Below are 57,671 nucleotides of genomic sequence, written 5' to 3'. Positions count from 1 at the left end.
ATCAGTAAAAGCTGGTTTAGTCCATTGCATAAATTATCTCCGGTTCATATTAATCTTATGAAATGAATCACTTGATTAAGATTTATAAGGCAATTAAAAATTTATTCTAAATAAAAAAATTGGGTTTGTAGACCACCCCTAGCTAAGATATTGTTCGATAATTGTGTTTTTTGTCCAAATTTTAATATTTCGAACATATTTACTTACTTGGGTGTTTCATCAAACATTCATACTAAAAGCGTATTTTTTTATCCGTCTTAATTGATCAAATGATAAAAAAATGAAAAATTTAACAATACTTTTTAAAGTAACAACACTTTCTCTGGCTGTAGCATTATTGGCGGGATGTAATGACGATGATGATAATGACACAGCACCACCTGCCCAAAAAAGCAATCAAACCGTAAATATTTTAGCTTTTAATGACTTTCACGGAAATCTTGAGCCACCTAAGCGTTATGTCGAGGCACCAAATCCAAATGATGCTGCTCAATCTGTTCGTATTCCTGTAGGAGGAGTGAGTTACTTCGCCGATGCGATTAAAAAACTTAAAACAGAAAATCCAAATAATGCTGTGGTTTCGGCAGGCGATTTAATTAGCGCTTCTCCTCTCACCTCTTCTTTATTTTTAGATGAACCAACCATTGAAGTCATGAATGATATTCAAATTGACTTTAATGCTGTGGGTAACCATGAATTTGATCGGGGTACAGACGAATTACGCCGTTTAAAAAATGGTGGATGTCAGCAATATACCAGCACTGCACCTTGTCAAATTAATAAAAATTTTAGTGGTGCAAAATTTGATTTCCTTGCTGCTAACGTAGCAATGAAAAATGACACCAGTAAAACGATCTTCCCAGCCTATAAAGTCAAAACTTATGGCGGAATTCCAGTCGCATTTATTGGTTTAACTCTTAAAGCGACGCCAAGTATTGTTTCTGCGGCAGGCATTAAAGATGTTGAGTTCCGTGATGAAGCAGATACGGTAAATGCCCTGATTCCTGAATTAAAAAAACAAGGAATTGAAGCGATTGTAGTCGTTGTCCATGAAGGTGCAGCGCCAAGTACGAAGCTCAATCAAAAAACATGTGATGGTTTAAGTGGTCCGATTTTAGGAATTTTGGATAAGCTTAATCCAGCAGTTGATATTGTTGTTTCAGGTCACACACATCAATCTTATATTTGTGACTATGCAACAAAAAATCCGGCTAAACCATTCTTACTTACTTCAGCTGGACAATATGGCACGCTTATTACTGACATCAAGATTGAATTAGATGGTAAAACTGGTGATGTAATTAAAAAAGATGCGAAACAGGTTCCTGTACAAAGTGAAGCATATACGTCTGGTACAACCACAGTAAGTCTTACAGATCTCTATCAAAAATTTAGTAAAACCCCAAGCATTGAAGCAATTTTAGATAAATACCGCCAAGCTGTGACCACCATTTCAAGTCGTGTGGTTGGTACATCTACTGCAGTTGTGAGCCGTACTCAAGTCGAAAGTGGTGAAAGTCCGCTAGGTATTATGATTGCAGATGCTCAGCAAGCGGCTGCCTTAAAAGCAAGTAATCAAGGCTCAGACTTTACGCTAATGAATCCAGGTGGTGTGCGTGCGGATCTACTCATTAATAGTAGTAACCAGATTACCTTTGGCGATGTTTTTGCAGTTCAACCTTTCGGTAACTCTATTGTGACTTTGAGCTTAACCGGTAAACAGATTAGAGATGTGCTTGAACAGCAATGGTCTGGTGCAAATGCAAATTCACCTAGAATTTTACAGCCATCTAAAGAGTTGAGTTACCAATATGCAGCAAATACATCTGTTTCACCACGAGCAAGTAACATCATAGTTGCTGGTTCTCCGTTAGTTGACACTAAAGTGTATCGCGTGACGGTAAATAGCTTCTTGGCAGATGGTGGTGACAACTTTACGGTATTAAAAGAAGGCCAAAACCGTGTCGGTGGTGGTCAAGATATTGATGCGCTTGAAAACTATGTTGCTGAAAACTCTAAAGATTCACCTTTAACTATTCCAGCTACAACTCGAATTAAAGTTATCAAGTAACTGATTTAATAACAATAAAGGACAGTATGATGCTGTCCTTTATTTTTTATGGCAGTTTAAAAGATTTTTATTCGGTATATAGATTGAGCTCAACACTACTGATATCGACTCCGGTATTTGCAAAAATAATATCAGTAACCTCATGAAGTAATTCTTTAACTTTGTCATGTTCAAAGTTCAAGGCTTCAGAGGTTTTGAGCGAAATGAGGTTACAACTCATCTTGTCTTTTCTAAGCTTATAAATACTTTTGCTTTTTCCTAGAAATACTCTTTTGATGAGTTTACGGTTTTCAAATTCTGACAAGATTCGATAAATCGTTCCTAGCGTTATTTTATGTTCATTTTTAATTTGCGTATAAATACTCACAGCACTTAAGCCTTGTGGATTTTGATTTAAAATTTCAAAAACCTGTATTCTCGATTTTTTTATTGGTAGTCCATTTAATAATGATTTTGAAGTTGCTGTCATGATTAATTAACCTTAATGTTGAAAAAATATAGAAATTTTTTAAAATTATTTTGTCTATACTTACTTGAAAATTATGGAAATGATTTGATGTATAAATCAGAGCTTATTACCCTATAAATAAGCTTTGATCTGTTTATAAGATTCTGAATAATTTAATATTATTCCTAACTCACTATCTACATGTACGCCCTTGGCGAATAAAAGAATTCTTGAGCTGAACCATATTGCGACCCTCTTCATTAAGTCATTTTTCGACCTTATTCTATATAATGATTAACACATGATAAATATTATCATTTGTGTTTAGCGGTGTATCATATACATATAAGTTTTAATATTCAATATTAAGTAATTATCAAATACATAATGATAACTATTATATATTACTAAATAAGTATTCATTTCCACCCATATAAAAAGCAGATCGATGATCTGCTTTTTATATTTTAAGTAGAATAAGTTAAATGACTATTATGCTAGGGATAGTGCATCTTGTTCTTGCATCCATGCATGAATCACTTGTTGTGTTGTCATGACTTGAGCACATCGTGTACTAGCATATTTTAACGCCATATCGTGCTCTTCTCGGCTAAAGTCAGCTAGTGCATCACCACATAAGAATGGTTGGATGTTTAGCATAAAAGCTTCAGCAGCACTCATAAGACAACCAATATGTGCATATACCCCGCAGATAATCAGTTGATCGCGACCAGACTCCCGCATGAGTTGTTCGAGAGGTGAAAATTTAAAAACACTATATCTCCACTTGGTAAGCACCGTATCATTTTTTTGAGGTGAAATTTTTGGCAAAATCTGCGTAAAGCTCGGCTCGTTCTTTAAACCAGGTCCCCAAAAATCAGTTAATAACTGTCGATGTTCAGGTGATTGATTACCCGGTTGTGCTGTATAAACAACGGGAATATTAGATTGATGAGCAGCATCAATTAATGCTTTGGTGTTTTTAAGGAGTTCTGGAATAGGTTCTTGAGTTAAGTCATAGAAATCTAAAAAGTATTGCTGCATATCATGAACTAATAAAACAGCTCGATTGGTATTCAATAACCAATTTGTTTTGTTGGGAGTAAATTCATGGGCTTGGGGCATACTATAACTTGCAATCTTTGGAATACTCATTAGTATTTTCCTTTTCTATCTTTCAAAATATTTTTAATTTCAGATGGTTGTTGTGCTGAAGTAATCTTTAGACCCCAAGTGTAGCTCCCCCATCTACCACTATTTCTTGCATCGTAATTTGGGCCGCTCGGTCCGAAAGTAAAAAGCTCACGGTATTGGCAATATCATCTGGTTGCGCGAGTTTTCTTAAGGGAATACCTGTTCGGTACTGACTCAAATCACCATCAATTACTGCAGGTGGAGGTGTATTATCAGTCCATAGTTGTTGCTGCATTTGAGTGAGAGTAGATCCAGGTGAAACAATATTTAGCCTGACTTGATAAGGTGCAATTTCAAGTGCCAGATTGCGACAAAAATGACTCAGTGCAGCCTTAGTGGTGGCGTACATACCAAGTTGCATACGCGGCATACGCGCACTATTTGAACTAATAGTGACAATGCTACCCCGCCTTTTTGCACAAAAATGTTTAGCAACTTGTTGGCTAATCGCAATAGGTGCCATGACATTGACCGCAAAAAGTGTTTCCCAATCTTCCGTTTTGGCTTCAAGCATGGAGCGCATAATTAATACTCCTGCTGCATTTACTAACCCCGTAATTTCGTATCTTTCTAAAAGCTCTGAAATTAAAGTTTGTGTTTCTTGTCGATGGGTAATGTCTTGTGAGATGCCTTGCCATTGTGAAGTTTGATCTGGCGTTATTGTTTTGTTGATATCCCATTGTTTAGGATTTTCTTGTCGGTCAATACCAATAACATGATAGCCCTGATCTAGTAGTTGCTTGGCAATAGCTGCTCCTATCCCTCTTGCAGCACCTGTGACCACGATGGTAGAGCGCATGTGGATACTCCAATTTATATTATAAAGAAATCTATAAATATAATTGCAAATAATTATCATTCTTATCAAGAGCAAATTAAGATAAAAGATTAATTTATGATCTCAGACAAATGAGCTTTAGCTTAAAATTTTAAATTAAATTGTTGTTTTATATTCGTTTTATTAAATTAGAAGGTCAGAAATATTTTATTGTTAATAATCATTTTCAATAAGGCAGGTTTTGATTTATTCGGCTAAAATCAGATTTATGGTTTATCAAACCTAGTAACTTTTTAGGGTTCAATCTCCAGCAGGCTCAGAATGAGTTCTAGATAACTCGGACTCTCATAAGTTTGGAAATGTGTATAAAAAATGAAAAATTATAGAATCCACATTGTTTCAGTCAGTTGTTTAATCTCTTGAATATCATGACTCACATAAATCATTGGAATTTTTATTTCCTCTTTTACTTTCTGAAAAAAAGGAATAATTTCAGCTTTATGATTCGCATCTAATGCTGATAAAGGCTCATCTAGAAGTAACAGTTTAGGTGAATATAACAATGCTCGACCTAGTGCCACGCGCTGTTTTTCCCCTCCTGAGAGTTTAATGGGCATACGTTGTAATAAGTGCCCTAACTTTAATAACTCAATAATATAATCTGCTTCAAAGTGACGTTCTTGTTGGGAAAGATGCTTAAGACCAAATAATAAGTTTTGCTTTACCGTTTTATGCGGAAAAAGCTGAGCATCTTGAAAAACCAATCCAACATGTCGCTTTTGGGTGCTCAAATTAATGTTTTGATCTGAATCAAACCATGTTTGATCCTGTATTTTAATGAGTCCATTACGCGGAGTATTCAGGCCTGCAATGGCATGTAAAATCGATGTTTTACCTGAACCCGATGCACCGAATAAGCCAATAACAGCAGCATCTGACTGGAAACTAGGTTCAATATGAAATTGGCCCATTTGTAGCTCAAAACGGCAATCAATCAACATAATTTTACCGCCCTAAGCGCTTCTTTTGATAACGATGAAACCACTGTGCAAACCATAGCGCTAAAAAAGCCACACTCAACGATAAAACAATAAGCCGTTGAATAGCGGCCTCGGTATCGGGTTGTTGCATTAAGCTATACATGGCTAGAGGCAAAGTCCGTGTTTCATTTGCAATATTACCTACAAAGGTAATGGTGGCCCCAAACTCACCTAAACTACGGCAAAAACATAAAATAGCACCAACTAAAATGCCACTGCTGGCAAGAGGTAAAGTGACATGAAAAAATGCCCCTAAAGATGAAGCTCCTAATGTCTTTGCTGCCATTTCTAAACGCTGATCGACCAATTCAATTGCTAGTCGAATAGATTGCACCAGTAGCGGGAAACCCATCACTGCCGAAGCAAGAACAGCGCCTTTCCAGTTAAATGCAAAATCAATTCCGAGCGGTGCCAAATATTGTCCAATAATGCCGCGACTGCCAAATACCTGTAATAGCAAATAACCAGGCACCACTGGCGGTAACACCAAAGGTAAAAACACCAATGTTTCAATAAACGACTTACCCCAAAACTCTTTACGTGCCAGAAACCATCCCACACAAATTGCAGGAATAATACTGACCACAAGACAACTTGCTGCAACCTTACAAGAAAGTTGTAGTACGCTGAGCTCTTCTGCGGTTAAAGAAAACATCATGGTTTTGCTGGAGCCAACACGCTAAAGCCATATTTTTTAAAAACAGCTTTGGCTTGATTGCTTTGTAAAAACTGATAGAACTTTGCTGAGTTTGAGTTCTTTTTAATCAACCCTACAGGATAAATAATTGGCGAATGTGTAATTTCTGGAAATATGCCAGCTACTTTCACGTCTTTGCTAATTGCTGCATCGGTTGCATAAACAATCCCAACCTGACATTCACCATGTGCAACAAAGTTTAAAGCAGCACGAACATCTTCTGTTTCGACTAGTTTTGGCTCAATACGGTTCCACCAACCTAAATTGGTAAAAGCTTGTTTAGCATATTTGCCTACAGGCACACTTTTGGTATCCCCTGTACAAATCTTGCCTTTAAACACTTTGTTTGGATCATTGGTTTTATCTAATTTTATGTTGAATGACTGCCCTTTAGGGGTAATTAGAACCAGACGGTTGCCTAATAGATTTATACGGTCATTTGTTGCAACTAATTTTTTATTTTGCAGATAATCCATCCACTGGGTATCTGCTGAAATAAAAATATCTGCTGGCGCACCTGCTTCAATTTGTTTCGCTAAAGTCGATGATCCTGCATACGAAGTTTTAATTTCTACTTTATTCTGTTTTTCGTAAATTTTTTCTAAATCATTAATTGCATTGGTTAAACTTGCTGCTGCATAAACAGTAACTGATTCAGCCTTGGCTGGAACATTAAAGACCAATCCTATGCTGAGCATTGAACAAGCTAAAGCCAATTTTTTTATCTTCGTATCACTTACCATTATTTTTACCTTTTTGTCGTTTTTGCAGCGATATATACCCAAGAATATAGCGCTACATAAAGATTATGAAAAGTATAATTCGTCAAATATAGATGATCGGAATGAAGGTAAATAGCGCAATTTGTATTTAGAACTTCATTTTGGTGCACTCGGTAGTGCGAACTAACCATTTAAGAACACTATATAAAACTTATTTTCTTTTAAATTTTAGTGAATAATTTAATTGGTTTTATGGTTATCCCTATGCCAAAAAACACATAGAGATAACCATAAAGATCAGTCGTTTATGCCAGCTACTTTTTTAGATACGCAATAAAAAACGCCTATCCCAAACCATCTTTTACGATAGTGCAGAATAGACGCCATTGTCTGTGTAACTAAAATTGCAGCAGTGCTTTTTCAGCACGTAATTTGAATTAAGCAAAAGCTATACCAAATTAAAAGATTTCATGCCTAAACAATCTTTTATCTTAACCTTTTAAATGGCTACTCATAATTTGATAATCATGTTCTAAGGCTTGTCGAGCATTGATTTCCATTTGGCGGTAATGCTCTAAGACTTTCTGGCCCAAAGCTGTAACGGCTGCCCCACCACCATGTGTTCCGCCCGTTTGAGTTTCCACCAAAGCTGTTTCAAAGCATTGATTCATGGTGTCGACTAACTGCCATGCACGGCGGTAGCTCATATTCATAGATTTTGCAGCTTGTGAGATCGAACCAGTTCTTTCAATTGCTTCAAGTAAATCTGCTTTACCCGGACCAAATGCGATGTTTTGCTCTAAAAGAATTCTAATTTGTAATTTTAAGTTTTGTTCTTTCATAGACTTAGTTCACAAAATTTCATTTTATGCTCCTTAACATTATAAGGAACTTTGATAGGTTAAAACACATACAAATTTAAATCTATACTCTTTCCTAAAAAGAGTTCGATCAAAAAATCAAAACTGCACAAAGTGGATAAAGATCTGGAAAAAACGGATAGAGGCAAAGGCTTAATCGCGGTTCAATCAGTTAAAAGCTGATTGATTGGAGGATTGAGCAATGACCTCATCTAATTTAAAACAATGGAATGATTTTATAGATGGATGTATCGACTTCCGTCCTAACGATGGCGTGTTTCGTATTGCACGTAATATGTTTACCGAGCCTGAACTATTTGACTTGGAAATGGAACTTATTTTTGAAAAGGTTTGGATTTATGCATGCCACGAAAGTGAGATTCCAAATAATCATGATTTCCTAACCGTTCAAATTGGTCGTCAACCGATTATTGTAAGCCGTGATGGAAAAGGTGAACTACATGCCATGGTCAATGCTTGTGAACACCGCGGTGCGACCCTAACACGCGTTGCTAAAGGCAATCAATCTACATTTACTTGTCCATTCCACGCATGGTGCTATAAGTCAGATGGCCGTTTAGTTAAAGTAAAAGCACCTGGTGAATACTGTGAAGATTTTGATAAATCAAGCCGAGGCTTAAAACAAGGCCGTATTGCCAGCTATCGTGGATTTGTATTTGTAAGTCTTGATACTCAAGCAACAGATTCTCTTGAAGACTTTTTAGGTGATGCAAAACTGTTTCTTGATTTAATGGTTAACCAGTCACCAACAGGTGAACTCGAAGTACTACAAGGCAAATCATCTTATACCTTTGCAGGTAATTGGAAACTACAAAATGAAAATGGTCTAGATGGTTACCATGTCAGCACTGTTCACTATAACTATGTCTCTACAGTTCAACATCGTCAACAAGTCAATGCATCAAAAGGTGAAGAACTCGATACGCTTGACTATAGCAAGTTGGGTGCGGGTGACTCAGAAACTGACGATGGCTGGTTTAGTTTTAAGAATGGCCATAGCGTATTATTTAGTGACATGCCGAACCCAACTGTTCGTCCGGGTTACAGCACGGTTATGCCATATATGGTCGAGAAATATGGCGACAAATATGCTGAATGGGCAATGCATCGTTTAAGAAACTTAAACTTGTACCCTAGTCTATTCTTTATGGACCAAATTAGTTCACAGCTTCGTATCGTTCGCCCTGTGGCATGGAATAAAACTGAAGTCATTAGCCAGTGTATTGGTGTTAAAGGTGAATCTGCAGAAGCACGCCGTAACCGTATTCGCCAGTTCGAGGATTTCTTTAACGTGTCCGGCCTTGGTACGCCAGACGATTTAGTCGAATTCCGTGAGCAACAAAAAGGTTTCCAAGCACGTCTTGAACGTTGGAGTGATATTTCTCGCGGTTGTCAGTCTTGGGAATACGGTGCAACCAAAAACTCACAAGATTTAGGCATTCAACCCGTCATTACTGGCCGTGAGTTTACTCATGAAGGACTCTATGTAAACCAGCATGGACATTGGCAACGTCTCATGCTCGACGGCTTAAACAAGAAATCCTTGAAAATGCAGGATATTACTTTTGAAAACAATACCGTAATGGATGAGGTGTAACCATGTCACAAGAACTAAATTTTGCTGTATCTCAGTTTTTGTACAAAAAAGCAGAACTTTGTGATGCTTATGACTGGGATGCCTATCTAGATCTTTACGATGAAGATAGTGAATATCATATTCCACAGTGGATTGATGATCATAACTATGTTCAAGATCCAAATCAGGGCTTGTCTTATATCTATTATGCGGACCGTACAGGCCTTGAAGACCGTGTATTCCGTATTCGTACAGGTAAAGCAGCTTCTGCAACTCCGTTACCACGTACTTTGCACAGCATAAACAACATCCGAGTTAAAACATTGGATGATGGATTAATTGAAGCAAAAGTTGCATGGCAAACGCTTTATAACCGTCAAAGTTTAGAAGGCTGTTTTTACGGACACGCAACCTATCTTTTACGCCAAACAGCAGATGGTTTCCGCATTCGTCGTCAGCACAGCATTTTGCTGAATGACAAAATTGATTCCGTTTTAGACTTCTATCACGTTTAAGGGGAATGAAAATGGGACATTCAGTTGCACTTAATTTTGCCGATGGCAAAACCTTTTTCATTTCGGTAAATAACAACGAATTGTTGCTTGATGCAGCAGTTCGCCAAGGAATTAACCTACCGTTAGACTGCCGCGAAGGTGTTTGTGGTACCTGTCAGGGACAGTGTGAAACTGGTATTTATGAACAAGAATATGTCGATGAAGATGCATTAAGTGAACGTGATTTGGCTGAGCGAAAAATGTTAGCTTGCCAGACGCGTGTAAAATCCGATGCAGCTTTTTATTTCGATCATGATTCTGCTATTTGTAACGCTGGTGATACTTTAAAAATTGAAACCCAAGTGACTGCGGTTGAGCTGGTTTCTGAAACGACAGCAATCTTACACCTTGATGCAAGCAGTCATACTGAACAACTTCAGTTTTTACCGGGTCAATATGCTCGTTTGCAAATACCGAATACTGAAGATTGGCGTTCTTATTCTTTTGCAAATAGACCAAATACAACCAATCAATTGCAATTTTTAATTCGTCTATTGCCAGACGGTGTGATGAGCAATTACCTGCGTGACCGTTGTCAGGTTGGACAAAGCCTACTTATTGAAGCGCCGCTTGGTAGTTTCTACTTACGTGAAGTAGAACGACCACTGGTTTTTGTGGCGGGTGGAACAGGTTTATCAGCTTTCTTGGGAATGCTAGATAACTTGGTGGATCAACCGAACTCACCTGCCGTTCAGTTGTATTACGGCGTAAATAATGAAACCGATTTATGTGAACAACAACGTTTACATGCCTATGCAGAACAGCTTCCAAACTTTAGTTATCATCCGATTGTGACTAAAGCAACCGAAGCTTGGCAAGGTAAAGCAGGCTATATCCATGAGCACTTAAATAAAGATCAACTGGCCGAGCAGGATTTTGATATGTATTTATGTGGTCCACCGCCAATGATTGAAGCCGTGAAAAATTGGTTAGATGAACAATCTTTGCAAAACTATCGTATTTATAGCGAGAAGTTTTTACAGAGCAATACATCACGTTGAAGTATAAATAATTTAAAAACCACTAAACCTGAAATCATTCAATATACTCTTATAAAGGGTATATTGAATTTTTGCATTTAAATCAAAAGTTTTTATATATCAATAGTATAAAATAATTAATTCCGACAAAATAAATTGACCAGCTCACTCGGATTTGCTATAAATTTTGATAGATCTTAAGGAATAAGATCATGATGAGATTAACTTATAGCACCTTTTATATCCCCCTATTCTATTTCTCGAATGTATTAAATTGATGGACAAAATCCAAAGTAAAAATTTGAGAAAATCATATTAATTAGCGGATAAATTGGTCTGTATTTTGCTTATATCTCATAGTAATTTGCGAGTAACTTAATTTTTTTAAGTGCCGTATTTACGTGTTGCAAAGCTAAGGTTTCACATATTTTGCACAGTAAATACAGGAGTGAGCCAAAAGGGATAAATATGAACCAAGCCAACTCCCACGAACTCAATGGACGTCATTTTCAAAATGAGTCGATCTTTACTGTTCATAATTTGGTGTTTGATCACCACGATTTAAGCGAAACTTGCCGAAATGTGGGGCAAATTTTTAAACCGCATGATCTTAAAATCTCTCATCAGAAGCGAGATTTCAGTGCAACCATGCACCATGTTAAAACAGGCGCACTGTCTATTAGCCGCTTGGAATATGGCGCGGATGTCATTATTGAACCAGATCACCTTGATAACTTTTACCTAATTCAAATTCCAACTCAGGGCTATGCAGAAATCGAGTTTGGTTCACAAAAGTTTATTTCTTATTCTCAAGTTGCATCTCTTATTTCTCCTCAGCAATCTTTACGTATGCGCTGGCATGCGAACTCACCACAGCTCATTCTAAAAGTTTCAAAGGATGATTTTACTTACCATTGCCGTCAGCACATTGCCGATTCAGAAAATAACTTACTCGTTTTCGACCCAAAATTAGACTTTGCTACACAAAGTGGAGCCTACTTTTTACAGCTCGTTAGAACATTAATGGATGCTTTAGCATGTGAGCAACATCCACTCCATCATCCTTTAGCTTTTAAACAATTTGAGTCAAATTTGTTTAATGCGCTCATTTATGGTCAACCCAATAACGCATTACATAAGCTTGATCATTATAAAGAAAAAACAGTCTCTCCTTATTTCGTGAAGCGTACAGAAGCTTATATAAAAGAACATTTACATGAGCCGCTTAATGTCGAAATTTTGGCTGAACATGCAGGCGTGAGCGTGAGAACGCTATTTACCGGTTTTAAAAATTATTTGGGGACAACCCCAATGTCTTATTTAAAAGAGTTACGCTTTGAGCAAGCCCATTTAGAGCTGATGCACAATGAAAATCTATCTGTCACTGACGTTGCATTTAAATGGGGATTTACTCACTTAGGCCGTTTTTCTCAAGAATATAAACGCCGTTATGGTGAATTACCTTCTTCTACCCGCCGTTCTGGTCAAAATGAAGGCTCAGGCTTAATTACTTCAATTTTTTCTTAAAACAAATATAGAAAAGCCTTTTATATTGATTGATATAAAAGGCTTTTTTTATAGTTTAAAAATGATGAACATAACGAACTTGCAGTCGTGTTCCCTCTGCGCGGTTTTCAGCATCTTGCTCAAAATAAGCATTTGCAACTAAATGGTCATTTTTAGAAAAACTATACATCGCACCGGGGCCAATAGCCCACACTTGTTCACGTCGACCTTTGACTTTTTCACCATCAACTTCGGTGTCCGTGAATTGTTTTAGCCAATAACCATTTAGTCCTAAGCGGAACTGTTCAGTAATGGCATAGTCTGTTGCGAAGTTTGCATGAATTGCTTGACCAGCTTGCATATCATTTGCTCCAGCAAAAGCATAGCTTGGGTCATCATTTTTAAAGTTATAGAGGTAATGGATACGCGTTGAAGCTGTCCATTTTGGATTAAACCAATATGTGGCAGCCCAATAAGGATCAAATGAAACAGCGTTATTACTTGGATTAATATCTTTTTGCTGGTCGTATTCCCCAGTAGGTAAATTGACCTGAAACTCAAAACGATGTACAAACTTCGGCCCTTGCGCGCCCATGACTGGATCGAACTGAATAAAAGGTCCGATCATAATGTCCCCAAAGCCACTTTGGGCCTTAATAGCAGCATTATTTAAGCCATCATCCATGTCCATTTTGCTGACAGAAGGAATTAAAAAATTTATGCCTAGACTGGCTTTATCTTTTACTCGGACATTCGATAAATAACTAATCTGCTCAACCAGTACTTGATAATTTAAATCTGTTTTAGGTAAACCGAGTTTTTGTCCATTGGAATCGACCAGTTTATTGCTATCGTAATTTTGAAAATAGGTTTGAGCATACCAGCCAGGCCCTGCGGGTAATCCGCCATCGAGAAAGCTGGTCATGCCTAAATTTACGGTCGGTAAATCATAGGCATGTGTAACCAATGGCAAACCCAACAATGTCCCTGCTAAAAAGCCATGTTTAATTAAAGTGCTTTTCATCTTCTTATTTCCTATAAAAAAATCACGACCGGATTGATCGTGATTATGGTGAATTAATGTGCTAATTCTGGATGTTCTGCGGCAATCCGATACTTTCCTGCGTGGAATACCAATGGTTCACCTTGGCGTTGTTGGTATTGTTCAATTTGACCAATAAAAATCAGGTGATCACCGCCTTCATACTGATTTACATTACGGCAAACCAAGGTTGCGAGTGCATCAGTCAAAATTGGAACACCAGCATTGCATTGTTGATGGGCAATGCCTGCAAATTTGTCTTCAGCACCTCGAGCAAAATGCCCCGAAAGCTGATGATGCTCTTGTGCCAACATGTGAATGGCAAAATATTCAGCTTCTACAAAATCAGGCAAACTTGGCGCGGTTTTTGAAAGACTCCACAAAACTAATGGCGGATCTAAAGACAGAGATGAAAATGAGTTGGCTGTCATGCCTATTTTCCGACCATCTTTACCACGAGTTGTAATTACGGTAACGCCAGTTGCAAACTGTCCAAGCAAGTTACGGATTTCTCTCGGGTTTTCAGCATTAATGGCTTGTAAAGCTAAAGTTTCAATTGTGTCCATTTTAAAATCTCCCTTTGATATTTTGACCTTAAGCGACTTTTGCTGCGGTTTTTGAGACCAAGAATGCTTGAGCTTGATCTGCATCAAACCACCAAGGGGCAAAAGCGCGAGGGTCATCAAAGTTATTGGCCATAATTAAAGCAATGCTTTGGTTTTGGCTTGCAGCTGCTAATAGTTCAACAACATGCGGTTGTGGCGGTACGAGCAAGCTATTGGTCCAAGCCACGACTTTTTCTGCATAAGCCCAATAGCGTTCAAAAGTTTGAACCATCCATTGTTCGCTAAAGCTTTGATTATCATTGGCTAAAATGGCATCGAAATAGATCTTGCTACACTTAGCCGCATTGTTTGAGCCTTGGCCGGTAATTGGATCATTGACCACTAAGGCATCTGCCATGCCAAAAATTTTCTTGCCAGACGGTAAGGTTAAGACGGGTTTGCGTACTGTCGGTGGGAAACGTCCTGCTAAATATGCACCAGCATCGGTTAACTCAACATTTGTGCAACGTTCATATTCCCAAGGCACAAATTTCTTGAGTAAATCCAAACTGCATTGCAGGTGCTGTTCGGGTGTTTTGACATCTTGCCAGCAGTCCATTGGACCGTTTGGAATACCTTCAAACACCATGATGTCGCAAGGACCATTAACGGTAAGTGCTGGAAATGAAAAGTATTCGCCGACTTCAGGAATAATGTTAAAAGTCACACGTGAATAAGGTGAAATTGGCTTCATGTTTTTGACGTAGGTCAAAGCCAAAGCGCGTTGAGGCTTATCAAAAACACTGCGCACATCATCACGTTCAAACTGTTTAACGACTTCACCTTTACCAGCCGCAAGTAATACAAGCTCATAGTCGTTTGCGAGTTGTTCTAACTCTTCTATACCCACATCTTGAATCACTAATCGACCGCCGCGGCGTTCAAATTCTTCCATCCAATATGGCATTTTGACGCGTTGATCGACCGATTGAGCGTAACGCTCAAGACGAGCACTCCATTCAAATGCTTTACCACCATTTTCAGGATTGACTAAAGCTAGCCCAATACCTTCTACCGCTGGACATTGTTCTTCCCAAAAATTTAGTCCCAAGTCACGTTCAGTTTGTAAAGCGGTATGAAACATACACTGGCTTGACATGACTTTACCTTGGCGGATTTCATCGGCAGTTCGGTTGGTGATCATGGTTACGTCGTAACCTGTATCTAATAAGCCTAAACCAAGCTGTAAACCAGACTGTCCTGCTCCAACAATTGCAATACGGCGCATAATCTTCTCCATAATTTTCTAAATGTGCTTTAAAACGCTGTGCTATTCGGCTAAACGTGGAATAGCGGGCTGTGATCCTTCAGGGCCCATCACTGAATATCCGCCATCGACCGCATAATCTGCTCCGGTGACAAAACTCGCAGCAGGTGACAATAAAAACAAAACAACATTGGCGACTTCTTCGGGATGACCCAATCGGCCTAGTAAGTGATAATCGGCTGCCACGCTATCGGCCTTTTCGCGGTTATTACCGCTGACTTCTGCAATGACACGAGACCATGTCCAACCCGGTGAAACTGAGTTGACGCGAATACCATCGGCAGCAAAATCCATTGCCATGCTTTGTGTGAGTTGACGTATCGCGGCTTTAGAAACCGGATATAACCAGCGTCCTGTTTGCGCCACTTTGGCCGAGATTGAAGTAAAATTAACGATTGAACCTTGTTGCTTTTTTAAGTCATTGTATAAAGCACGGCTCAACTCAACGGTAGAGACCAAATTAATATCAAGTGCTTGTAACCAATCCTGACGTGAAGATTTAAAACCGTCATCTAAGTAGGTACATGCCAAATTCACCAAGTAACTCACTTCACCTAAATGTTGGTGAATATCTATCACAGCTTGTTGAATAGCCGCATCGCTGGTTAAATCGGTTTGAATAAACATCACATCATGGTTAAAGCTTTCTGCAATCGCCTTACCTTTGGCATCAATATCTAAGATAGCGACATGAGCACCTGCACTCACCAAGGCTTGTACAACAGCTTTACCAATCAGGGTTGCACCGCCGCTCAACACAGCAACTTTTCCTTTTAAATCTATATTCATTGCAGATCCTCCTTAACTAACTGGCTTGCCTTCACTACTTGACCAAGATGGCATCAACGTATTGGAAGGAAGATCTTCATCAAGAAGTTTTCGCGCTGTCTCGACACCTGCAACTGGTAAGCCTGTTGGGTCTAATAAACCAATTTGAACGAGCACCGATGCTTGGTCCCAGTAAATATGTTCATGACACAGCTTTGAACCTCTGAACTGAATTACACCTAACATTGGGATTTCGACGTATTTACCAGTTGGTTTTACACCCGGTAATAACCAGTCAATTTCAGCGTCGTGTGTAAAGCTCATAATGAACTCGTCTACCACTTGCGTTGAGCCAACCGTACGAGAGATCGAAGTGATCTTCATATCTTTCGGGTTTTGATGCACAAAGTGATATTGATAAAAACGGGCAAGCTGGCTTTGGCCTACACCGCCAGTTAAGGTTGGAATATGGTTGACATAAGGTTCAGCAACCATCGTTGCCATGGTAGCTGGTACGTCACGCGTATCGAACTCATGCCGAATATGCTCTTCCCATAGTGCAACTAGGTCATATTTCGGCCCAATCGTTTCATGTAGAGCTGTTACTGTACGTTCATGGGCAAAGCGCGCTGAAGGTTTGTGGTAATGGTTGCTTTTTGGTCGTGCAAAAGCATGATCAACACCTTCATAAACATAAGCTTGTACATTTGAATATTGGTTAACTGCATCGACAATCGCTTGCCTCGCATCTGGCGGTGTAAATTGGTCCAGTTCTGCAATATGTAAAACCAAACGCCCCTTTACGTTGGCTAACTCATCTAAGGCTTTTTCAATGCCTACACCGTAATAACCTATGGCACATGCCACTTCCGAAAGTCGACAGCCTGAAAGATACGCAAGCTTTCCACCTAAACAATAGCCCACTACGCCGAGACCTGTAGAGGTATCACATTCTGGTTGTGTCTTTAAAAAAGCTAAGCTGTCCTGAATATCTTCAACACCGAGGTTTTCATCATATTGCTGATAAAGTTCAAAAGCTTTTTGAAAATCTTCTGGTGTATAACCGAGTTCAATATTAGGTGCTACACGCCAAAATAGATCAGGAACCAAAACGGTATAGCCTTCTTCTGCAAGAAATTCTGCTTTTTCTCGCATGGCTGCATTAACCCCAAAGATTTCCTGACAAAGCACAACTCCAGGTCCTTTTCCTGTTTCTGGTGTTGCTAGATATGCACTGAACTGCTTTCCAGATGCTGTTTTAATTTGAACGGTTTGACCAGCCATAGTGTCAACTCCTGACATTGTTATGGCTTTATCTTCTATCCGAATTTTTTTTTAGACTGTCCAAAAGCTGCAAGCACTATCCAATCTCTGCGCAATTATCAAAATCAATCAAACTGGATAAAAAATTAAAAACAAAGAAACACCTATATTTCAAAACTTTAAATTAAAAATGGAAATGAATGCTTTTTATCTAATTTGGAAAAAATGGATGAAGATTAGGACTTATTGGATAGTGACGATTGGCTAAAAATAGTTCAATCAAGTCATGTAATTCGTTTGATTACATAAAAAAAGCCCAGTCATTTTCTAAATTAAGGCGTTTATTTATGCATCGACCATGGCCAATTTATGGACAACAAAAAACGTTAATGCTCATCAATATTTTATGTTGCAGTGCATTTTCTACTCAGGCTTATTCAGCGGATGAAGAATGGAAATTTACATTAAAAAATGCATATATAGACAGAAACTATGACAATCCAGATGTAAAAGACACAGGTAGTTGGTCACAATCAGTTTCTCTATTTTACAACTCAAATATGCATGATACGCCGTTAGAAATTGGAGGAACCCCGATTCAAATTGGCGCAAATGCTTCAGCACAATATGCGGTTCGTTTAAGCCAAGATAAACATGTTGCAGATACGGTATTACCTTTTGATAAAGCGACGCAGTCCCAAGCACCCGATTATCTAAAATATGGTGCGACCTTAAAGTTAGGATATAACAAGACGCTACTCAGCATTGGTGAATTATGGCTGGATTTACCCGTAACCACTGTAGATGCAAGCCGACAACTACTGACGTCTTATTGGGGAACTAATCTTAAGAGCCAGCTAAACGACAAACTTTTTGCTGAAATTGGCCGTATTGAAAAAGTATCACCGCGAAATGAAGAAGATTTCCATCGATTTTCTTTTACTTCAAAAGGTGTGACTGGCTACTCCGACGGACTTAACTACATAGATCTGCGCTATCAATTTACGCCTACATTGAAGGGTGAATATTACTTTGGGAATATGGAGGATTTATATAACAAACACTATGTCGGCATTGACCATCTATGGAAAAATTCTAATTTTTCAGTTAATTCAAAATTCAAATATTTCAATGCTAAAGATAATGGAAATCTTTTTGACATCGACGCACAAAACGTAGGGTTATTAGAAACGCTTAAAGTAAAAAATCACAGCTTTAGTGTGGGTTATCAGCAAATTATTGGTGAGTCTGCTTACCCGTTACCAGATGGCTTCTTGCCTGAAACTTATTTCATTAACTGGAACACGACTGGTTTCTTCAAACAAGATGAAAAGTCTTATCACTTCATCTATGGCTATGACTTTAAAGATCATGTGCCTGGTTTAAATACCACTTTCAAATATGTATATGGCGATCACTTTAAGACAGCAGATGGCTTAAAAAATAAAGAAAGTGAATCCAACGTTATCATCAATTATGCCCTTCAACAGCCTTTTCTCAAAGGTTTAGCCCTTCAGTACATCTTCATCAATTACGACGTTAAGCATGGAAACGATTTCTCTGAAAACCGTTTCTTCGTCAATTACAGCAAAAAATTTTAATGAATAAGGAATACGTATGAAAACGATAGATGCAAACACGATTATCAATCGCGAAAAACTGTCTCCATTACAATGGATGGTTTTTATACTAGGCTTTTTTGTCTTCTTCTGTGATGGTCTAGATACAGGAATTATTGGTTTTGTTGCTCCAGCATTACTCGATGATTGGGGAATTACTAAGCCTCAGCTTGCTCCAGTTTTAAGTGCTGCTTTAGTCGGTATGTCGATTGGTGCAATTATTTCTGGGCCTCTGTCTGATAAGTTTGGCCGCAAAGGCGTTATTGTTTTTACAAGCCTTTTATTTTCCATATTTACGATTTTGTGTGGCTTTGCCAACTCAACTCAAGACTTAATGATTTATCGCTTTATAACAGGTGTTGGTTTAGGCGCAGCCATGCCAAACATCAGTACGATTGTTTCTGAGTATATGCCTGTAAAACGTAAAGCATTTCTTACAGGTCTTGCTGGCTGTGGATTTATGCTGGGTATTTCTTGCGGCGGTGTGCTATCCGCTTATCTGTTAGAAAGCTATGGTTGGGCTAAGGTTATTATTATTGGCGGAAGCATTCCCCTCATTTTAGTGGTTGCTTTATTGCTTAAATTACCTGAATCAACTCAATACTTAATTACACGTCATCAACAAGACAAAGCTCAGCGTATTTTAGAAGATATTCAAGGTCATTCCTTCCAAGAGCCAGTAAAACTTGTTTTAACTCAAGCAGAAACTGTATCAGATGAAAATCCAGTTAAAGTGGTTTTAGGAAAATATCTGTGGGGTTCAAGTATGCTTTGGCTCTGCTGCTTTACGAGTCTTTTAGTGTTTTATCTTTTAACAAGCTGGATGCCAACGATTTTAAAAACAGCTGGTTTTAGTACCCAACAGTTTAGTTTAATTGCCGCGATTTTCCCTTTTGGTGGTGTGATTGGTGCAACGATTATGGGATGGTACATGGATAAACTGAACCCAACCACAGTCATTAAATATTCATATCTAATTGCCTTCGCCCTATTCATTGTCGCAGGTCTAGTAAGCTCAAATATTTTCTTGTTAGGTCTTACTATCTTCTTAATTGGTGCTTTACTCGCTGGTGCACAGTCTTCATTACTGCCACTTGCAGCTATATTCTATCCAGCGGTCTGTCGTGCGGTTGGTGTTTCATGGATGCATGGTATTGGCCGTATCGGTGCAATTTTAGGCGCTTTCTTTGGCTCGCTCATTTTCACTTTTAACTTAAGCTTAAGCGGTATTTTCTTTATTCTTGCGCTACCAACCTTCATCTCATTTATTGCACTTAGTCTCAAAGTGATTTATGAGAAATCTAAAAACAAACAAGTGTTAAAGCTCGAAGAAAGTCTATAAATATTAATCAATAAATAAAAAACTGATTTAGTTGCCTAAATCAGTTTTTTATTGCGAAAATTAAATATCAGAAAATTTTGCCTTTGGTCTCACTTGGATTTTCTCCAAACTCTTCACGATATTCTTGAGAAAAACGACTTAAATGGTTAAAGCCCCAGTCATAGGCAAGCTTTGAAATAGAAACCTTTCTATCTGCACCTGTGGTGCTCAGGATTTTGTAAATTTGTTGGAGGCGATATTTTTTTAAATACGACATTGGGCTGGTGCCGTAGTATTGTTGAAATTCATCATACAATTTTGATTTTGAAACCCCAGCCAAACGCTGTAAGTCTTCTGCACAGATTTCTTCATGTGCATGTTCAATAATAAAATTACGAACCTTACGGATATAAGCAGGCTCATCCTGATGTGAAAGTGACTTTAAAGCTTCAGAATAGTTGTTTTCTTGAGACAACAATAACGCTTTAATTACAAAATTTTCATAGTCTTCAGATAACATCTGCAAACCATAAAAATTACTATATTGCGATTTTAGCTGTAAAAAATTCTGAATATTTTTCCACCACGCACCAATAAGTTGCTCAGAGTCTAAGTGCATTTCAGGATTAAAAATAATGGGAGCCTCTATAGGTTTATTCAGTAGATCTGCAAGAACAATCTGCATACTTCGCTCAGGAATAACCACTTGAAATTTTCTGCAATCTTTATCAATAATCAAATCTTGCTGATCGTTGTTTGAAACAATAAGGCCTCTGTTTTCATCAGACTGATAATGAGCGCCACGAATATTGAGAGCTTGTCGCCCTTGTATAGGTAAGCTAATGCTATACGCTTTTAAATTTGAGATGTTAATGGCAACGTTTGCACCATAACTGATTGTACCGATCGCCATTTTTTTATTAGGCAAACGCATTCCGTCATAGTGAAAATCGAGAGTGTCTTTGTAAATTGTATCTAGACGGTGTTCACCACAAATTGTGGACATCAAATTCTGCGCAAATTCAGCTTTGCGTGAATAATGATTGAGTTCCATCTGTTGGCTGAGTGATATCATATCCTTTTCACCTAGCTAAATAACTTATTGCTTAAAAAGCAACTTGTATGCCAATTAATATCCTTTAATTGACGAGTTTTCCTGAAAAATATCGAATCAAGAAAGAGAGTAAAGATTACTTTCTCATACTCTATTAAATTTTAAAAATAGAAATAAGTTAAATACCTTTAAAGTATAATTTCATACCTTAACAAACTTATTTTATTAGATTTTTTATAAGCAACTAGAGTAGAGATAAATCATTCTTTTAAACAGCAGACTATCGTAAATTTCAACAAATAAAAAACCGCCTATTTTAAATAAGCGGTTTTTATAAAATACTTAAATTATTGGGCGGTGTAACCACCATCCATAACAACAGCTTGGCCAGTTACCCCACCTGCTTTGCTACTCGCAAGGAAAATCGCATAGTCAGCAATTTCTTCAACAGAGAGCAACCGCTTTTGAGGAACCATTTCCAAAATTACATCTTCAAGTGCGCTGTCTAAACTTACATTACGGGTTTTAGCCAAATCTGCAATTTGCCCACGAACCAACGGTGTATCTACATAACCCGGACATAAAGCATTTACCGTAATGCCATCACGCGCACATTCTAATGCCGCAACTTTTGTTAGACCAATTACGCCATGTTTAGCACTGTTATAACCTGCCTTTCCAGCGAAACCAATCAAGCCATTAATAGAGGCCATATTAATGATACGGCCATATTTTTGAGCTTTCATAATTGGAAGAACATGTTTAATACCAATAAATGCCCCAGTTAACATGACTTGAACTAACTTTTGAAACACAGCCGTTGGAAACTCTTCAATAGGTGCAACATGTTGAAAACCAGCATTATTAATTAAGATATCAACCGTACCAAAGGTCTTTTGAGTGAGCTCAATGGCTTGTTTATAAGCATCTTCATCAGTTACATCGCATGGTGCAGATAATGCATCAAAACCTTGTTCTTTAAGTGAGTTCGCCGTTTCTTGACACTTTTCAGCATTCATATCAGAAATAACAACTTTGGCACCTTCTTGAGCAAATTTCTTAGCAATCTCTAGACCGATACCACTTGCAGAACCTGTAATAAAAGCGACCTTACCGTCTAAAAGTTTTGTCATTTATTTACTCCTTAATACTTATAACGCGCTGATTTAAACAATACCCGTTACGGTAAAGACTGTAATCACCACAAATACCGCTAACGTTTTGATTACCGTAACCGCAAAAATATCTTTATACGATTGTTTATGGGTTAACCCAGTAACAGCCAGTAAAGTAATAACAGCACCATTATGCGGAAGTGTATCCATACCGCCTGACGCCATCGCAACCACACGGTGCATGACTTCTGGTGGAATACCCGCAGCTAAAATCGCGGCGTTATATTGTTCAGCCATCGCACTTAAAGCGATACTCATACCGCCTGAAGCTGAACCGGTAATACCTGCTAAAACGGTTGTCGTTACGGCCCCATTTACTAATGGATTTGTAAAGGTACTGCTCATTGCATGGCTAATCAGAGCAAAGCCCGGTAATGACGCAATAATTGCACCGAAACCATACTCAGAAGCCGTATTCATCACTGCTAAAAGTGAGCCGCCAATACTGGCATTAATGCCCTCTTTGAAGTTCGTCACTACACGTTGATAATCAAATAAAATTGCAGAAATAATTCCAACAATCAGCGCAAGACCCACTGCCCAGATCGCACCAGTTTTTGCAATATCTACGGTGTAATCCGCTAATCCAACTGCGGCAAAATCAAAACCATTTGGATACCACTCTTTGATTGCTTTAGACAAATATTTGTTCATTACTGCAACAAGAATAAGGGGTACAAACGCTAAAAACTGACGAGCCGTACTTTCATTATTTTGTAAGTTCATATCGGCTTCAATTTCTTGAGACGGCGTATCGTCTACACCAAAACCAGAGTATCCCTCACCAGCTTTTACAGCTGCACGGCGACGCCATTCTAAGTAAGCCAAACCCATGCATAGAACAAAGATAGCACCGATAATTCCTAGAAATGGTGCAGCATAAATATTGGTGCCAAAGAATGTAGTTGGAATTACGTTCTGGATTTGTGGCGTACCCGGTAATGCATCCATGGTAAATGTAAATGCACCAAGCGCGATGGTCCCCGGAATTAAACGTTTTGGAATATTAGCTTGTCTAAAAAGCTGGTTTGCAAAAGGATAAATGGCAAATACAGCAACAAATAAACTTACACCGCTATAGGTTAAAATTGCACCTAACAATACAACGGTTAAAATTGCTTTTTTTGCTCCAATCCATCTCACAATGGTTCGTGCAATAGACTCAGCAATTCCTGACATCTCAACGACTTTACCGAAAATTGCCCCGAGTAAAAATACAAGAAAGTAATCTTTAATAAAGTTCACCATTTTGGGCATAAATACACCCGAATAAAACGGTAAGACATTGGCAGGGTTAATGAGAAGAACAGCGAGTAAGGCACAAATTGGTGCCATGAGAATGACTGAAAAGCCCTTGTAAGCTGTATACATCAACAGCCCAAGCGAAAGTAGAATTACAAATAATTCCCACATATATTCCTTCTCCCTAAAGAATAGATATTAGGTTCAATAAAATTACCAAAAGATATTTAGGTTATCCCAAACCTAAAATGATAAAAATCACAGTATCTATGAGTGGTAATAGGTAAATGAGCTTAAAAATAAAATATCACTAAAACATTTAAAAACAATGCAATTTATTTAAATTTTAAAATATACATGCAATACAAATAGTTAAGTTGCTTCATTAGTAAAATTCAATTATTTAAAAAATATTATTATTTAATAAAACTTATTAATTATTGAGTAAATTAAATTAATATCTCTATATTATTTAATAAAGACAATTAAATAATATATTTTTTAAATTAATTTGATAAATATAATTCATCTTATTCTTTTGAAATATTGCGCAGATAATTTTCTATCTTTATTTGAATAAAGCAATTTGAAGCTTAATCATCAAAAGATTAGAACAGGAATATAGAGTCGTGTTTTTAATATTCTCATCTTTACTCGAAAACGGCGCTTGTTTATTAAAGATAACTTCTACTTCTGTCACTAGAGCTAGACATGTAATGAATACTATTACATGTCTACTGATAGAATTTATAATTTAGATTTTTCACTAGTATATAAGTTATGAATAAAAGAAATATTTTGTTCACTCTTCAAACTGGATTGATCATCCTACTTAATGGATGTACCGATACTTCTCTGGTTCAAAATAAGGTTATTGTTCCAAAAATTGGTTACTCTGGTAATGCTGATAATGCAAGCTATAGTGAGGCACAAATCAAGATTGAAGGCTCTTGTGTTTATTTAATGAATACAAATGATCGAGTGATTCCTATTTTTGCAACTAAAGATGCTCATTAGGATAGCAATAAATATCTTTTAATTGTTGACTCAAAAGAATATAAAGATGGTGACACGATTGCTTATGGCAGCGGAGAAGCTTATCCCATTAATTTGAACAACTACAAATGGATAATTAAACCTGATACTACATGTGATCTAAGTAAAGGCGTTATTATCAATCAATTTATAGAACCTCTTACTAAAAAGTAAAGAAAAAAGCCCCTATATGAAAATTCAACTCTTAGCCTCTTTAACTGCTTTTAGCCTAATATCTTGCATGGTAAAACCTACTATAACTAATCATGAAGAGGTTTCTATTCAACCGATACTTATTACAAGCAATACGAAAAGTAATATTTCAATGATGGCTTCAGCACAAGGAAAGCTTATAGCAGATAAAAATGGATGTATCAGACTGGGTGATGAAAAAGGTCCGTTGATTATTTGGCCTAATGGCAGCAAATTAGTAAATTTAGGCCATGGTAAATTTAAAGTTACCAATGGTTTTACAAATCAATCTACTTTAATTGGTGAAGAGATATCAATAAGTGGTGGCTTATATGAAGTAAAATCTGCACAAGTCACTCCTTCTATTCCCCATACTTGCGTAAATCATGGTTACTGGCTAGCTGGGCCTATAAATATAAATTAATTTCTTACTTGTCTAGTATCATCGTAAAATTAAGTCTTAGATATTATTATGATAGATTAGTTATTTAACGGAACATTGTTAAAATGTTCAAAAGAGTTGAAACAACGATGAAAAAGACAATTTTAATTATTATTCTTTCTTTAATATCTTATAAATTTACCCATGCAGCACAAACTATTTACACACCTAAAAATGATTTAAATTGGCAGGGTTTTGATTTTCATTATGTATTTTTTTCGGATGGTGAAAAAGCATCTAGAAAAATTTTTGACCAAAGAATGGAAAAACAGGTTGATATCTTTAAAGCTCGCCATGAACCAAGAATTAAATTTGCAAAGAATTTACAAGATAAGCTTCAGGCAGAATGTGATTATCTTGCAGATGCTCAAAAACTTCTGGCAGTATATATGCAGTACTATCCAAAGCTTTTACAACAGAAAGATGCAAAACCAATTTTCTTTCAATATCGGGAATATTTAGATCATTTCAAAACCAATAATTCAAAGTGTGAAACTTAAGGAAGATTACGCATTCTTTATTACATTTTAATTTTTTACGCACAATCGTTAAGTGCTTGTTTCATTTTTTTCGGTATAACTGCCCAAGAAGATGATGGGATATGTCCTTTTACTTTCGTGGCACCATTTTCATTTGATATGTATATCGTCACTCCAGCATATCCCATTTCTCCTTTAGCAAGTCTAAAACCATTTTTAGTCTCAGTTGTAGTTAGAGGCAAAAGCACAGATGTTTTTTCAAGAACACAATTTTTGTATTCAGCTGTAGACTTTTGAGTTGTTAGTACCACATCAGGCTTATTTTCCGTTTGTTGTTCTATAGATTGGCATCCACTAATAAAAGTAAAACTTGAAACTAATCCCCAAAAAATGATTTTTTTCATGTTACTATTACCTTTAATAATGAGTTAAATTTAAAAGTTAAGGATAATACAAATCACCCATCAGTAGTCTAATTTTTTAAAAATAGCATTTATTTAATTTAAATTATTCAATAGAATAACAATGTAAAATCTTGATAAGAAAACAAAATATGATATGGATTAAATTTATAATATATCCTTTGGGAATGTTTGTATTGTGGCAAATCATTTTCATCATCGAACAGCTTTCTTTAGAATTTTTAAATGCACCACAAATAATTGTAGCTATAATTGCACTGATCATAAATTGCGGTATGCAAATTTTGATTGGTTATAAAGTTCCTCAATTAGCACCAAAATATAAGTTTGTAGCGAGTATTACATACATCATCTTATTCACTTTTTTAGTAGCAATTTATTCAACCATAATTTTATTAGAAGGCTTAAAAGTTGCTCCTCAAGCAATTTGGCTAGGTTATTTGTTTTTCCATGTAGTTGGAATGGCTCTATACTTTGCTAACAACACAGATGAGTTTTGTTGGGAAAATTTACTGAAGTAGCTCAGCCTATTGTCCCCTGCTTTATTTTCTTAATTTTTTTAAAAAAACATCATATTAAACAAATTTTCGTATAAATTACCCTTCTAAGTGAGCTGGGTAATCTAAAGGAATGAAATGACGCTTAAACAACTAAAAGCTTTTTTAGCCCTTGCGCGTACCCTCAACTATGCTAATGCCTCTTTAGAGCTACATCTCAGCCAGTCTGCTTTAAGTCTCACCATCAAAAGCTTAGAGGAAGAATTAGGCGGAAAGCTCTTTAACCGTAATACTCGCCGTGTTGAGCTTACACAAGAAGGTAAATCCCTCATTCCCTATGCTAAAAAATTACTCGCCAATTGGGATGAAATGGAAAACGATGTTAAACAACGTTTTAAGCTCAATCGTGGAACTTTAAGTATTGCCTCAATGCCCTTTGTGACCCATGCAATTTTGCCTGAGGTGATTCATCAATTTTTAGAACTTCATCCCAATCTTAACTTTTCAATTCACGATATTCCCAATGAAACCATTATAGAAAAAGTACAAGATGGTATTTTCGAGCTTGGTATCTGCTTTGAACCTGATCTCACCGAAGGCCTAGAGTTCAAACCACTATTTGAAGAAGATTTCTTAGCTCTATTACCAAAGACTCACCCACTTGCTCAATCATCTTCTATTACATGGCAAGAGCTTTGTTCAAATCCATTCGTGACATTGCAAAAACCTTCAATTGTTCGATATTTGGTTGAGCAGAATTGTTTGCGAAATAATATAACGCTCGATTTGAAAGTTGAATGTCATCAAATTTCATCACTTTCAAGTTTTGTGGCTTATGGAATTGGGGTAAGTGCAATTCCAAGACATTTTGCTAAACACATTGATAAAGAACATAACGTACTCATTGAGTTAAAGGATGAATCTATCCATAAGACTGTAGGAATTGTTTATAAAAAGAACTTTGAAATTTCAAATATTTCGACTCAATTTATTGAAGCTTTGATTCAATATAAATTTTAAAAAATTAAAGACTGCTTTTTAGGATGAGCTAAGCATACGCTTAAGCTAAAATTATTAATTATAATAATTTTCAATGATATGAGGTAGTTTTTTAAAGTATTTTGCTTTATGTTCGTCTGATCTTTTGTAGACGATTTGAAACCATTCATTGATTATACTTATTAATCATTTAAAAAAATTAACTTCTATAACGCAAAATGTGATGCTAAAACTAAGATTACTAAGGGATATAGGATAACAATAGAATGAATAAAGTTTATGCCAATGCAGAGGCAGCACTAAAAGATGTTATTGCAGATAATCAAACACTTGCCGTAGGCGGTTTTGGTTTATGTGGAATTCCGGAAAAACTGATTGTTGCAGTTAAGCAAAGTGGTGTGACTGGTCTCACATGTATTTCAAATAACGCAGGTGTAGATGATTTTGGTTTAGGTATTTTGCTTCAAACCAAACAGATCAAAAAAATGATCTCTTCTTATGTTGGTGAAAACAAAGAATTTGAGCGCCAATATTTAAATGGTGAACTTGATGTAGAACTTACTCCGCAAGGTACTTTAGCTGAAAAGTTACGTGCTGGTGGTGCTGGTATTCCGGCGTTTTATACACAAACCGGCGTTGGTACACTCATTGCCGAAGGTAAAGAAGAACGTACCTTTAATGGCAAAAACTACATTTTAGAAGAATCTTTAACAGCAGATGTTGCCCTCGTTAAGGCCTATAAGGCAGACAAGGCTGGTAACTTAGTGTTCCGTAAAACTGCTCAGAATTTTAACCCTGAATGTGCGATGGCTGGAAAAATTACAATTGCCGAAGTTGAACAGGTTGTTGAAATTGGTGAATTAGATCCGGATGAGATCCATTTAGCGGGTATCTATGTAAACCGCATTGTACTTAATGCGTCACCTGAAAAACGTATTGAGCATAAAACTTTAAGCACGGAGGCAGTATAAAATGGCTTGGTCACGCAATGAAATGGCACAACGTGCTGCAAAAGAACTTGAAGACGGTTTTTATGTCAATTTAGGTATTGGCTTACCTACTCTAGTTGCTAACTATATTCCAGAAAATATTAATGTTTGGCTTCAATCTGAAAATGGTCTATTAGGCATTGGTGAGTTTCCAACTGAAGAAACTGTTGATGCTGATTTAATTAACGCCGGTAAACAAACAGTTACTGCTCGCCCTGGTGCAGCATTTTTCTCAAGCTCAGAATCTTTTGCCATGATCCGCGGTGGCCATGTCAACATTGCAATTTTAGGTGCAATGGAAGTTTCCGAAAATGGTGACTTAGCGAACTGGATGATTCCTGGCAAGAAAGTCAAAGGTATGGGCGGTGCCATGGATTTGGTTGTTGGTGTCCAAAAAGTTGTAGTGCTTATGGAACACTGTGCAAAAGATGGTACGCCAAAGATCGTTAAAAACTGTAGCCTACCTTTAACAGGTAAAGGTGTGGTTCATCGTGTCATTACTGACTTAGGTGTAATGGACATTACACCACAAGGCGTAGAGCTGATTGAACTTGCTAAAGATGTCACGCTTGAACAGATTAAAGCTGCTACTGGCGTTGAGTTTTATAAAACCTTAGTTGCGTAAATTTTAATTTTTAGTAAGCCAGATAAGACTTAAGTTAGAAAGTGAGCTTGAGTCTTAGCCCTTTAAAGCACCGGATGTGCTGTCTATAAATAAGAATGAGAAGGATTTTTTCAGCTATGGAAAAACAGCAAGGAATTTTTGAAAGATTTGCTCTTCGGATTAGTGACTGGTCTGAAAAATGGTTTCCTGATTCATATATTTTTGCATTACTTGGCGTCATTATCGTGTCAGTTGCCGCTTTAGGTATTGGTGCGCCTATTCACGATGTTGCGACTTCCTTCGGTAACGGTTTCTGGAGTCTTATTCCCTTTACCCTGCAAATGACGATGCTCATTATTGTAGGTTATGTCGTTTCTGTATCTAAGCCCGTAAAGTTCCTAATCCAAAAAATGGCACGTATTCCAAATTCGGGACGTGGTGCTATTGTTCTAGTTGCAACTGTCAGCTTATTAATTTCTCTGGTCAACTGGGCAGTAAGCACGATTCTTACAGCACTTTTAGTGATTGCATTAGCGAAACGTAAAGAGCTGAATATGGATTACCGCGCTGCGGCTGCGGCTGCGATTATTGGTATGGGAGCAACATGGGCACTGGGGATTAGCTCTTCGGCAGCACAGCTTCAGGCAAATAAAACCAGTTTACCTGAGTCAATTTATAACTTAACTGGCATTATTCCATTTACTGAAACGATTTTCCTTTGGCAATCAATTGCGATGACCATTATTTTGGTGATTGTTTCAATCGCAATCGTTTACTGGTCAGCTCCAAAAGGTAATAATGTTAAAACGATTGATAGTTTTGATGTTCAGTTTGAAGAAGATAAACCACATGATGAGAAATCTAATCGTCCAGGTGACTGGTTAGAAAACTCGCCTATCTTAACGATTATTGTGGTCGCATTAGGCTTAATCTGGATGTTTTTTGAGTTTTCAAAAAGTAATCCAATTATTGCTATTTCAAGTTTAAACACCTACAACTTTGTGTTTTTAATGCTTGGTTTAGCGTTACATGGAACACCACGAAACTTCTTAAATGCTGTTTCAAAGGCAGTTCCGGCTGTCTCAGGAATCTTAATTCAGTTTCCACTTTACGGAAGCATCGCCTTTATTATGACGCAAGCTTTAAACAGTCAAGATTTATCGCTGTCGCATTATATAGCTGAGTTTTTCGTTTCAATCGCCTCAAAAGAAACCTTCGCAATTGTGATGGGAATTTACTCTGCCATCCTTGGGTTCTTTGTGCCATCTGGCGGTGGAAAATGGATTATTGAAGCCCCATATGTAATGCAAGCAGCAAATGATTTAAAGGTTCATTTGGGTTGGTCTGTACAAATTTATAATGCAGCCGAAGCTTTACCAAACTTAATCAATCCATTCTTTATGCTTCCAATGTTAGGAATTCTAAAACTAAAAGCAAAAGATGTGATTGGTTTTACAGTCACTCAGCTGGTTGTGCATTTTCCATTAGTTTTATTTTTATTATGGTTCTTTGGAAGAACACTTAGCTACACCCCACCTACTTTTTAATTTACTGGCGCCTTTAGTTTCGGCTAAAGGCAAATTTAGCAAATACATCAATAAGAGATATTAAGATGAGTTCAATTGTTATAGTTTCAGGTAGCCGTACTTCAATGGGCGGTTTTCAAGGCAGTCTATCGGCTTTAACTGCACCAGAACTTGGCGCTGCTGTTATCCGTGAATCGATCCAACGTGCAGGTGTTTCCCCTGAACAAGTAGATGAAGTTATTTTTGGTTGTGTATTGAGTGCAGGTATTGGTCAAGGTCCTGCTCGTCAAGCGATGCGTAAAGCTGGTGTACCTGACCATGTCGGTGCAGTGACTATTAATAAACTGTGTGGCTCTGCCATGAAAGCGGTGTTAATGGCATCTGATACTCTAAAAGCAGGCAGTGCCAATATTATTGTAGCTGGCGGTATGGAATCTATGACCAATGCACCTTATATTTTACCGAAAGCTCGCGGTGGTTACCGTATGGGGCATGGTGAAATTAAGGACCATATGTTTTTAGATGGTCTTGAAGATGCAGAAACAGGCCGCTTAATGGGTTCTTTTGCTCAAGACATGGCAAATACCAAAGGCTTTACCCGTGAGCAAATGGATGACTTTGCAATTTCTTCACTTAAAAAAGCGCAAACTGCGATTACGGAAGGTTACTTCAAAGAAGAGATTGTTCCTGTTGAAGTAAAAACACGTAAAGGTGTTGAAGTTATCGATCAAGATGAACAGCCATTAAAAGCGAATCTTGAGAAGATCCCAACATTACGTCCAGCTTTTAGTAAAGATGGGACAATTACAGCTGCTAACTCAAGCTCAATTTCTGATGGCGCTGCTGCTTTAGTACTCACCACTGAAGAATATGCTCAAAGTCATGGTTTAAATACTTTGGCAAAAATTGTTGCAACATCTACTCACTCACAACATCCAAGCGAATTTACCATTGCTCCGATTAGTGCAATTCAAAAAGTACTTAAGCGTGCTGGCTGGTCTGTTGATGAGGTAGATGCTTGGGAAATTAATGAAGCTTTTGCAATGGTAGCAATGGCGCCAATTCATGAACTCGGCATTGATGAAGCAAAAGTAAACGTCCATGGCGGTGCTTGTGCTTTAGGCCATCCAATTGGCGCAACTGGTTCAAGAATTATTCTTTCTCTTATCTATGCTTTAAAACGCCTAGGTAAAAAGAAAGGTGTTGCTGCGTTATGTATTGGTGGTGGTGAAGCTACAGCTGTTGCAATTGAAATCTAAAAATTAAAGTGCACGGAAGATGTAAGAATTTTCTTACATCTTCTTTTTTTAGACTTTAAAAAGTTCATAACAGGTTTGACGGAACCATTTATGGCTACTTTTATGATGGCAAGACATATGCCAATGTTGTTTAACATCATAAGTTGGGAAGTCTAGAGGTGCTGGTAAAATCTGTAAATTTTCCCTCACCAATAAGACTTGGCTTAAATAATAAGGCACCGTTGCGATCGCATCTGTTTCTTGAACGACTAATCCCACTCCAAGATAGCTCGGTAATCGAATTAAAATATTTCGATCCAATCCTTTGTTCTGCAATTCATTTTTAATATGGTAGTGACCGATTCCCGCGTCAATATCGATATGATACTCGCGCATATAATCATCTAAAGTAAAATTATTTGGGTCTAAACGAGGATGGCTCTTAGAGCTAATCACAACATAATGTTGTTTAAAAAACTTTTGTTGATAAAAGCCTTCTTCTAACTGCGGTAAAAAGCCAATTGCAAGATCAATCTCACCATTTGCCATTTGATAGCTGGTTTCTGGTGTAATCGGCCTAATATTCAAGCGAATTAAAGGGGCTTTCTCTTTTAAATAGTTTGTTAATTGCGGTAATAAAACCAGATGAGATACATCTGTCATGGCAATTGTAAAAAGCTGATCTGAAGTTAGCGGATCAAAGTTCACACTAAAGTTATTAATGCTTTCCACTTTATCAATAACTTCACTAATGAGTGGAAAAATCTCTTTTGCTAATTCGGTTGGGATCATCTCATTCCCAACACGAATAAAAAGTGGATCATTAAAATGCTGACGGATTTTGTTCAGTCCATTACTAACACTCGGTTGTGTAAGGCCAATAGCATCAGCAGCCATTGAAACACTTTTAAACCGATAAATATGATAAAAAATATTTAGTAATCTACTATCTAGATCAAACAAAATTGTCTCCGTCTGGATCAAATAATCCATTCAAAAGGAATGAAATCAGGTACAGCATATATAAAAATGCCCACTAAATTTCTGAATTATTGATATATGGTCTAAATTAACAAAGAATCTAGACCATGAGCAATGCTTTATAAAGCCTTTCATCATAAAGACAAAGGTATGAGCTCTTTAATTGATTACTTTGTATGTAAATATCTTGAGGACATCACATATCATTATAAATTTTAATCATGCTGAGTTTGGAAGCCCTTCCAGATTTGCTGAACTGATTTGTTATCACTCAAGTTATTTTTAAAAATATAAATATCTTGCGGCAGGCAGTATTCATTATGGTCCAACATGACCAATTTTCCGGTAGCGAGATCTTCCTCTACATTAATTTTTGGAATCCATGCTACACCTAAACCTTGTAATACAAGCTCTTTCAAGTTGGTGGCATTGTCAGTTTCATATAAGGTTTTATAGATCAGTTTTCCTTCAATTAATTGATCGACCAATTTGCGCAAATAAGCATGTTTACTATAAGCAAGTAATGAAAAATTACTCTGAATTGTATGCTTAGGCGTATGATCTGCTTCGGTAGCTGATACTGGAACAATCTCTGTTTCAGCGATCTTGATACCACTTAAAATATCATCGCCAACTCGATTAATATTAGATCGATCTGCATAGCAAATCATAAAATCGCAGGCACCTTCTTTTAAAAGAGATAAGCCTTCACCACTATTCGTCGCGACAATTTCGATTTTTAAATCGCGCATAAATGTTGGGAATTTTTTTAAAAAAGTGGTTAAAAAACCTGAGGCTAATGAGTGTACAACACAGAAACGAATCGTAGATTCGGTTTCATTTTTGATGTTTTTAATCAGCTTTGCTGTTTCTTCTACCTGCTTTTCAATATTTTTAGACATCACCAGCATAATCCGCCCGATGTCTGTAAATTCAATATTATTTTTATTATTTCGAATAATAACTTCAGCTCCGATCATCTCTTCTATTTGCTGAATTCTACGCGTAAACGCAGATTGACTAATAAATCGTTTTTCGGCTGCTTTTGAAATAGAACGCTCACGCTCAAGTGTCAAAAGGTCTTCTACCCAACGTACTTCTAAGTTCATTTTATGCATTCCCTTTTTATATTTATGTCCTTAATCTGTCTGGTTGGGAAGCTGAATAAATAGCTGAATAGATGAATAAAAACTATAAAACATGGGAGTACCTGCAAAAATGCGATGGAGGGTTGGCAAAGCCAAACAATAAAAGTAAGTATTTAAATAATTCTGACATAGAAAAGAGCGTAAGAGAATAAAAGACTTTGATTTAACTCAACAACTCATACAAATATAAAATTATTACTTTAAAAATTATTTTAAATCAAAAAGTAAGGAGCATATAACGCAAGTAAATAACAAGTTTTAAGTTAATAAAAAAAAGAAATAATCCTATGCTTTACTCATGTTTTATTTTTTATAAAAAAAGTCCGCACCTTGGGGAAGAATACGGACTGTAAAACTGAAAATGACTATCTAGCTTATTTCAGGAATTAAGCTCTCTGACTCAATAAACTCATTTAAATCAGAAGATATGCTTGCAGTATAGCTCAGTCCACAAAACCTGACTATTCTACTAAAGTATTTAACTTAAGAATGAATTAAAAAGAATTCTTAATATTCACCAATGAGGTAATATAACTTTCTTGATATTTCAACCATCATATTAGAAGTATATTGAGTAATTTCAAAAACTTGCTTTTTCTGTGGATTGAACACCATATTGTCATTTTCATCACTAAAAAAGATATAAGTGGTGTATTTATCCATATGGTGGATATGCTCTTTTAAGCTTAATTTTTCCCCAGAATTGGGATCATAGGCGATAAACTTCATTCTCATGAATTTTGTCTCTATACATACAGTCTTTTACCCAAATTTTAAAAAAATCTAGATAAAACAATATTTTGATGGATAATATGAAATAGTTAACCTAAGAACTGAGGCTACTTGTAAGATATGGGCACAATACTATTAGCTTTGTTTACCGAGGTTTCAGCAGAAGCGATTGATTGCTCTGCTTCTTTAAGCAGACGAGAAGTTTTAGACTCACTTTTCTCTTCACCGTGGAAAAGCACATAGTATGTAAAACTTCCCAAAATAATTAATGCGGCTGTGACTTTTAACATAAACTTAAAACTAAGATTTTTTCGTATTATAGTGTTTTTTATGTGAAATGCATCACATTTTTATATGAATTTGTTAGATAAGCTTCACTTTAAAAGCTAATAATAAAGATAATTAAGTTGATATTTCATTTAAATTAATCAGTCTTAATTTTTACAATGGGTTTCTTTCAAAAATTAGATGACCATTCATTGTATCAAGCAAATTTTGAAATTAACTTCATCTCAATATTAAGTTATTAATTCATATAGTTAAATTAATAGTTAAAAATGAACCCTCCAAGTTAGTTCACTATAAAATTAAAAAAGTGATATGCAAAAAATGCATAATCAACTTGATAAATGCATTAGAAGTGAAGCATTTCGAAATCTAATATGAATTATCTTCTTTACTAATTCGAAGTTTAATGATGAACGCTGAAATTACCACCCGTATTGAGAAGGATCTTATTGGTTATAGAGAGATCAATAATAACGACTACTACGGAGTTCAAACATTACGTGCTCTAGAAAACTTTAATTTAACTCAAAGCAAGGTCGGAAATTTCCCTCACCTTATTAAAGCTTTAGCAATGGTAAAACTTGCTTGTGCTGAAGCGAACTATAATTTAAAAAGCTTAGATCAGACTAAATTTGAAGCGATTGAATACAGTTGTAATCAACTTATTCGTGGTAATTTTCACGACCAGTTCCCAATTGATATGATGCAAGGCGGTGCTGGTACTTCAACCAATATGAATGCAAATGAAGTATTAGCAAACGTCGCTTTAGAATATATGGGACACGCAAAAGGCCAATATCAATATTTGCATCCTAATAATGACATTAACATGTCACAGTCAACAAATGACGTGTACCCTACTGCGATTCGCTTAGGTTTGTTATTAAGCTTAGATGAACTAAATCTTCCTTTTAACAACTTAATCTTAAGTTTCCGCAATAAATCTCAAGAATTTGCTCATATTCTAAAAATGGGCCGTACACAGTTACAAGACGCTGTGCCAATGACATTAGGTCAAGAGTTTGGAGCTTTTGCAGTAACTTTACAAAAAGACCTTGAGCAAATTAATACGCTTATTCCTAATGTTTTAGCGTATATGAACCTTGGTGGTACGGCGATTGGTACGGGAATTACTACTGAATATAGTTACCGTGAACTTGCGATTCAAGCACTTGCAAAAATTTCTGGTAAGAAAATTAAGTCTGCTCCTGATCTAATCGAAGCAACTTCAGATATGGGTGACTTTGTTCTTTTATCTGGTTTATTAAAGCGTACCGCAACTAAACTTTCAAAAATTGCCAATGACTTACGTTTACTTTCAAGTGGTCCACGTACTGGCATTAATGAAATTAATTTAGAAGCTCGCCAACCGGGTAGCTCGATCATGCCGGGTAAAGTAAACCCAGTTATACCTGAAGCAATGAACCTTGCTTGTTTCCAGATCATTGCAAATGACTTAGCTGTAACTTTAGCTGCTGAAGCAGGCCAATTACAGTTAAATGCCATGGAACCACTTATTGCATTCAAACTGTTTGAATCTATGGATATGCTTGGTAAGGCAATGGCAATGTTCCAAAGTAAGTGTATTGATACAACTACGGCGAACCCTGAGCATTGTAAAGCTTTGGTTGAAAACTCAATTGGTATTGTGACTGCACTTAACCCATATCTAGGTTATGAAACTACAACTCGTATTGCTAAAACTGCAAACGAAACTGGACAAAGCGTATTGGCTTTAGTTCAAAATGAAGGTTTATTATCGGCACAAGTGCTTGATGATATCTTGTCGATTAATAATATGGTTAAACCAAAAATGTCGGCTTAATTCCTGAAAATAAAAAAGGAGCTTTTATAAGCTCCTTTTTTATTTGTTCTATATTTTAAAAACTGAAAGTTGTAGAGAACTGGGCTGTACGTGGATTACCTAAGAATAAATAGTCATCACCCATAAATGCCCCTACATCACGCCAATATTTCTTATTAAACAAGTTATCAATATTGAATCTAAAAGTTGTGTCATGCCCAGCAAAATTTGTTTTATAGGCAGCACCAATATTAAAGACGCTATAACCACCTACTTTTGCCGTTCCCTCTTTGTTTGCATATTTACTGCTACTGTATTGCATACCACTCAATAATCTTAATCCTTCAACTGACGGAACTTTATAAGATAACTGCGCAGTTGCGCGGACTTTTGGTACATTTTGAGTTTGATGCCCTTTGTAGCTGTCATTATCAATATCAACTAGACGAGATTTGGTATAGGTAATACCTGAACTTACATCGAGTTTATCAGTTAAAGCACCTGTTAAACCTAATTCAATACCTTGATTGTGTTGTTCACCTTGTGAAACAAAATCGAAAGTTCCTTCTGCATTCACTTTGCTATATTGATTGTCTTGTTTTAAATCAAAAATAGCTGCTGTTACTAAGAAGTTCCGAATTTGTTGCTTAATACCAATTTCATATTGTTCAGAGTTTTTAGGAGATAGAACTTCTAGAGCATTATTAGCGAACCACGGAGCTTCACCACCATCCGATAAACCTTTGGCATATGAAGCATAAAGGTTAGTCCCAGCAGTTGGACTATACATGAGCGCTAATTGTGGCAAGAACTTGTTTAAGTCGGTATCACGACTTTGTTGCCCATCTGAATTATAAGTTTGCTCATCAAGATGAATAAGTTTTCCACCGAGTAAAGTTGACCATTGATCATTAAATTGAACTCGGTCAGATATAGTAAATGCAGTCTGATCACTTTCTAAGGCTTTATAACGATCACCTAAGCTTTCCGATGACGGACTATAGTCAATCGTATCTTCATAGATATTGCCTGTTCCTACCGCTACATTCAGTGGTGTATGGTGCTTTAAGGTTTTATATGTACGTTGTAATTCGAAAGCGATTTGATGCTGGATATTAGCAGTGTTGAATTGACCATTTAACCCAGCAGCGAACTGGTTAGTAATATGTGTATCATCTGGGCTGCGGAAGTCATAAATGTCATAATTTCCGTGTTTATCAAAAGTATTGCCCAAACCAGAATATTCACAAATATCGTTATAACATCCCCATGGGAAAGCACTATTATCATCAATCACAACACGGCTTTGCGATGCACTTAAGCTAGCATTCCATTGATCATTAAATGCATATTGATATTTTAAACTTGCATTTACACTGTTATTTACAACAGGTTTACTCCAAGACTGGTAACCCAATAAACGGTCTTGATCTACATTTGTTGGTACTTCTTGCCCATCAAGCAGTTGATAACCCGGTACGGAGCGTTGGCTTTGATGCTGAGCTTCAATATCAAACAATAATTTAGAACGCTCATTAATTTTCCAGTCTAAAGCAACTGAACCAAACTCACGCTTACCATTTGCGTGATCAACATTTGGATGGATGCTTTCATGGGCTAAATTGATTCGATAACCAAAACTATTATTAACAAAGCCGCCAACATCTGTTGCCAGTGTATAGCCACCTTCTGAATTTGCATCTACAGTAATGTTTTTAACATCGGCTGGTCTTTTGGTTACATAGTTAACCACACCACCCGGCGTCGACATTCCAGATTGAATTGCAGAAATACCTTTTAAGATTTCAACTAGTTCTTTATTTTCTAAAGCCACGTTTTGTTCGCCACGTATAGTATGGCCATTAATGAGATAACTTGAGCCTAAATCAAGCGCAAAACCACGTGCTACAAAATTTGGATAGTAGCCAATTGCAGCATAGCCATCCCCTAAAGAGGAATCATTTTTAATAACATCAGTTAAAGTTTTTGCGTGTTGGTCTGCTATACGCTCAGAGGTAATGGTTGTAATAGATGCAGGAACTTTCTTTACATCACTAGTTTGAAAACCAGATAAATTAACTTTTTTAGACGTATATAGTGCATCATTATTTTGTGTAGCATTCACAGTAATAGTTGGGAGCTGCGAAACCTCCGCTTCATTTGCATAGACGACAGATGTTATGAGTGCAATAGATGAAGCCAATGCTGTTTTAGAGCATGTCATGAAGTGAAGATTTATCGAACGTCTTTCCATTGAATAACTACCTGCCATACCGTGCATAATTCTAAAGCGCTAGAAATGAGTGCGGAGTCTATTTTTAGCCACGCAAGAATACAGCTACATATATTGAGAAACAATACATTCTGTACTTTTTCGATTAAGTGTATTTGACACAAATTTTATAAACTTATCATTATATAAATTTCATTTATTTTATTAGGAATTGGCGCTATAACTTTTTAAGTATTACCAAATATTCAAAATAAACTTAAGCTCGAAATGAAACTTAAAAGGAGAAATAAAATAGAAAAGTACCGTTGTAAATTAGCTCACTGATTTTAAATAGAATTAATTATTAAGTTAAATGAAAGGAAGTGTTCGATCATTGGTAAAATTATCTTTAAATCGAACAAAAGGACGTAATCTTACTAGAAACGAATTTTAAAATTAGAAAAAATGAATGGTTAGGAATTTAAGGAAGTGCTCAGGATTGAGTGATATTTAAAGTTTCATTCTATTTTCTATCCAGCATATCTAAAAATTCCTCATTTTTGTCTGCAAAATGATGGAAGAAATATGACATACACTCAGGAAGAAAAACGTAGCAGAATACGTGGGATTGTAGGCGCAGCCTCTGGTAATTTAGTTGAATGGTTCGACTTTTATATCTATGCAGTATTTGCTGCCTACTTTACACAAGCTCTAACTGCACCAGATATGGATAGTACGACTAAATCTATCTATGTGTGGGGCGTATTCGCTGCAAGCTTTTTTATGCGTCCTATTGGTAGTTGGGTATTTGGACGAATTGCAGACCGGCATGGTCGAAAAAAGTCGATGGTCATCTCAATTTGTCTGATGGCTTTGAGTTCTTTTCTATTTGCAGCCCTACCTACTTATGACCAAGTTGGCTTATTTGCCCCTTTTCTTTTACTGGTAGTGCGCTTACTTCAAGGCTTATCGGTTGGTGGTGAATATGGTGCAGTAGCAACATATATGAGTGAATTAGGCTTAAAAGGTCAACGTGGTTTTTACTCGTCTTTCCAATATGTCACCCTCTCTGGTGGTCAGTTACTCGCAAGCTTACTTGGTGTAATTTTATTAACGTTCTTAAGTGAACAACAATTACATGATGGTGGATGGCGTATTCCGTTTGTTATTGGTGGTATTGCAGCAATTTTTTCTTTGCTTGCACGTAGTCGCTTAGAAGAAACACTTTCTCATCAAGACAGCGAACGAAAAGAATCTGGTAGCTTAAGAGAACTCTTTAAGAAACATTGGAAAACCTTTTTATTAGTGGTTGGATACACTTCTGCTGGTTCATTAACGTTTTATGTAGAGACCGTTTATTCAAAAACCTATTTAACCAATTTAGGGATGGATGGAAAAACCGTTGGTTATATCATGACCTTCGCCCTATTTGTCTATATGTGTGCTCAACCTGTATTTGGTGCTATTTCCGACCGTATTGGGCGACGCTCTTCAATGCTGGCCTTTAGCTTATTGTCTGCGATTTTTATCTACCCAGTCATGGTGATCGGGATGCGTGCCTATATTGATTCGCCGATCATTATTGCCTTGCTACTCATTTTTATGATGATGTTACTCAGTTTCTATACATCTATCAGTGGCTTGGTAAAAGCTGAAATGTTCCCACCTCATGTGCGAGCTTTAGGTGTAGGTTTCTCTTATGCGGTGGGTAATGCGCTGTTTGGTGGTTCTGCACCTTCAGTTGCCTTACAGTTTAAAGCTGCCGGAATTGAAAATATCTTCTTTATATATGTCATTGTCATGCTGATTATCTGTTTCTTATGTAGCCTTGCGCTTCCTAAAAAACCAGATTATTTAGAACATGATCATTAAAAAGTAAAAGATAGATATTCTTCTAGAGATTTTTTAGAAGAATATCTTTTTAAAATAATAAGAAAGTCATTTTTGTTCTGTATGCTATAGCTGCCTAGCACATCTAACTTATTCAATTAACTAAAAGTTACTAGTTTTTGATGTTCTTGATCCGTATGAATCAATTTTTTGATGGGATAAAAAATGGAAAACGAAAAATCCCCTTTACCTGAAAGTATTATTCAAGTCACCTTCTGGCAAGCCTTTTTATTTTGGCTCAAGCTCGGCTTTATTAGCTTTGGGGGACCAGCTGGACAAATTGCTGTGATGCATCAGGAACTCGTTGAGCAAAAGCGCTGGATATCTGAAAAAAGATTTTTGCATGCCCTGAACTACTGCATGTTATTACCTGGTCCTGAAGCACAGCAATTAGCAACCTACATTGGTTGGCTCATGCATAGAACTGCTGGAGGTTTAGTTGCCGGTATTCTATTTGTATTACCCTCCTTATTTATTTTAATTGGGCTGTCTTGGGTTTATATAAAATTTGGAGATGTTCCCGTTATTGCAGGTATTTTCTATGGAATTAAGCCTGCCGTTACCGCAATTGTTTTCCATGCAACGTACCGTATAGGTAGTCGTTCGCTTAAAAATAAGTTTTTATGGATCGTCGCGATTGCGGCGTTCTTTGCCATCTTTGTCTTAAAGCTTCCTTTCCCGCTTATCGTTTTATCAGCTGGTATTGCTGGCTATTTAGCGAGTAAAAAGTACCCAGAACTATTTTCCTCCGCGGCTGGACATAAAGCTAGTCAAAAAGATTATGGTCCGGCATTTATTGATGATGAGACCCCAACACCAAAGCACGCTAAATTCCATTGGTTGCGGTTAGCTAAACTTATTCTTTTAGCAATCGCTTTATGGCTATTGCCAATTTTAGCTTTAGGCGCATATTTTGGATGGCATCATTCTTATACTCAAATGGCATGGTTCTTCACCAAAGCTGCTTTACTTACGTTTGGGGGGGCCTATGCAGTTTTACCTTATGTTTATCAAGGGGCTGTAAATCATTTTGGATGGCTTTCACCTACACAAATGATTGATGGTTTAGCTTTAGGTGAAACTACACCGGGTCCATTGATTATGGTAGTGGCCTTTGTTGGTTTTTTAGGAGGCGTCAATCATTCACTACTTGGCTCTGAGCATCTATTTTTTGCTGGAGCACTTGGTGCAGTCATTGTGACTTGGTTTACCTTTCTCTTTTCATTTGTATTTATTTTTGCGGGTGCGCCTATTATTGAATCTACACATAATGAAATTAAATTTACTGCGCCACTGACTGCAATTACCGCGGCTGTGGTCGGTGTAATTTTAAATCTCGCACTATTTTTTAGTTATCATGTGTTATGGCCACAAGGCTTTTCAGGGCATTTTGATATAGTTGCAGCCCTCATTACCGTAGCTGCATTTATTGCCTTATTCCGCTTTAACGTGAACGTGCTATATGTGATTTTTGCATCAGCGCTGGTTGGACTCGCTGTCACTTTCTTTTAGCTATTTATTGATTTAACTTTTTTAATTACTCATAAACACAGCCGAACAGTTTCTTTACTGTTCGGCTGCTTATATTTTTAACCCGCTAATTGTGCGATTTGTGCTGCTGCATTATCTAAGGCAGCTTGACGTGCTTCTGGGCCGAAAGCGATCCCTTCCGCGCGCACAAAAGTAATATCAGTCACACCAATAAAATTGAAAAACGCTTTGATATAAGTTTCTTGATAGTCTAAAGCTTCGGCTGGTGAACCTTCTGAGTACACACCGCCACGCGAAGAAGCAATAATGACACGTTTACCTTCTACTAAACCTTGAGGGCCGTTTTCCGTATAACGGAATGTTTTTCCAGCAACAGATAGTCGGTCAAGCCACGCTTTTAACTGTGATGGAAAGCTAAAGTTGTACATTGGTGCGCCAATTACAACGATATCTGACGATAAGAACTCTTCCAAATATTGGGTGTTTCGTGCAACACGTTGCTGCGCTGTTTCATTATTAGGTTCAACACCTTGCCATGCCAAAAACTCAGCATCAGACAAATGAGGAATTGGTTCTAAAGCAAAATCGTGATGAATAATTTCTGCATCAGGATAAGCTGCGCTTAGCTTTCCAATAACAGATGAGGTGAGTTGGCGGCTAACAGACTGCTCACCTAAAATACTTGTGTCAATTTGAAGTAGTTTCATCGTTTATACCTACAGTATAAAATTGTTACTTGAACTAATTATGTTACTACTATTATTCTGATGCACAAGAAGGCACATTTAGGGAACCAAGTAATATGGCTGTAACCATACCTCACGATATCCAAAGTTCAGATTGCCAAAGAGTCAGTCAAGTATTGGCTAGAGTTGGCGAGAAATGGAGTATACTCATTGTAATGACACTTGCATCACGTTCTCATCGCTTTTCTGAAATTAAAAGAAGTATCAATGGAATATCGCAGCGTATGCTTACCTTATGTTTGCGTGGTTTAGAGAGAGATGGATTAGTTAAACGTACGGTTTATCCTGTAGTTCCACCTCATGTTGAATATGAATTAACCCCACTCGGTCATTCACTTACAGAACCTGTAATTGCTTTAGGCCAATGGGCTCAGCAGCACATTGCGGATATTGATGCTGCAAGAGCTGCGTTTGATGCAGCTCAAGATAAACCAATTACCTTAGACACTTAACGTAACTGTGAAGGACTCATACCATAAAACTGTTTAAAGCGATGACTTAAATGGCTTGCTGAGCTAAAACCACACACTAAGGCAATATCTTGTAAGGAAAGCTGAGATGACTGAATTAGCCCTTTGGCTTTGGTTAAACGTCTTTGCATGACATATTGGTGAGGTGCCATATTCATAGACTGTTTAAACATATGGGCAAAATGGTATTCGCTTAAATTCACAACATTTGCCAAGTCTGACAAAGTGAGTGCTTGGTCTAAATGCCCTTCAATCCAGTCTTGAATATATTTGAGTTTATGAGGTGCCAGTCCACCTTTAATGACAGGCTGCTGCCACTTAACATTGCTATATCTTCGAATTAAATGATTCAACAATAAACTGGCAGTAGTACTCATTTGTAGATGGTTTGATGAATCATTCCAATCACAATCAAGTAGGAAAAACTGATATAGCGCACGAATCTTTTCGTCATCATTAAAGACAACTTCATTTAGTTCAATTTGATTGGGTTCTTTGTCCCATATTTTTTCAGCAACATCACGCAAATGTTGATCGGTATAATACAAGTGAACGAATTTAAGCCCACCTCGTATATCCCAAGTCGACTCCTGATGTTCAGGCAATAAGCAAAAACGACCCGGCCCACCGCCATTTTTCCAGCCCGCAGGGGTTTTTTGATAGCTTTCATAGCCATCTTGAATATAGAGACTTAATGTGTGGTGATCGCTACACACACTTACACGATCTTGCTGATTAGACCAAAATGCAAGTTGCATATTCTCATCAAGCACCACAGTCTCGTGAAGCTTGGCTTTAGATTGCTGTAGCTGTTCTAAAGTTTGATAGGCCATGCAAAATTAAAACGAATATCATTGAGCTTAAGTTAACCATATTCCGCAAAATTCAGCTAGTTTAGATCTATAAAAAACGCAAGATCTTGCATGTACAACACAAGAATATATACGTGAAAAATGAAGCAATCCTAGATACTTAAGTTTGGTAATCGAGGATGAAGTTATGAATATTTTACTCTATGTTGCGGTGGTGTTGATTTGGGGAACAACATGGATTGGAATTGCCGTTCAAAGCCATTATGCAACACCAGTTGTCGCAATTTTATGGCGTTTTGCTATTTCAGCCTTATTACTGTGGGTTGTTTTACTATTTTCAGGAAAATTACAGCGAATTGCTTTAAAAGATCACTTGTTTTGTATGCTGCAAGGTCTTTGTGTTTTCGGCCTAAACTTTATTTGTTTTTATACTGCAGTTAAATATGTAAACAGCGGTTTAGAGTCTGTCATTTTTTCGATGGCCGTTTTCTTTAATGCTATTAATGCACTTATCTTTTTTAAGCAAAAACCATCACCAAATTTTGCCCCAGCTGCAATTCTAGGACTCATAGGTATTGTTTTACTGTTCTGGCATGACCTTGTTAATAGTCAGTTTAATGCACAGTTACTAATGGGTATCGGTCTATGTGCAATAGGCACTTACGGTTTTTCTTTAGGAAATATGATTAGTGTTAGACACCAAAAACGTGGGCTAAATATCTTTTCAACAAACTGTTATGCTATGACTTATGGTGCATTGGTAATGTTAAGTCTAGCTTTATTTACTGGCCAAGATTTAATGCCTCCAATGAATTTCCCATTTTTAAGTTCGGTACTTTACTTGGCTGTATTTGGTACGGTTATTGGGTTCTCGGCTTATTTTTCTTTGGTTGGGCGAATTGGTGCAGCCAAAGCAGCATATAGCACGTTGCTCTTCCCTTTAGTTGCTTTAACAGTTTCTACTTTCTTTGAAGGATATGTATGGACTTTAAATGCGGTATTTGGAATTTTATTAATCTTACTTGGTAACTACTTAATGTTTAGTAAGTTAGAAATTGGAAAAAAGTTATTTAACAGTCAAAAAAATTGTGAGAAGCAGGCATAAAAGCCTGCTTTTTTTTATAAATAATAATTAATTTTAGCAACCCGTTTTTAGCATCAACTCGAAATCTTTTAAAGCTGCGGCTGCTGTGGCTAAGGGCGCAGATGCCCCTCCACTGACAACAAGCTCACCCATTTCTTGCGTTAACGCCCGAATGCATTTATTAGAACCTTGCAGATGAGCAAAAGAATGATTTATCGGAACTAAACGTAACTCTACACCTGTTTGAATTTGCTGATTTTTCATATGAATAAAACCGACCAGACGAGGAATTACATTTTCTTTTTTCCAATCACGAATATGATCGGCAGTTACATGACTGATTCCTTGTCTTGGAATATCTTTAATTTTTACATCAGCTCCCAAAACAGTATTGGCTAGTATCGTAATTTTGGCAGCGGTATCCCATCCATCTACATCGAAAGAACTGTCAGGTTCAGCAATACCTTTTGCTTGAGCTTTTTCAAGAGATTCTGTAAATGTGCATTCATGTTGCAACATATCATTCAAAATAAAATTTGTGGTTCCTGTAAACACACCTTCTATTTCTAAAATTTGGCAGCCAGCTAAGTTATATTCAAACAAATCAACAGTCGGTAAGGCAGCAGCTGTCGCACCGCTAAAAAAAAGTTTTTTATTGTGCTGATGCGCCAAGTTAATTAATTTTCTACCTTCTACAACTAAAGCACCTTTAGATACCGCAATCGCATTCATGCTATGTGTTAAAGCATAATCTAAATAAAATAGGCCTTTCTCACCTGTCACATAGTCACTTGGCCCTGTCTCAATAATGACATCTGCTTGAACCTGTTCTAAAAACTTTTGCTCAGTTAGACCTACTTGATATTTTGTTTTATCTAGCCACTTTGAAGCTTGTAAACCTTCTTGATCAATTAAACCTGATGATGAGTTGCAGACACCCACTAAACGGGCATCAATTTGATATTTTTGTTTATAGTAGGTCGTTCGATTTAAAAGGAGCTCTGCAATTTGTTGTCCAATCCGTCCAAAACCGCAAATTGCCAAGTTAACTCGCTTCATATCGCTTTCTCAAAAATTTAAATGGTTTAAAACAATTTTCCCAAGATAATTTTAATATCTCATCTTTGGAAAATTGCTAACTATAGAGATAGTTAAAATACTATATTACTTAGATATTTGTTAGATTAACAATCTTAATGACCATATAAATTGCGACAGCAAAAACCATTAAAGCAAAGACTTTTTGCACAATTGCAGACGGAATAAAACGAATAGCTCTGCGCCCTAATAACATACCAACTGCACATGCGAGCGCAAACGCACTAGTAATGCCTACTGGATAGTGAAAACCCTCTGCAATATGCATCACAATACTCATTCCACTAATGAGAAAAATAATCATAAGTGACGTTGCAACAATGCTATGCATATCCAAATTTGTGACTTTTCTAAGCGCTGGTACAATTACAAAGCCGCCACCAACCCCTAGCATGCCTGTTAAAAGCCCAGCAATAATTCCGATGCTGGCAAGAACGCTTCCCGTTTTAAAATTCCAGATAAAGCGTCCCGTACTTGGGTTAACCTGACACAGCGGGTTATGAAAGTCTGATACTCGGTTACTAATAAGTCGATAGCCCACTGTAAACATGACCAAGCTAAACATTAACATGAGCCAAATAGGTGAAATCGTGTTAGCTATTAAAATACCGATATGTGCCATAGGAGCACCAATTAGGGCAATCCAGATTGCAGCGCGATAACGCACAATCTTTTTAAATAAGCCTTCAATGGTTCCTATGAGAGTAGATAGCGCAACCGCCAACAACCCAATCGGTGCAGCTTGCGCCACACTCCAGCCTTGACTGGTCATGAGCGCGGGTACAGCAAGAATACCCCCACCTGCACCAGTAAGACCAAGTAAAAAGCCAATCACGATGCCTTCAACGACAAGTAATAACATATCAAAAGCCTAAAATTGCATATACATCATTTGCAGTAGACTGCTGGTTAATGAGGAAGTAGATCTCGTCTTCTTGCGAAGCTTTAACCGCTTCTCAGGGCAAAGCGTTGCTTTGTTTTATCCTCTTCCGCTCAAGCACAGCTTTCGCCTTGCGCTCGGACAAAGCGTTGCTTTGTTTATCCTCTTCCGCTCAAGCACAGCTTTCGCCTTGCGCTCGGGTAAAGCGTTGCTTTACTTATCCTCGCTCAGGTTTGACCATCCACTCGCGGCCTTTAAGCATGCCTTGCCAATAAATCGGTGGTAAAATCTGCTCTTTAAGTAACCATGCCAAACGAGATGGCTTTTGCCCATCAATCACCCATTTCGGAAAGCTTGGGAGTAATTTGCCGCCGTAACCGAACTCAGCCAGAACGATTTTTCCACGTTCTACAGTAAGTGGACATGAGCCATAGCCGTTGTATTCACATAAATTTTGCTCACCGTTCAGTTGTGCTAGAACATTTACTGCAACGATCGGAGCTTGTGCTCGTGCCGCAGCAGCAGTTTTGGCATTAGGTGCATTCATCACATCGCCTAAAGCAAAAATATTGGCATGCTGTGTATGTTGTAGGGTTTGAGGATTCACGCTCACCCAGCCTGCTTCATCAGTGAGTGTGCTGGCACGAATAAAGTCTGGGGCTTGTTGCGGTGGAACAACATGCAACATATCGAAATCAGTCTCGACCAATGCTGCATTTTCATTGTTCACTACCTTAAACCATGCTTTTTTTGCAGGCCCATCTACTTTGACAAGTTGATGGTTAAAATGAAGTTCAGAGCCATATTTTTCGACATATTGCATTAGTGCAGGTACATATTCCTTCACACCAAATAAAACAGCACCAGTGTTATAAAAATGGATAGAGATATCTTTAAGTTTGCCTTGCTTTAACCAGTAGTCGGCTGAAAGGTACATCGCTTTTTGAGGAGCACCGGCACATTTAATCGGCATAGGCGGCTGGGTAAAAATTGCCTTTCCACCATTTAGTTGTTGTACCAGTTCCCATGTATACGGTGCTAAATCATAACGATAGTTAGACGTCACCCCATTTTTTCCTAAGGTTTCAACTAAACCTTCAATTCCATGCCAATTTAGTTTTAAACCGGGACAGACGACCAAAGCTTTATATTGAATCGGTTGGCATCCTTCCAAAATGACCTGATTATGCTCAGGATCGAATCCAGCAACAGCAGCTTTCATCCATTTCACTTTTGAAGGAATCACACTTGCCATTGAGCGTGCGGTTACTTGAGGTTTAAAGATACCACCACCGACCATAGTCCAACCCGGTTGATAGTAATGGGTGTCTGCCGGATCAATAATGACAATATCTAAATGAGGTTCACGAGACAGTAAGCTCGATGCTACAGAAATTCCTGCTGCGCCAGCGCCCACAATCACAACGCTATAGCAAGGAATTGTGGCTGGTTCATGATCACGTTTTAAAATACGTGGCACTAAGCCTTTTAAGTTAAAACCAAGTTTGTTACCTGCTTCTACTAACAGTGCTGCATCTTGTGGAGCAACTTCAGCCAAAGCCCATAAACTGATTGCACGCATACCAGAACGGCAATACGCTAAAACGGGCTTCTGAGCATTCTGATAAAGCTGCTTAAACTCGGTAACTTGTTGATCGGTAATTTTACCACTGGTCACAGGCTGATAGATTACGTTTAGGCTATGCCGCTGAGCTGCTTCTTCAATTTCAATCACATTAGGTTGATCTGCACCTTCTCCATCTGGACGGTTACATATCAGAGTTTTTATTCCTTGGTCTGCAATTTTTACAATATCGTCGGCAGTAATCTGGCCAGCAACATAAAAATCTTGATTAACTCGTTTAAGTTCCATATTGCCACCTTATGATTGTGAGGTTGAACCACAAGCCTGATTGGCTGGTAGCGCTTTATCGATTTGTTTTGGATATGGCAGATTTAAGTTATTCATTAATTCAATAAAATCTTCACGCGAGCGATTCTGACCTAGACGTGAGTTATTTAAGCGTTCATAACCGATCGTTGAAGACAGACGACCTTTATAATCGTGTCCCGGATACACAATAGTCTCGTCAGGCAGGCTAAAAAGTTGTTTATGAATACTGTCATAAAGTGTACCTGCATTACCTTGCTGGAAGTCAGTTCGACCACAGCCGTCAATTAATAATGCATCACCAGTGAAAATCATGTTTCCAACTAGGTAACTCGTACAAGCATTGGTATGACCTGGTGTGTAACGCGCTTCAATACTGAGGTCGCCAACTTTAAGCATGCAACCATCAGTAATTAAAATATCTCCGCAACTTACATCCGAATTTCTATGTAAAACTGATTTGCAATGGAAACGTTCACGAAGTAAATTTGCAGCGGTAATATGGTCTGCATGAACATGAGTATCTAAGGTATAGATGAGCGTAAATTGATGCTGCTCTAATTCTTTTGCATAAATCTCTATATCTGATGCTACTGGGTCAATTAAAACAGCCTCTCGTGTTTCTTCACACCCAAGCATATATGTATAAGTCGAACTTTCTTTTTCAAAAAACTGCTTAAAGAACATGATTTATACCCCAATAATTTATTTCTTTCCTATATTTTGCAAATAAGATGCCAATTATTTAAAATTAAATAATAAATATAAAAATCAAATATTTAAAATAAAAAATGAAATTAAAGTTAGAAAACAAACGCAGCTTGATGTTCCTATGAAACTCAAGTATGTTTCAATGAAACGATTGTGAAACATATGAAATGGCAAAGTTAAATTTTGAGTCAGAACAAGATTTTTTTATTTTATTTGAGCAATTAAAAGCTTTATTCCCAAATGCGAGTCTGTTTTTAGCAGAAACAACGACTCAAGCAATTCACTATAAATTTAATACAGATGACATTTCTGTTGAGAGCATGGCAGCGCTTACTCAAGACCATCACAATCAATATCTCGAAATCAATACTTCTAAAATGAGAAAGCGATTTATCTATCAAGAAAATGATATTTACATCGCAGAGCATCGCATTATCGGGAAATTGCATATTCTACAGCCCGTTAGCATAGAGAATGATATTGCTGATCAAGGAGAGCTAACAGAACAATTGCAAGACTTGGCTAAAGTTTTTAATAGTTGTTCACCAGAAATGGCGCGTATGTTTTCAATTATTCAAAGAGTGGCAATTACTGAGTTTCCAGTACTCGTCCGCGGCGAATCTGGTAGCGGCAAAGAACTTGTAGCACAAGCAATTCATGATTATAGCCAACGTAAAAACAAGATCTTTGTTGCCATTAACTGTGCAGCTTTAAATTCTAATATTTTAGAGAGTGAACTATTTGGACATGTGAAAGGTGCTTTTACGGGAGCAATTCGCGACCATAAAGGTGTGTTTGAACGTGCCGCAGGCGGAACACTGTTTCTAGATGAAATTGCCGAGATTCCTTTAGAGCTTCAAGCTAAATTATTACGGGTGCTAGAAACAGGTGAATTTACTCCCGTAGGTGGTGAAAAACCGATTCAAGCCAATGTCCGCATTATTACAGCAACACATAAAGCTTTACGCGAAGAGGCTAAGGCTGGGCGTTTCCGTCATGATTTACTCTACCGTTTACGCGTAATTCCAATTTTTATACCGCCACTCAGAGAGCGGAAAGTCGATATTCCTCTTATTGTCGATCAGATTTTAAAAGAGAGCTCAACTCAACTCGACACCATGCCTCGTCATGTCAATCAAAAAGCCATGCAGGTTTTATTGAACTATGACTGGCCGGGAAATGTTCGTGAGTTAAAAAACACCCTGCTTTATGCGTTAACCATGGCAAATGGTAAAGATGAAATTGAAGTCGAAGACTTACCCAATGAGCTCTTAAATGCAGAGGATTACGTTAAATTACCTGAGACAAATACAGAGCTTAGTCCAGAAAATGTGCAAGCTGCTTTAGAAAAATATGACCATAACTTGAATATGGTTGCTAATATTTTTGGTATTAGCCGCACTACTCTTTGGCGATATAGACAAAAGCATAAGCTTTAGCTAGGTATTTAGCCCATCTAAGGCGTATCATATTGCACTTGGTTGGGTTCGTTAGTTCAAAGGCTTTATATGATTGTCCGTGATAAAAGCAATGTATTTAAATTATTATTTGCTTGGAAAGGAACAATTTTACCGAAGGTCTTGCCAGCACTGAGTTTTGTTGTCTTTATTTCAGCATGTGTGGTCTGGCTCTCTTATTATCATTGGATTCAAATTCCTACCGTACCCGCGATCGGATTTACAATCTTTGGTGTGATTCTCTCGATTTGTACGGGTTTTAGAAATAACGCGTGTTATGACCGATGGTGGGAAGGTCGCAAGCTCTGGGGTGCTTTAATTGCCAATGCTAGACATATTGTTAGAGATAGCCATGTTTTATCTAATGAACAACGTGAACATTTAATTCATCAGGTCTTAATTTTTAGTAATTTATTGCGTGATCGTTTACGTCAACAAACAGTCGAACCCACAAAATTTCTTGAGCATGCCTATTTAAATAATTCTTCACTTAATTATTTAAATGAGCATATTAATGCACCGCAGTTTGTACTCGAAAATATTCAAAAAGATTTAGTCAAAGCTCTAAAAGACGGCGAAATTAGTGACATTATCTATGGCACTCTGACACGCCATATTGTTGAGCTAGGTAATATTCAAGCGGGTTGTGACCGAATTGCTGGGACACCTTTGCCCTATTCATATTCAGTACTTTTACATCGCGCTGTTTACTGTTTCTGTTTCATCTTACCTTTTAGCCTTGAAGCAGCTTTAGGCATCTGGACACCACTTATTGTCGGCTTAATCGCTTATATGTTTTTAGGTTTAGATGCGTTAAGTGCTCAAATTGAAGAACCTTTCGGTTTGCAAGAAAATGATTTACCGCTCGATTCAATTGTACGTTTGATTGAACGTGAGTCTCTAAGCTCTTTAGGACAGCCATTGCCGCCTATTATTGAAGCTCAAAACAACAATTTACTTTAATAAAAAAGAGCGAATCATCGCTCTTTTTTATAGGATTAAGTATCTATTTATGGATGTACGATAATCTTAACGGCTGACTCATTATTATGAATTAAAGTTTCAAAACCTTGTGAAATCAAATCATCAAGTTGAATACGCTGGGTAATAAAAGGTTCTAGATTTATTTTACCTTCTTCGACCAGTTTAATGGTTTCTTGATGGTCATTTACGTAGGCAATAGTGCCTCTTACATCGAGCTCTTTCATTACAACACTGTGCACATTAATTGATGCTGGATGGCTCCAAATCGAAACAATAACTATAACGCCTGTTGGTTTCACAGCCGCGACCAAAGTATCTAATACCTTGTTAACGCTACTACATTCAAACGCGACATCGACACCATCGCCATTAGTGATTTTCATGACCTCAGAAACAACATCAACTTCTGACGGGTCTAAAATATAATCTGCAACACCCGACTCTTTGGCTTTTTCTTTACGTTTTGCACTTAGCTCGGTAATGATGACCTTAAGCCCTTTCGCTTTTAAAATTGCCGAAAGCAATAAACCAATTGGGCCGGCTCCGCCAACCAGTGCAATGTCACCAGCCTTTGCACCACTGCGCACATAGGCATGATGACCTACCGATAACGGTTCAATTAAGGCCGCCTGATCCAGTGGAATTTTATTGGAAATTGGGTGCACCCAACGGCGTTTAACCGCAATTTTTTCCGACAAACCACCGCCACGACCGCCTAAACCAATAAAGTTCATATTTTTGGAAAGATGATAATTATCGTCCGGTCCAGTCGGCACATCATCGGCCACAATATAAGGCTCCACGACGACATGTTGACCAATTTCAATATCATCAACACCTTCTCCTACGGCATAGACCACACCTGAAAATTCATGTCCCATGGTAATCGGTGCAGATTCACCTGAAATAGGATGCGGATGTCCACACGGTGGAATAAAAATTGGCCCTTCCATAAACTCATGTAAATCTGTACCACAGATTCCACACCAAGCCACCTTGATACCTACAGTGCCGGGAGTGACTTCTGGTTCAGGGATATCTTCAATACGAATATCGCCTCTGTCATAAAAACGTGCTGCTTTCATTATTATCTCCCTCAAATCAGGATGTTGTTTTAGCGATAGACAATTCCGCCGTCTGTTAAAATGGATTGACCCGTAATATAGTCCGAATCTTCACTTGCCAGAAAAGCAACTAATGCGGCTACATCGTCTGGTGTTTGGGCTCTACCTAAAGCAATACCTTCCACATACTTTTTATAAGTTTCACCAATTGCGGCACCGGTAATTTCAGCAAAACGTTTATCGATTTCAACCCACATATCAGTTCCGACAATTCCGGGGCAATATCCATTTACCGTAATACCGTGACTGGCATATTCTTTTGCCGCAGCTTGGGTAAGTGCTCGTACCGCAAATTTGGTTGCCGAGTAAATACCGAGTAAAGTAAACCCATCGTGGCCTGCAATTGAGCAAGCATTAATGATTTTTCCTTTATGTTGACGTTGCTTAAATTTTGCAGCAGCAGCCTGTATTCCCCACAGTACGCCGCCAATATTAATATCAACAATTTTTTGGAATTCATCAGGTGTGATATCCGCAATCGCTTGTACTTGTGCAATTCCAGCGTTATTAATCATGACATCAAACCCACCAAGAGTCTCTTCAGCATGATTTATAGCGGCATACACTTGCTCGCGGTCACTTACATCAGCAATAAAAGTGCTCGCATTTACACCTAAAGCCTGAATTTCCTGCTGCACATCATTCAGTTGATCTTGTTTCATATCAACTAATGCAATATGTGCCCCTTCTTGCGCCAAGCGCAGGGCAATCCCACGGCCAATGCCTTGGGCTGCCCCAGTCACTAAAACGACTTTATTTTTTAATCCCTTAACCATGTTCAACTCCTGTAAATGTAGAATTTCTACATATGAATCGCTCGTTGCATTGAAGCCAAAATGGATTCATGCATGACTTCTGATAATGTTGGATGCGGGAAAATCACTTGAGCTAAACTTTCATCAGTTGCTTCCAGATATTTGGCAATGGCAAATCCTTGGATATGTTCGGTCACTTCATGACCCACCATATGTGCACCAAGTAATTCACCCGTTTCTGCATGTACCACCGTTTTAACGAAACCTGACGCATCTCCAATTGCCAAAGCTTTGCCGTTTGCAGTTAAAGAAAACTTACCGATTCGTATAGGTAGATTCTTAGTTTTTGCTGCATTTTCCGTTAAACCAATACTCGCCACTTGTGGATGCGTAAAAATACAACCAGGTATCTGGCTACGGTCAAGTGAATGGACGTTTGTTACACCAGCAATTTTTTCGACACATATCATGGCTTCGTGGCTTGCTTTATGTGCAAGACACGGTGCACCAGCCACATCACCAATTGCATAAAGCCCCGCTACGTTGGTTTTACAATAGTCATCAATTGCCACAAAACCTTGTGGATTGAGTTCTACACCTAAACGTTCTAGTCCTAGCCCCGCGGTATTCGGCTGTACACCAATTGCCGAAAGCACGCGATCAAAAACAAGCATTTGAATATCATTTGCCGTTTCAACCACACAGTGGACTTGCTCATTTTCAATCTGAATACTTTGAACGACAGCATCGGTTAAGACTTTCATACCTTTTTGTTCAAATTGTTTTCTGACAAATTGGGCAACCTCTGCATCTTCAGTAGGTAAAATCTGCTTGGCTAAATCAATTAATGTCACCTGACAACCCAAGTCTTGATAAAGACTAGCAAACTCACTGCCAATCGCTCCCGAGCCTACAACCAATAAGCTTTTTGGTAACTGCTCGGGAACCAGTGCTTCTTTATAGCTCCAGACATATATTCCATCGACAGGAAGTTGAGGAACATGTCGGGCTTTAGCTCCAGTTGCCAAGATGATATGTGGCGCACTTAAAGCCTGACTGTTACCTTGAGCATCTGTCACTTCAATTTTTTCTTTCGCCGTAAGCTGAGCACGACCATTAAAAACCGTCACCTGATTCTTTTTAAGTAAGTAATCAATACCTTGTACAAGCTGTGCTGAAACTTGTCTGCTATGTTGCACAAGCTTTTGTATATCAAAATCGAGTTGAGATACCTGAAAACCAAACTGTCCAGCATGTTTAAACTGAGTTGCAAGCTCTGCCCCTGCAAGCAAAGCTTTGGTTGGAATACAGCCCCAATTTAGGCAAATTCCGCCTAAATGTTGCTCTTCTACAATTGCGGTTTTTAATCCGAGCTGGGCTGCACGAATTGCAGCCACATACCCACCCGGTCCCGCGCCAATCACAATTAAATCAAATTGAGCTTCTGACATGCGGGTTCCCCTACACCAAAATTAAAGCAGGGTTTTCAACAAACTGCTTAAAGCTGGCCAAGAATTTCGCCCCAACTGCGCCATCAATGACACGGTGATCACATGACAACGTCGCTGTGACAATCTCACGAACCACTACATTGCCATTTTCAACAACAGCGCGAGATTCAGAAGCGCCTAATGCCATAATTGCACCTTGCGGTGGATTAATAATGGCATCGAACTGTTTAATGCCTAACATTCCTAAATTTGAAATGCTAAAGCTGCCGCCCTGAAACTCGTCAGGTTGTAACTTGCCCGTCTTGGCACGGGTTGCTAAATCACGCATGTCATCAGAAATTTGTGCCAACGATTTTTGATTCGCAGCTTTCACAATTGGTGTAATTAAACCGTTTGGAATCGCTACGGCCACCGAAATATCCGCTTGAGAGAACTGTAAAATTGATTGAGTAGCCTCATCAAATTGAACGTTTACCTCAGGTACTTTAATCAGTGCCGCAGCAGCTGCTTTAATTAGCATGTCATTAATAGAAAGTTTCACTTGTGGAACAGTCTCATTAATCTGCTTACGTAGTTTTTGCAAAGCCTCTACGTTGAGATCGACTACTAAGCGGAAATGCGGTGCATTACGTTTTGCAGTCTGTAACCGTGAAGCAATCGCTTTACGCATCCCATTCATCGCCACAGTCGTAATTGTAGATTGTGGTTGAGCAACAGCACATTGAGCAGATTGTTCATTTACCGACGTTGGGTTATTACGATAGTAAACTGCCTCAACATCTTCTTTACAGACACGGCCACGAGTACCTGAAACACGGCAGTCATTTAGGTTAATACCCCATTGCTTTGCTAAGCGCCGTGCTACAGGTGTCGCTAAAACTTGGCTATCATCGGCCGTAGATTTAACTACTTTAGCTTGAGTTTGCTGCTTAATATCAGGCCACTGACCTCCAGCAGCTTGTACAGCTTTCTGGATGTCTTGAACACTAATACGTCCTTCACGACCAGAACCTGTGACTTTTGCCAAGTTTACATTGTGCTTTTCTGCAAGCTTTAACGCATGTGGTGTTGCAAATAAATCATCAGATGTTTGATAGCCTTGTAATGACTCTGGTACAGCGTAGTCACCTTTCCCTACCTTTACAGGAACTGGAGCGCTAGCTGTTGAAGTCTGTGGCTGTTCTGCTTTTTCAGCAACAGGTGCAGATGTTTCCGCCTTACTTTGCTCCGAAGGTGCTTCAGGTGCTTTTGCTGCTGAACCGCCTAGAGACGCAATAAATTTTTCAATTTCTGCATCAGAAACTTCACTATCAGCACATACGGCAATAAGGCCACCGACCGGCAAAGTATCACCGTCTTTTGCTAAAATTTTACGGAGCGTTCCGGCAAAAGGTGCTTCTAACACATTGACAATTTTTGTGGTTTCAATTTCACAA

At 37.8% G+C, this 57,671-nt stretch carries 55 protein-coding genes and 1 pseudogene (2 of these 56 only partly in view); 23 read left to right on the top strand and 33 right to left on the bottom strand.

The genetic code is table 11. The features are described from left to right. A protein-coding gene (gene pqqA / locus MKL33_RS14635; RefSeq protein WP_001982218.1) for a pyrroloquinoline quinone precursor peptide PqqA crosses the window boundary here: on the bottom strand, positions 1-30 show its beginning. The gene continues 45 nt to the left of window position 1, outside the view; 30 of the gene's 75 nt are visible here — the first part of the coding sequence; its start codon is at positions 28-30; its stop codon lies off the left edge, out of view. 250 nt (positions 31-280) lie between these two features. Here pqqA and MKL33_RS14630 point away from each other — a divergent pair, with 250 nt between their 5' ends. Beyond that, entirely contained in the window at positions 281-2,071 is a 1,791-nt protein-coding gene (locus MKL33_RS14630; RefSeq protein ID WP_270907246.1) for a bifunctional metallophosphatase/5'-nucleotidase, read from the top strand. Positions 2,072-2,138: 67 nt separating this feature from the next. Here the strand turns inward: MKL33_RS14630 and MKL33_RS14625 are convergent, their stop codons facing one another. From MKL33_RS14625 to MKL33_RS14595, 7 genes are all read right to left on the bottom strand, one after another. After that, complete coding sequence (locus MKL33_RS14625) at positions 2,139-2,540, bottom strand: transcriptional repressor (protein WP_005069251.1); 402 nt, start codon at positions 2,538-2,540, stop codon at positions 2,139-2,141. A gap of 471 nt (positions 2,541-3,011) precedes the next feature. Beyond that, positions 3,012-3,674, bottom strand: a complete 663-nt coding sequence (locus MKL33_RS14620) for an isochorismatase family protein (protein ID WP_270907245.1) — start codon at positions 3,672-3,674, stop codon at positions 3,012-3,014. 67 nt (positions 3,675-3,741) lie between these two features. Next, positions 3,742-4,512 (bottom strand): SDR family oxidoreductase, encoded by a 771-nt coding sequence (locus MKL33_RS14615; protein ID WP_270907244.1) that lies wholly within the window; start codon positions 4,510-4,512, stop codon positions 3,742-3,744. Positions 4,513-4,871: 359 nt separating this feature from the next. Continuing rightward, positions 4,872-5,492, bottom strand: coding sequence for an ATP-binding cassette domain-containing protein (locus tag MKL33_RS14610; RefSeq protein ID WP_002113565.1), 621 nt, complete (start codon positions 5,490-5,492; stop codon positions 4,872-4,874). A gap of 4 nt (positions 5,493-5,496) precedes the next feature. Continuing rightward, positions 5,497-6,189, bottom strand: a complete 693-nt coding sequence (gene modB, locus MKL33_RS14605; RefSeq protein WP_141315473.1) for a molybdate ABC transporter permease subunit — start codon at positions 6,187-6,189, stop codon at positions 5,497-5,499. Continuing rightward, positions 6,186-6,971, bottom strand: coding sequence for a molybdate ABC transporter substrate-binding protein (modA, locus tag MKL33_RS14600; protein ID WP_141315471.1), 786 nt, complete (start codon positions 6,969-6,971; stop codon positions 6,186-6,188). Before modA ends, modB begins: the two co-directional genes overlap by 4 nt. 470 nt (positions 6,972-7,441) lie before the next feature. Then, on the bottom strand, positions 7,442-7,792 hold the full coding sequence (locus MKL33_RS14595) for a winged helix-turn-helix domain-containing protein (protein ID WP_270907243.1): 351 nt from the start codon (positions 7,790-7,792) through the stop codon (positions 7,442-7,444). Positions 7,793-8,012: 220 nt separating this feature from the next. Between MKL33_RS14595 and antA the strand changes: the two genes are divergently transcribed. The 4 genes from antA to MKL33_RS14575 all read left to right on the top strand — a co-directional run bounded on the left by antA (position 8,013) and on the right by MKL33_RS14575 (position 12,468). Then, positions 8,013-9,428 (top strand): anthranilate 1,2-dioxygenase large subunit, encoded by a 1,416-nt coding sequence (gene antA, locus MKL33_RS14590; RefSeq protein ID WP_270907242.1) that lies wholly within the window; start codon positions 8,013-8,015, stop codon positions 9,426-9,428. Positions 9,429-9,430: 2 nt separating this feature from the next. Then, on the top strand, positions 9,431-9,922 hold the full coding sequence (antB, locus tag MKL33_RS14585) for an anthranilate 1,2-dioxygenase small subunit (RefSeq protein WP_270907241.1): 492 nt from the start codon (positions 9,431-9,433) through the stop codon (positions 9,920-9,922). Between the two features lie 5 nt (positions 9,923-9,927). Beyond that, entirely contained in the window at positions 9,928-10,962 is a 1,035-nt protein-coding gene (gene antC / locus MKL33_RS14580; RefSeq protein WP_270907240.1) for an anthranilate 1,2-dioxygenase electron transfer component AntC, read from the top strand. A 447-nt stretch (positions 10,963-11,409) separates the two neighbouring features. Beyond that, positions 11,410-12,468 carry an AraC family transcriptional regulator gene (locus tag MKL33_RS14575; protein ID WP_270907239.1) on the top strand — a complete coding sequence of 353 codons (1,059 nt, stop codon included), beginning with the start codon at positions 11,410-11,412 and terminating at the stop codon, positions 12,466-12,468. A 55-nt stretch (positions 12,469-12,523) separates the two neighbouring features. Here the strand turns inward: MKL33_RS14575 and MKL33_RS14570 are convergent, their stop codons facing one another. From MKL33_RS14570 to MKL33_RS14550, 5 genes are read right to left on the bottom strand one after another with little or no spacing between them, the layout of a single operon-like run. Further along, complete coding sequence (locus MKL33_RS14570) at positions 12,524-13,471, bottom strand: SphA family protein (protein ID WP_270907238.1); 948 nt, start codon at positions 13,469-13,471, stop codon at positions 12,524-12,526. A 53-nt stretch (positions 13,472-13,524) separates the two neighbouring features. Next, positions 13,525-14,055: a flavin reductase family protein gene (locus MKL33_RS14565; protein ID WP_151283145.1), complete on the bottom strand. Its 531-nt coding sequence runs from the start codon at positions 14,053-14,055 to the stop codon at positions 13,525-13,527. A 28-nt stretch (positions 14,056-14,083) separates the two neighbouring features. Then, positions 14,084-15,322 (bottom strand): styrene monooxygenase/indole monooxygenase family protein, encoded by a 1,239-nt coding sequence (locus MKL33_RS14560; RefSeq protein ID WP_270907237.1) that lies wholly within the window; start codon positions 15,320-15,322, stop codon positions 14,084-14,086. A gap of 42 nt (positions 15,323-15,364) precedes the next feature. Further along, positions 15,365-16,150, bottom strand: coding sequence for an SDR family oxidoreductase (locus tag MKL33_RS14555; protein ID WP_270907236.1), 786 nt, complete (start codon positions 16,148-16,150; stop codon positions 15,365-15,367). A 12-nt stretch (positions 16,151-16,162) separates the two neighbouring features. After that, positions 16,163-17,413, bottom strand: a complete 1,251-nt coding sequence (locus MKL33_RS14550; protein WP_270907235.1) for a dienelactone hydrolase family protein — start codon at positions 17,411-17,413, stop codon at positions 16,163-16,165. 368 nt (positions 17,414-17,781) lie between these two features. On the opposite strand from MKL33_RS14550, the gene MKL33_RS14545 reads away from it, so the two are divergent. Next, entirely contained in the window at positions 17,782-18,993 is a 1,212-nt protein-coding gene (locus MKL33_RS14545; RefSeq protein ID WP_394899659.1) for an OprD family outer membrane porin, read from the top strand. A 16-nt stretch (positions 18,994-19,009) separates the two neighbouring features. Continuing rightward, the gene (locus tag MKL33_RS14540; protein WP_270907233.1) at positions 19,010-20,353 is read left to right on the top strand and encodes an MFS transporter; all 1,344 of its coding nucleotides are present in this window, start codon (positions 19,010-19,012) and stop codon (positions 20,351-20,353) included. Positions 20,354-20,420: 67 nt separating this feature from the next. Here MKL33_RS14540 and MKL33_RS14535 read toward each other — a convergent pair whose 3' ends face one another. The 4 genes from MKL33_RS14535 to MKL33_RS14520 form a co-directional block, all read right to left on the bottom strand. Then, positions 20,421-21,407, bottom strand: a complete 987-nt coding sequence (locus MKL33_RS14535) for an AraC family transcriptional regulator (protein WP_069036033.1) — start codon at positions 21,405-21,407, stop codon at positions 20,421-20,423. Positions 21,408-21,733: 326 nt separating this feature from the next. After that, a complete protein-coding gene (locus tag MKL33_RS14530; protein WP_270907232.1) occupies positions 21,734-22,519 on the bottom strand; it encodes a 3-hydroxybutyrate dehydrogenase in 786 nt (261 codons plus the stop codon). A gap of 33 nt (positions 22,520-22,552) precedes the next feature. After that, on the bottom strand, positions 22,553-23,974 hold the full coding sequence (locus MKL33_RS14525; protein WP_270907231.1) for a GntP family permease: 1,422 nt from the start codon (positions 23,972-23,974) through the stop codon (positions 22,553-22,555). 397 nt (positions 23,975-24,371) lie between these two features. After that, positions 24,372-24,503, bottom strand: coding sequence for a hypothetical protein (locus tag MKL33_RS14520; RefSeq protein WP_002113882.1), 132 nt, complete (start codon positions 24,501-24,503; stop codon positions 24,372-24,374). A gap of 80 nt (positions 24,504-24,583) precedes the next feature. Here MKL33_RS14520 and MKL33_RS14515 point away from each other — a divergent pair. From MKL33_RS14515 to MKL33_RS14505, 3 genes and pseudogenes are all read left to right on the top strand, one after another. Then, positions 24,584-25,012 (top strand): annotated as a pseudogene (locus MKL33_RS14515) (hypothetical protein). A gap of 16 nt (positions 25,013-25,028) precedes the next feature. Next, complete coding sequence (locus tag MKL33_RS14510) at positions 25,029-25,454, top strand: hypothetical protein (RefSeq protein WP_228143222.1); 426 nt, start codon at positions 25,029-25,031, stop codon at positions 25,452-25,454. A 107-nt stretch (positions 25,455-25,561) separates the two neighbouring features. Then, the gene (locus MKL33_RS14505; protein ID WP_230283115.1) at positions 25,562-25,972 is read left to right on the top strand and encodes a hypothetical protein; all 411 of its coding nucleotides are present in this window, start codon (positions 25,562-25,564) and stop codon (positions 25,970-25,972) included. A 35-nt stretch (positions 25,973-26,007) separates the two neighbouring features. Here MKL33_RS14505 and MKL33_RS14500 read toward each other — a convergent pair whose 3' ends face one another. Beyond that, positions 26,008-26,355 (bottom strand): hypothetical protein, encoded by a 348-nt coding sequence (locus MKL33_RS14500; protein WP_069037116.1) that lies wholly within the window; start codon positions 26,353-26,355, stop codon positions 26,008-26,010. A gap of 149 nt (positions 26,356-26,504) precedes the next feature. Between MKL33_RS14500 and MKL33_RS14495 the strand changes: the two genes are divergently transcribed. From MKL33_RS14495 to MKL33_RS14470, 6 genes are all read left to right on the top strand, one after another. Further along, positions 26,505-26,894 carry a hypothetical protein gene (locus MKL33_RS14495; RefSeq protein ID WP_069037117.1) on the top strand — a complete coding sequence of 130 codons (390 nt, stop codon included), beginning with the start codon at positions 26,505-26,507 and terminating at the stop codon, positions 26,892-26,894. Between the two features lie 114 nt (positions 26,895-27,008). Continuing rightward, a complete protein-coding gene (locus MKL33_RS14490; protein ID WP_014206698.1) occupies positions 27,009-27,890 on the top strand; it encodes a LysR family transcriptional regulator in 882 nt (293 codons plus the stop codon). Between the two features lie 245 nt (positions 27,891-28,135). Beyond that, the gene (locus MKL33_RS14485) at positions 28,136-28,840 is read left to right on the top strand and encodes a CoA transferase subunit A (RefSeq protein ID WP_002113873.1); all 705 of its coding nucleotides are present in this window, start codon (positions 28,136-28,138) and stop codon (positions 28,838-28,840) included. Between the two features lies 1 nt (position 28,841). After that, positions 28,842-29,483: a 3-oxoacid CoA-transferase subunit B gene (locus MKL33_RS14480; protein ID WP_270907230.1), complete on the top strand. Its 642-nt coding sequence runs from the start codon at positions 28,842-28,844 to the stop codon at positions 29,481-29,483. Positions 29,484-29,599: 116 nt separating this feature from the next. Next, a complete protein-coding gene (locus MKL33_RS14475) occupies positions 29,600-31,009 on the top strand; it encodes a short-chain fatty acid transporter (protein ID WP_270907229.1) in 1,410 nt (469 codons plus the stop codon). Between the two features lie 65 nt (positions 31,010-31,074). After that, entirely contained in the window at positions 31,075-32,247 is a 1,173-nt protein-coding gene (locus tag MKL33_RS14470) for a thiolase family protein (RefSeq protein WP_270907228.1), read from the top strand. A 48-nt stretch (positions 32,248-32,295) separates the two neighbouring features. On the opposite strand, the gene MKL33_RS14465 is transcribed toward MKL33_RS14470, so the two are convergent. The 4 genes from MKL33_RS14465 to MKL33_RS14450 form a co-directional block, all read right to left on the bottom strand. Continuing rightward, positions 32,296-33,189, bottom strand: coding sequence for a LysR family transcriptional regulator (locus MKL33_RS14465; RefSeq protein WP_003651675.1), 894 nt, complete (start codon positions 33,187-33,189; stop codon positions 32,296-32,298). 233 nt (positions 33,190-33,422) lie between these two features. Further along, positions 33,423-34,316: a LysR substrate-binding domain-containing protein gene (locus tag MKL33_RS14460; protein WP_002113716.1), complete on the bottom strand. Its 894-nt coding sequence runs from the start codon at positions 34,314-34,316 to the stop codon at positions 33,423-33,425. A gap of 546 nt (positions 34,317-34,862) precedes the next feature. After that, the gene (locus MKL33_RS14455; protein ID WP_014206692.1) at positions 34,863-35,084 is read right to left on the bottom strand and encodes a hypothetical protein; all 222 of its coding nucleotides are present in this window, start codon (positions 35,082-35,084) and stop codon (positions 34,863-34,865) included. 110 nt (positions 35,085-35,194) lie between these two features. Next, positions 35,195-35,377 (bottom strand): hypothetical protein, encoded by a 183-nt coding sequence (locus MKL33_RS14450; protein ID WP_002113649.1) that lies wholly within the window; start codon positions 35,375-35,377, stop codon positions 35,195-35,197. Positions 35,378-35,781: 404 nt separating this feature from the next. Between MKL33_RS14450 and MKL33_RS14445 the strand changes: the two genes are divergently transcribed. Next, positions 35,782-37,200 (top strand): aspartate ammonia-lyase, encoded by a 1,419-nt coding sequence (locus MKL33_RS14445; RefSeq protein WP_270907227.1) that lies wholly within the window; start codon positions 35,782-35,784, stop codon positions 37,198-37,200. Between the two features lie 55 nt (positions 37,201-37,255). On the opposite strand, the gene MKL33_RS14440 is transcribed toward MKL33_RS14445, so the two are convergent. Then, on the bottom strand, positions 37,256-39,460 hold the full coding sequence (locus MKL33_RS14440; RefSeq protein ID WP_270907226.1) for a TonB-dependent siderophore receptor: 2,205 nt from the start codon (positions 39,458-39,460) through the stop codon (positions 37,256-37,258). A 516-nt stretch (positions 39,461-39,976) separates the two neighbouring features. Here MKL33_RS14440 and MKL33_RS14435 point away from each other — a divergent pair. Together MKL33_RS14435 and chrA are read left to right on the top strand one after the other, a co-directional pair. Further along, entirely contained in the window at positions 39,977-41,263 is a 1,287-nt protein-coding gene (locus MKL33_RS14435) for an MFS transporter (RefSeq protein WP_270907225.1), read from the top strand. A 183-nt stretch (positions 41,264-41,446) separates the two neighbouring features. Further along, positions 41,447-42,793 carry a chromate efflux transporter gene (gene chrA, locus MKL33_RS14430; protein WP_270907224.1) on the top strand — a complete coding sequence of 449 codons (1,347 nt, stop codon included), beginning with the start codon at positions 41,447-41,449 and terminating at the stop codon, positions 42,791-42,793. A gap of 77 nt (positions 42,794-42,870) precedes the next feature. Here the strand turns inward: chrA and MKL33_RS14425 are convergent, their stop codons facing one another. Beyond that, the gene (locus MKL33_RS14425) at positions 42,871-43,479 is read right to left on the bottom strand and encodes an FMN-dependent NADH-azoreductase (protein ID WP_068930503.1); all 609 of its coding nucleotides are present in this window, start codon (positions 43,477-43,479) and stop codon (positions 42,871-42,873) included. A gap of 95 nt (positions 43,480-43,574) precedes the next feature. Between MKL33_RS14425 and MKL33_RS14420 the strand changes: the two genes are divergently transcribed. Further along, complete coding sequence (locus MKL33_RS14420) at positions 43,575-43,970, top strand: winged helix-turn-helix transcriptional regulator (RefSeq protein WP_270907223.1); 396 nt, start codon at positions 43,575-43,577, stop codon at positions 43,968-43,970. Here MKL33_RS14420 and MKL33_RS14415 read toward each other — a convergent pair. Next, complete coding sequence (locus MKL33_RS14415; protein WP_192454292.1) at positions 43,967-44,821, bottom strand: helix-turn-helix domain-containing protein; 855 nt, start codon at positions 44,819-44,821, stop codon at positions 43,967-43,969. The genes MKL33_RS14420 and MKL33_RS14415 overlap by 4 nt on opposite strands. A 166-nt stretch (positions 44,822-44,987) precedes the next feature. Here MKL33_RS14415 and MKL33_RS14410 point away from each other — a divergent pair, with 166 nt between their 5' ends. Continuing rightward, positions 44,988-45,905 carry a DMT family transporter gene (locus MKL33_RS14410; protein WP_270907222.1) on the top strand — a complete coding sequence of 306 codons (918 nt, stop codon included), beginning with the start codon at positions 44,988-44,990 and terminating at the stop codon, positions 45,903-45,905. A 33-nt stretch (positions 45,906-45,938) separates the two neighbouring features. On the opposite strand, the gene MKL33_RS14405 is transcribed toward MKL33_RS14410, so the two are convergent. The 4 genes from MKL33_RS14405 to MKL33_RS14385 all read right to left on the bottom strand — a co-directional run bounded on the left by MKL33_RS14405 (position 45,939) and on the right by MKL33_RS14385 (position 50,440). Beyond that, a complete protein-coding gene (locus MKL33_RS14405; RefSeq protein WP_270907221.1) occupies positions 45,939-46,943 on the bottom strand; it encodes a homoserine dehydrogenase in 1,005 nt (334 codons plus the stop codon). 109 nt (positions 46,944-47,052) lie between these two features. Further along, entirely contained in the window at positions 47,053-47,844 is a 792-nt protein-coding gene (locus MKL33_RS14400) for a sulfite exporter TauE/SafE family protein (protein ID WP_270907220.1), read from the bottom strand. Positions 47,845-48,079: 235 nt separating this feature from the next. Further along, on the bottom strand, positions 48,080-49,735 hold the full coding sequence (locus MKL33_RS14395) for a TIGR01244 family sulfur transferase (RefSeq protein WP_060465683.1): 1,656 nt from the start codon (positions 49,733-49,735) through the stop codon (positions 48,080-48,082). A 9-nt stretch (positions 49,736-49,744) separates the two neighbouring features. Next, the gene (locus tag MKL33_RS14385) at positions 49,745-50,440 is read right to left on the bottom strand and encodes an MBL fold metallo-hydrolase (RefSeq protein ID WP_270907219.1); all 696 of its coding nucleotides are present in this window, start codon (positions 50,438-50,440) and stop codon (positions 49,745-49,747) included. A gap of 191 nt (positions 50,441-50,631) precedes the next feature. On the opposite strand from MKL33_RS14385, the gene MKL33_RS14380 reads away from it, so the two are divergent. Then, entirely contained in the window at positions 50,632-51,903 is a 1,272-nt protein-coding gene (locus MKL33_RS14380; RefSeq protein WP_075382932.1) for a sigma-54 interaction domain-containing protein, read from the top strand. 69 nt (positions 51,904-51,972) lie between these two features. Then, entirely contained in the window at positions 51,973-52,884 is a 912-nt protein-coding gene (locus MKL33_RS14375; RefSeq protein WP_000636996.1) for a bestrophin family protein, read from the top strand. Between the two features lie 47 nt (positions 52,885-52,931). Here MKL33_RS14375 and MKL33_RS14370 read toward each other — a convergent pair whose 3' ends face one another. The 4 genes in view from MKL33_RS14370 to MKL33_RS14355 are tightly spaced (at most 29 nt apart) and all read right to left on the bottom strand, a layout consistent with a single transcriptional unit that may run on beyond the window. Then, complete coding sequence (locus MKL33_RS14370; protein WP_141315430.1) at positions 52,932-53,990, bottom strand: 2,3-butanediol dehydrogenase; 1,059 nt, start codon at positions 53,988-53,990, stop codon at positions 52,932-52,934. A gap of 29 nt (positions 53,991-54,019) precedes the next feature. Continuing rightward, positions 54,020-54,805 (bottom strand): acetoin reductase, encoded by a 786-nt coding sequence (locus MKL33_RS14365; RefSeq protein WP_270907218.1) that lies wholly within the window; start codon positions 54,803-54,805, stop codon positions 54,020-54,022. A 26-nt stretch (positions 54,806-54,831) separates the two neighbouring features. Continuing rightward, positions 54,832-56,235 (bottom strand): dihydrolipoyl dehydrogenase, encoded by a 1,404-nt coding sequence (gene lpdA, locus MKL33_RS14360; protein WP_270907217.1) that lies wholly within the window; start codon positions 56,233-56,235, stop codon positions 54,832-54,834. A gap of 10 nt (positions 56,236-56,245) precedes the next feature. Further along, positions 56,246-57,671: the 3' portion of a 2-oxo acid dehydrogenase subunit E2 gene (locus tag MKL33_RS14355; protein ID WP_270907216.1), read on the bottom strand. 113 nt of this gene lie beyond the right edge of the window; 1,426 of the gene's 1,539 nt are visible here — the last part of the coding sequence; its start codon lies beyond the right edge, outside the window; its stop codon occupies positions 56,246-56,248.

The sequence above is a fragment of the Acinetobacter sp. AOR43_HL genome (assembly GCF_027854635.1).
Lineage (GTDB): Bacteria > Pseudomonadota > Gammaproteobacteria > Pseudomonadales > Moraxellaceae > Acinetobacter > Acinetobacter pittii.
This window is presented reverse-complemented; position numbering and strand designations above follow the sequence as displayed.

Bases quoted from the DNA above. Each gene is read 5' to 3' on its own strand.
- MKL33_RS14630 (WP_270907246.1), top strand. From the start codon at position 281: ATGAAAAATTTAACAATACTTTTTAAAGTAACAACACTTTCTCTGGCT.
- MKL33_RS14625 (WP_005069251.1), bottom strand. From the start codon at position 2,540: ATGACAGCAACTTCAAAATCATTATTAAATGGACTACCAATAAAAAAA.
- MKL33_RS14620 (WP_270907245.1), bottom strand. From the start codon at position 3,674: ATGAGTATTCCAAAGATTGCAAGTTATAGTATGCCCCAAGCCCATGAA.
- MKL33_RS14615 (WP_270907244.1), bottom strand. From the start codon at position 4,512: ATGCGCTCTACCATCGTGGTCACAGGTGCTGCAAGAGGGATAGGAGCA.
- MKL33_RS14610 (WP_002113565.1), bottom strand. From the start codon at position 5,492: ATGTTGATTGATTGCCGTTTTGAGCTACAAATGGGCCAATTTCATATT.
- modB (WP_141315473.1), bottom strand. From the start codon at position 6,189: ATGATGTTTTCTTTAACCGCAGAAGAGCTCAGCGTACTACAACTTTCT.
- modA (WP_141315471.1), bottom strand. From the start codon at position 6,971: ATGGTAAGTGATACGAAGATAAAAAAATTGGCTTTAGCTTGTTCAATG.
- MKL33_RS14595 (WP_270907243.1), bottom strand. From the start codon at position 7,792: ATGAAAGAACAAAACTTAAAATTACAAATTAGAATTCTTTTAGAGCAA.
- antA (WP_270907242.1), top strand. From the start codon at position 8,013: ATGACCTCATCTAATTTAAAACAATGGAATGATTTTATAGATGGATGT.
- antB (WP_270907241.1), top strand. From the start codon at position 9,431: ATGTCACAAGAACTAAATTTTGCTGTATCTCAGTTTTTGTACAAAAAA.
- antC (WP_270907240.1), top strand. From the start codon at position 9,928: ATGAAAATGGGACATTCAGTTGCACTTAATTTTGCCGATGGCAAAACC.
- MKL33_RS14575 (WP_270907239.1), top strand. From the start codon at position 11,410: ATGAACCAAGCCAACTCCCACGAACTCAATGGACGTCATTTTCAAAAT.
- MKL33_RS14570 (WP_270907238.1), bottom strand. From the start codon at position 13,471: ATGAAAAGCACTTTAATTAAACATGGCTTTTTAGCAGGGACATTGTTG.
- MKL33_RS14565 (WP_151283145.1), bottom strand. From the start codon at position 14,055: ATGGACACAATTGAAACTTTAGCTTTACAAGCCATTAATGCTGAAAAC.
- MKL33_RS14560 (WP_270907237.1), bottom strand. From the start codon at position 15,322: ATGCGCCGTATTGCAATTGTTGGAGCAGGACAGTCTGGTTTACAGCTT.
- MKL33_RS14555 (WP_270907236.1), bottom strand. From the start codon at position 16,150: ATGAATATAGATTTAAAAGGAAAAGTTGCTGTGTTGAGCGGCGGTGCA.
- MKL33_RS14550 (WP_270907235.1), bottom strand. From the start codon at position 17,413: ATGGCTGGTCAAACCGTTCAAATTAAAACAGCATCTGGAAAGCAGTTC.
- MKL33_RS14545 (WP_394899659.1), top strand. From the start codon at position 17,782: ATGCTCATCAATATTTTATGTTGCAGTGCATTTTCTACTCAGGCTTAT.
- MKL33_RS14540 (WP_270907233.1), top strand. From the start codon at position 19,010: ATGAAAACGATAGATGCAAACACGATTATCAATCGCGAAAAACTGTCT.
- MKL33_RS14535 (WP_069036033.1), bottom strand. From the start codon at position 21,407: ATGATATCACTCAGCCAACAGATGGAACTCAATCATTATTCACGCAAA.
- MKL33_RS14530 (WP_270907232.1), bottom strand. From the start codon at position 22,519: ATGACAAAACTTTTAGACGGTAAGGTCGCTTTTATTACAGGTTCTGCA.
- MKL33_RS14525 (WP_270907231.1), bottom strand. From the start codon at position 23,974: ATGTGGGAATTATTTGTAATTCTACTTTCGCTTGGGCTGTTGATGTAT.
- MKL33_RS14510 (WP_228143222.1), top strand. From the start codon at position 25,029: ATGAAAATTCAACTCTTAGCCTCTTTAACTGCTTTTAGCCTAATATCT.
- MKL33_RS14505 (WP_230283115.1), top strand. From the start codon at position 25,562: ATGAAAAAGACAATTTTAATTATTATTCTTTCTTTAATATCTTATAAA.
- MKL33_RS14500 (WP_069037116.1), bottom strand. From the start codon at position 26,355: ATGAAAAAAATCATTTTTTGGGGATTAGTTTCAAGTTTTACTTTTATT.
- MKL33_RS14495 (WP_069037117.1), top strand. From the start codon at position 26,505: ATGATATGGATTAAATTTATAATATATCCTTTGGGAATGTTTGTATTG.
- MKL33_RS14490 (WP_014206698.1), top strand. From the start codon at position 27,009: ATGACGCTTAAACAACTAAAAGCTTTTTTAGCCCTTGCGCGTACCCTC.
- MKL33_RS14485 (WP_002113873.1), top strand. From the start codon at position 28,136: ATGAATAAAGTTTATGCCAATGCAGAGGCAGCACTAAAAGATGTTATT.
- MKL33_RS14480 (WP_270907230.1), top strand. From the start codon at position 28,842: ATGGCTTGGTCACGCAATGAAATGGCACAACGTGCTGCAAAAGAACTT.
- MKL33_RS14475 (WP_270907229.1), top strand. From the start codon at position 29,600: ATGGAAAAACAGCAAGGAATTTTTGAAAGATTTGCTCTTCGGATTAGT.
- MKL33_RS14470 (WP_270907228.1), top strand. From the start codon at position 31,075: ATGAGTTCAATTGTTATAGTTTCAGGTAGCCGTACTTCAATGGGCGGT.
- MKL33_RS14460 (WP_002113716.1), bottom strand. From the start codon at position 34,316: ATGAACTTAGAAGTACGTTGGGTAGAAGACCTTTTGACACTTGAGCGT.
- MKL33_RS14455 (WP_014206692.1), bottom strand. From the start codon at position 35,084: ATGAAGTTTATCGCCTATGATCCCAATTCTGGGGAAAAATTAAGCTTA.
- MKL33_RS14450 (WP_002113649.1), bottom strand. From the start codon at position 35,377: ATGTTAAAAGTCACAGCCGCATTAATTATTTTGGGAAGTTTTACATAC.
- MKL33_RS14445 (WP_270907227.1), top strand. From the start codon at position 35,782: ATGATGAACGCTGAAATTACCACCCGTATTGAGAAGGATCTTATTGGT.
- MKL33_RS14440 (WP_270907226.1), bottom strand. From the start codon at position 39,460: ATGCACGGTATGGCAGGTAGTTATTCAATGGAAAGACGTTCGATAAAT.
- MKL33_RS14435 (WP_270907225.1), top strand. From the start codon at position 39,977: ATGACATACACTCAGGAAGAAAAACGTAGCAGAATACGTGGGATTGTA.
- chrA (WP_270907224.1), top strand. From the start codon at position 41,447: ATGGAAAACGAAAAATCCCCTTTACCTGAAAGTATTATTCAAGTCACC.
- MKL33_RS14425 (WP_068930503.1), bottom strand. From the start codon at position 43,479: ATGAAACTACTTCAAATTGACACAAGTATTTTAGGTGAGCAGTCTGTT.
- MKL33_RS14420 (WP_270907223.1), top strand. From the start codon at position 43,575: ATGGCTGTAACCATACCTCACGATATCCAAAGTTCAGATTGCCAAAGA.
- MKL33_RS14415 (WP_192454292.1), bottom strand. From the start codon at position 44,821: ATGGCCTATCAAACTTTAGAACAGCTACAGCAATCTAAAGCCAAGCTT.
- MKL33_RS14410 (WP_270907222.1), top strand. From the start codon at position 44,988: ATGAATATTTTACTCTATGTTGCGGTGGTGTTGATTTGGGGAACAACA.
- MKL33_RS14405 (WP_270907221.1), bottom strand. From the start codon at position 46,943: ATGAAGCGAGTTAACTTGGCAATTTGCGGTTTTGGACGGATTGGACAA.
- MKL33_RS14400 (WP_270907220.1), bottom strand. From the start codon at position 47,844: ATGTTATTACTTGTCGTTGAAGGCATCGTGATTGGCTTTTTACTTGGT.
- MKL33_RS14395 (WP_060465683.1), bottom strand. From the start codon at position 49,735: ATGGAACTTAAACGAGTTAATCAAGATTTTTATGTTGCTGGCCAGATT.
- MKL33_RS14385 (WP_270907219.1), bottom strand. From the start codon at position 50,440: ATGTTCTTTAAGCAGTTTTTTGAAAAAGAAAGTTCGACTTATACATAT.
- MKL33_RS14380 (WP_075382932.1), top strand. From the start codon at position 50,632: ATGGCAAAGTTAAATTTTGAGTCAGAACAAGATTTTTTTATTTTATTT.
- MKL33_RS14375 (WP_000636996.1), top strand. From the start codon at position 51,973: ATGATTGTCCGTGATAAAAGCAATGTATTTAAATTATTATTTGCTTGG.
- MKL33_RS14370 (WP_141315430.1), bottom strand. From the start codon at position 53,990: ATGAAAGCAGCACGTTTTTATGACAGAGGCGATATTCGTATTGAAGAT.
- MKL33_RS14365 (WP_270907218.1), bottom strand. From the start codon at position 54,805: ATGGTTAAGGGATTAAAAAATAAAGTCGTTTTAGTGACTGGGGCAGCC.
- lpdA (WP_270907217.1), bottom strand. From the start codon at position 56,235: ATGTCAGAAGCTCAATTTGATTTAATTGTGATTGGCGCGGGACCGGGT.